Origin of the sequence: Sphingomonas kaistensis, assembly GCF_011927725.1 — a bacterium.
GTDB classification, from domain to species: domain Bacteria; phylum Pseudomonadota; class Alphaproteobacteria; order Sphingomonadales; family Sphingomonadaceae; genus Sphingomicrobium; species Sphingomicrobium kaistense.
This window is the reverse complement of sequence record NZ_JAATJC010000001.1, coordinates 53,676-111,346: the sequence shown is the minus strand read 5'-3', so window position 1 is coordinate 111,346 and position 57,671 is coordinate 53,676. Positions and strand designations below refer to the sequence as shown.

Annotated in this window: 44 protein-coding genes, 1 tRNA gene and 1 pseudogene (2 of these 46 cut by a window edge); 18 read left to right on the top strand and 28 right to left on the bottom strand. The window is 67.6% G+C overall.

Going from position 1 to position 57,671, the window contains the following annotated elements; genetic code table 11:
- The 3 genes from GGQ97_RS00525 to GGQ97_RS00515 all read right to left on the bottom strand — a co-directional run.
- Positions 1–407 carry the 5' portion of a hypothetical protein gene (locus GGQ97_RS00525; protein ID WP_168067153.1) on the bottom strand. Its footprint begins 220 nt before the window's first position, so the window shows 407 of its 627 coding nt (coding positions 1–407); the start codon lies at positions 405–407; the stop codon falls past the left edge of the window.
- Positions 408–453: 46 nt separating this feature from the next.
- Positions 454–759 (bottom strand): PhnA domain-containing protein, encoded by a 306-nt coding sequence (locus GGQ97_RS00520; protein WP_168067152.1) that lies wholly within the window; start codon positions 757–759, stop codon positions 454–456.
- An 82-nt stretch (positions 760–841) separates the two neighbouring features.
- Complete coding sequence (locus tag GGQ97_RS00515) at positions 842–1,117, bottom strand: hypothetical protein (RefSeq protein WP_168067151.1); 276 nt, start codon at positions 1,115–1,117, stop codon at positions 842–844.
- Positions 1,118–1,318: 201 nt separating this feature from the next.
- Here GGQ97_RS00515 and GGQ97_RS00510 point away from each other — a divergent pair, with 201 nt between their 5' ends.
- The 5 genes from GGQ97_RS00510 to GGQ97_RS00490 all read left to right on the top strand — a co-directional run bounded on the left by GGQ97_RS00510 (position 1,319) and on the right by GGQ97_RS00490 (position 8,915).
- On the top strand, positions 1,319–2,287 hold the full coding sequence (locus tag GGQ97_RS00510) for an ArsR/SmtB family transcription factor (protein WP_168067150.1): 969 nt from the start codon (positions 1,319–1,321) through the stop codon (positions 2,285–2,287).
- Entirely contained in the window at positions 2,284–3,216 is a 933-nt protein-coding gene (gene metF / locus GGQ97_RS00505) for a methylenetetrahydrofolate reductase [NAD(P)H] (RefSeq protein ID WP_168067149.1), read from the top strand. Before GGQ97_RS00510 ends, metF begins: the two co-directional genes overlap by 4 nt.
- Positions 3,213–4,259, top strand: coding sequence for a homocysteine S-methyltransferase family protein (locus tag GGQ97_RS00500; protein ID WP_168067148.1), 1,047 nt, complete (start codon positions 3,213–3,215; stop codon positions 4,257–4,259). The genes metF and GGQ97_RS00500 overlap by 4 nt, the downstream gene beginning before the upstream one ends.
- Positions 4,256–6,847, top strand: coding sequence for a methionine synthase (gene metH, locus GGQ97_RS00495; RefSeq protein WP_168067147.1), 2,592 nt, complete (start codon positions 4,256–4,258; stop codon positions 6,845–6,847). Before GGQ97_RS00500 ends, metH begins: the two co-directional genes overlap by 4 nt.
- A 70-nt stretch (positions 6,848–6,917) precedes the next feature.
- Positions 6,918–8,915, top strand: a complete 1,998-nt coding sequence (locus GGQ97_RS00490) for a protein-disulfide reductase DsbD family protein (RefSeq protein WP_168067146.1) — start codon at positions 6,918–6,920, stop codon at positions 8,913–8,915.
- Here GGQ97_RS00490 and GGQ97_RS00485 read toward each other — a convergent pair whose 3' ends face one another.
- Entirely contained in the window at positions 8,916–10,565 is a 1,650-nt protein-coding gene (locus GGQ97_RS00485; RefSeq protein WP_168067145.1) for an amidohydrolase, read from the bottom strand.
- Positions 10,566–10,619: 54 nt separating this feature from the next.
- Here GGQ97_RS00485 and GGQ97_RS00480 point away from each other — a divergent pair, with 54 nt between their 5' ends.
- Positions 10,620–11,834, top strand: a complete 1,215-nt coding sequence (locus tag GGQ97_RS00480; protein WP_168067144.1) for a threonine ammonia-lyase — start codon at positions 10,620–10,622, stop codon at positions 11,832–11,834.
- A gap of 4 nt (positions 11,835–11,838) precedes the next feature.
- Here GGQ97_RS00480 and GGQ97_RS00475 read toward each other — a convergent pair whose 3' ends face one another.
- Positions 11,839–12,405, bottom strand: coding sequence for a hypothetical protein (locus GGQ97_RS00475; protein WP_168067143.1), 567 nt, complete (start codon positions 12,403–12,405; stop codon positions 11,839–11,841).
- 146 nt (positions 12,406–12,551) lie between these two features.
- On the opposite strand from GGQ97_RS00475, the gene katG reads away from it, so the two are divergent.
- Positions 12,552–14,789 carry a catalase/peroxidase HPI gene (gene katG / locus GGQ97_RS00470; protein WP_168067142.1) on the top strand — a complete coding sequence of 746 codons (2,238 nt, stop codon included), beginning with the start codon at positions 12,552–12,554 and terminating at the stop codon, positions 14,787–14,789.
- Between the two features lie 43 nt (positions 14,790–14,832).
- On the opposite strand, the gene GGQ97_RS00465 is transcribed toward katG, so the two are convergent.
- Positions 14,833–15,726, bottom strand: coding sequence for a hydrogen peroxide-inducible genes activator (locus tag GGQ97_RS00465; protein WP_168067141.1), 894 nt, complete (start codon positions 15,724–15,726; stop codon positions 14,833–14,835).
- 240 nt (positions 15,727–15,966) lie between these two features.
- On the opposite strand from GGQ97_RS00465, the gene GGQ97_RS00460 reads away from it, so the two are divergent.
- The gene (locus GGQ97_RS00460) at positions 15,967–17,604 is read left to right on the top strand and encodes a serine hydrolase domain-containing protein (RefSeq protein WP_168067140.1); all 1,638 of its coding nucleotides are present in this window, start codon (positions 15,967–15,969) and stop codon (positions 17,602–17,604) included.
- A 1-nt stretch (position 17,605) separates the two neighbouring features.
- On the opposite strand, the gene GGQ97_RS00455 is transcribed toward GGQ97_RS00460, so the two are convergent.
- Positions 17,606–18,181, bottom strand: a complete 576-nt coding sequence (locus GGQ97_RS00455; RefSeq protein WP_245197775.1) for a TetR/AcrR family transcriptional regulator — start codon at positions 18,179–18,181, stop codon at positions 17,606–17,608.
- Between the two features lie 73 nt (positions 18,182–18,254).
- Between GGQ97_RS00455 and GGQ97_RS00450 the strand changes: the two genes are divergently transcribed.
- Positions 18,255–19,136, top strand: a complete 882-nt coding sequence (locus GGQ97_RS00450; RefSeq protein WP_342448412.1) for a metal-dependent hydrolase — start codon at positions 18,255–18,257, stop codon at positions 19,134–19,136.
- Positions 19,137–19,143: 7 nt separating this feature from the next.
- On the opposite strand, the gene GGQ97_RS00445 is transcribed toward GGQ97_RS00450, so the two are convergent.
- From GGQ97_RS00445 to GGQ97_RS00430, 4 genes and pseudogenes are all read right to left on the bottom strand, one after another.
- Entirely contained in the window at positions 19,144–19,680 is a 537-nt protein-coding gene (locus GGQ97_RS00445) for a GNAT family N-acetyltransferase (protein ID WP_168067137.1), read from the bottom strand.
- Positions 19,681–19,852: 172 nt separating this feature from the next.
- A complete protein-coding gene (gene rpmA / locus GGQ97_RS00440; RefSeq protein ID WP_168067136.1) occupies positions 19,853–20,137 on the bottom strand; it encodes a 50S ribosomal protein L27 in 285 nt (94 codons plus the stop codon).
- A 201-nt stretch (positions 20,138–20,338) separates the two neighbouring features.
- Positions 20,339–20,686: pseudogene (gene rplU, locus GGQ97_RS14620) on the bottom strand (50S ribosomal protein L21); the annotation flags it as partial.
- 112 nt (positions 20,687–20,798) lie between these two features.
- The gene (locus tag GGQ97_RS00430) at positions 20,799–21,266 is read right to left on the bottom strand and encodes an Lrp/AsnC family transcriptional regulator (protein WP_168067134.1); all 468 of its coding nucleotides are present in this window, start codon (positions 21,264–21,266) and stop codon (positions 20,799–20,801) included.
- Positions 21,267–21,722: 456 nt separating this feature from the next.
- Here GGQ97_RS00430 and GGQ97_RS00425 point away from each other — a divergent pair, with 456 nt between their 5' ends.
- A complete protein-coding gene (locus GGQ97_RS00425; protein ID WP_168067133.1) occupies positions 21,723–24,356 on the top strand; it encodes a TonB-dependent receptor plug domain-containing protein in 2,634 nt (877 codons plus the stop codon).
- 71 nt (positions 24,357–24,427) lie between these two features.
- Here the strand turns inward: GGQ97_RS00425 and hspQ are convergent, their stop codons facing one another.
- Both hspQ and GGQ97_RS00415 read right to left on the bottom strand, forming a co-directional pair.
- Complete coding sequence (gene hspQ / locus GGQ97_RS00420) at positions 24,428–24,802, bottom strand: heat shock protein HspQ (protein WP_168067132.1); 375 nt, start codon at positions 24,800–24,802, stop codon at positions 24,428–24,430.
- Between the two features lie 43 nt (positions 24,803–24,845).
- Positions 24,846–25,520 (bottom strand): SDR family NAD(P)-dependent oxidoreductase, encoded by a 675-nt coding sequence (locus GGQ97_RS00415; protein WP_168067131.1) that lies wholly within the window; start codon positions 25,518–25,520, stop codon positions 24,846–24,848.
- 141 nt (positions 25,521–25,661) lie between these two features.
- Here GGQ97_RS00415 and GGQ97_RS00410 point away from each other — a divergent pair.
- From GGQ97_RS00410 to GGQ97_RS00400, 3 genes are all read left to right on the top strand, one after another.
- A tRNA-Ser gene (locus tag GGQ97_RS00410) sits at positions 25,662–25,751 on the top strand.
- 168 nt (positions 25,752–25,919) lie between these two features.
- Positions 25,920–27,374: an ATPase domain-containing protein gene (locus GGQ97_RS00405; protein WP_168070564.1), complete on the top strand. Its 1,455-nt coding sequence runs from the start codon at positions 25,920–25,922 to the stop codon at positions 27,372–27,374.
- A 71-nt stretch (positions 27,375–27,445) separates the two neighbouring features.
- On the top strand, positions 27,446–29,407 hold the full coding sequence (locus tag GGQ97_RS00400) for a response regulator (RefSeq protein ID WP_168067130.1): 1,962 nt from the start codon (positions 27,446–27,448) through the stop codon (positions 29,405–29,407).
- On the opposite strand, the gene GGQ97_RS00395 is transcribed toward GGQ97_RS00400, so the two are convergent.
- The 14 genes from GGQ97_RS00395 to GGQ97_RS00330 all read right to left on the bottom strand — a co-directional run bounded on the left by GGQ97_RS00395 (position 29,391) and on the right by GGQ97_RS00330 (position 51,166).
- A complete protein-coding gene (locus GGQ97_RS00395) occupies positions 29,391–30,401 on the bottom strand; it encodes a DUF2891 domain-containing protein (RefSeq protein ID WP_168067129.1) in 1,011 nt (336 codons plus the stop codon). The two genes, GGQ97_RS00400 and GGQ97_RS00395, sit on opposite strands and share 17 nt — an antisense overlap.
- The gene (locus GGQ97_RS00390; protein ID WP_168067128.1) at positions 30,398–31,351 is read right to left on the bottom strand and encodes a 5-oxoproline transporter, DUF979 family subunit; all 954 of its coding nucleotides are present in this window, start codon (positions 31,349–31,351) and stop codon (positions 30,398–30,400) included. The genes GGQ97_RS00395 and GGQ97_RS00390 overlap by 4 nt, the downstream gene beginning before the upstream one ends.
- Entirely contained in the window at positions 31,348–32,019 is a 672-nt protein-coding gene (locus GGQ97_RS00385; RefSeq protein WP_168067127.1) for a DUF969 domain-containing protein, read from the bottom strand. The genes GGQ97_RS00390 and GGQ97_RS00385 overlap by 4 nt, the downstream gene beginning before the upstream one ends.
- Positions 32,016–35,570 (bottom strand): hydantoinase B/oxoprolinase family protein, encoded by a 3,555-nt coding sequence (locus GGQ97_RS00380; protein ID WP_168067126.1) that lies wholly within the window; start codon positions 35,568–35,570, stop codon positions 32,016–32,018. The genes GGQ97_RS00385 and GGQ97_RS00380 overlap by 4 nt, the downstream gene beginning before the upstream one ends.
- Before the next feature lie 75 nt (positions 35,571–35,645).
- Positions 35,646–36,257 carry a bifunctional 4-hydroxy-2-oxoglutarate aldolase/2-dehydro-3-deoxy-phosphogluconate aldolase gene (gene eda / locus GGQ97_RS00375; protein WP_209022760.1) on the bottom strand — a complete coding sequence of 204 codons (612 nt, stop codon included), beginning with the start codon at positions 36,255–36,257 and terminating at the stop codon, positions 35,646–35,648.
- Positions 36,254–37,225: a glucokinase gene (locus GGQ97_RS00370; protein WP_168067125.1), complete on the bottom strand. Its 972-nt coding sequence runs from the start codon at positions 37,223–37,225 to the stop codon at positions 36,254–36,256. Before GGQ97_RS00370 ends, eda begins: the two co-directional genes overlap by 4 nt.
- Entirely contained in the window at positions 37,222–39,039 is a 1,818-nt protein-coding gene (gene edd / locus GGQ97_RS00365) for a phosphogluconate dehydratase (protein ID WP_168067124.1), read from the bottom strand. Before edd ends, GGQ97_RS00370 begins: the two co-directional genes overlap by 4 nt.
- Entirely contained in the window at positions 39,032–40,474 is a 1,443-nt protein-coding gene (gene zwf / locus GGQ97_RS00360; protein ID WP_168067123.1) for a glucose-6-phosphate dehydrogenase, read from the bottom strand. Before zwf ends, edd begins: the two co-directional genes overlap by 8 nt.
- Positions 40,474–41,379, bottom strand: coding sequence for an alpha/beta hydrolase (locus tag GGQ97_RS00355; RefSeq protein ID WP_245197774.1), 906 nt, complete (start codon positions 41,377–41,379; stop codon positions 40,474–40,476). Before GGQ97_RS00355 ends, zwf begins: the two co-directional genes overlap by 1 nt.
- Positions 41,379–43,409 (bottom strand): glycoside hydrolase family 97 protein, encoded by a 2,031-nt coding sequence (locus tag GGQ97_RS00350; RefSeq protein ID WP_168067122.1) that lies wholly within the window; start codon positions 43,407–43,409, stop codon positions 41,379–41,381. Before GGQ97_RS00350 ends, GGQ97_RS00355 begins: the two co-directional genes overlap by 1 nt.
- Before the next feature lie 4 nt (positions 43,410–43,413).
- On the bottom strand, positions 43,414–45,033 hold the full coding sequence (locus GGQ97_RS00345) for an alpha-amylase family glycosyl hydrolase (protein WP_168067121.1): 1,620 nt from the start codon (positions 45,031–45,033) through the stop codon (positions 43,414–43,416).
- A complete protein-coding gene (locus GGQ97_RS00340) occupies positions 45,008–46,816 on the bottom strand; it encodes an alpha-amylase family glycosyl hydrolase (protein WP_168067120.1) in 1,809 nt (602 codons plus the stop codon). The genes GGQ97_RS00345 and GGQ97_RS00340 overlap by 26 nt, the downstream gene beginning before the upstream one ends.
- Entirely contained in the window at positions 46,813–48,324 is a 1,512-nt protein-coding gene (locus tag GGQ97_RS00335) for a tryptophan 7-halogenase (RefSeq protein ID WP_168067119.1), read from the bottom strand. The genes GGQ97_RS00340 and GGQ97_RS00335 overlap by 4 nt, the downstream gene beginning before the upstream one ends.
- A gap of 76 nt (positions 48,325–48,400) precedes the next feature.
- Positions 48,401–51,166, bottom strand: coding sequence for a TonB-dependent receptor (locus GGQ97_RS00330; RefSeq protein ID WP_168067118.1), 2,766 nt, complete (start codon positions 51,164–51,166; stop codon positions 48,401–48,403).
- Positions 51,167–51,311: 145 nt separating this feature from the next.
- On the opposite strand from GGQ97_RS00330, the gene GGQ97_RS00325 reads away from it, so the two are divergent.
- Positions 51,312–52,337 carry a LacI family DNA-binding transcriptional regulator gene (locus tag GGQ97_RS00325; RefSeq protein WP_168067117.1) on the top strand — a complete coding sequence of 342 codons (1,026 nt, stop codon included), beginning with the start codon at positions 51,312–51,314 and terminating at the stop codon, positions 52,335–52,337.
- 55 nt (positions 52,338–52,392) lie between these two features.
- Here the strand turns inward: GGQ97_RS00325 and GGQ97_RS00320 are convergent, their stop codons facing one another.
- Positions 52,393–53,682: a sugar MFS transporter gene (locus tag GGQ97_RS00320; RefSeq protein WP_168067116.1), complete on the bottom strand. Its 1,290-nt coding sequence runs from the start codon at positions 53,680–53,682 to the stop codon at positions 52,393–52,395.
- Positions 53,683–53,822: 140 nt separating this feature from the next.
- Here GGQ97_RS00320 and GGQ97_RS00315 point away from each other — a divergent pair, with 140 nt between their 5' ends.
- The 4 genes from GGQ97_RS00315 to GGQ97_RS00300 all read left to right on the top strand — a co-directional run.
- Complete coding sequence (locus tag GGQ97_RS00315; protein ID WP_168067115.1) at positions 53,823–55,328, top strand: MFS transporter; 1,506 nt, start codon at positions 53,823–53,825, stop codon at positions 55,326–55,328.
- 46 nt (positions 55,329–55,374) lie between these two features.
- The gene (locus tag GGQ97_RS00310; RefSeq protein WP_168067114.1) at positions 55,375–56,133 is read left to right on the top strand and encodes an inositol monophosphatase family protein; all 759 of its coding nucleotides are present in this window, start codon (positions 55,375–55,377) and stop codon (positions 56,131–56,133) included.
- 65 nt (positions 56,134–56,198) lie between these two features.
- The gene (locus tag GGQ97_RS00305; RefSeq protein WP_342448411.1) at positions 56,199–57,257 is read left to right on the top strand and encodes an ABC transporter ATP-binding protein; all 1,059 of its coding nucleotides are present in this window, start codon (positions 56,199–56,201) and stop codon (positions 57,255–57,257) included.
- On the top strand, positions 57,254–57,671 hold the 5' end (the start) of the coding sequence (locus GGQ97_RS00300) for a carbohydrate ABC transporter permease (protein ID WP_342448410.1). The gene runs 470 nt beyond the window's last position; the window shows 418 of its 888 coding nt (coding positions 1–418); it begins with the start codon at positions 57,254–57,256; its stop codon lies off the right edge, out of view. Before GGQ97_RS00305 ends, GGQ97_RS00300 begins: the two co-directional genes overlap by 4 nt.

The following is a 57,671-nucleotide window of genomic DNA, read 5'->3' as shown; positions in this document are numbered from 1 at the left end:
GTCTTGAACAGCAGGCCGAAGCCCGGCTTGGGCGATCCGATCGGGGTGATCAGGGTGAAGGCCTGGTTGCCGGTGGCGTCCCAGTCGACGTGAAAGTCAGGCTCGCGGCACAGGCTGCGCGCCACCACGAAGCCCTGGTAGAGCCGGATCGCGCGATCGACGGCGACATAATCCGCCACGTGGCGGGCGACGTCGAGCGCGTCGAACGCCGCCTGGAACCGCGCGAAGCTGGCTTCATCGGCCGACGAGATCCAGCGTATGTCGCTGCTCCAGGCCGGGCGTTCGACATGATAGGAGGGCGGGACGGGATCGGCCGCCAGGTCGACGAAGCCGGCCGGAATGGCCGGGTCGATCGCAACCCGCATGACATTGGGTGCAAGCCACTCGCGGTCGAGGAAATGCTTCATCACCCCACCATGACCGCGCCCCGGCGCGAAGGCCAGCGCCCGGCGTTCAGCGCTTGCGGACGAACTCGGCGCGCAGGACCAGGCCCTTGATCCCGTCGAACTTGCAGTCGATCTCCTGGCTGTCGCCGGTCAGCCGGATCGACTTGATCAGCGTTCCCCGCTTCAGCGTCTGCCCCGCGCCCTTGACGTCGAGATCCTTGATCAGCGTCACCTGGTCGCCGTCGGCAAGGAGGTTGCCGACCGCGTCGCGCACCTCGACCGCAGCCGCCGCAGGCGCGCCGCGCCGGGCAAGCTCGGCGGCCGGCAGCCACTCGCCGCTGTCCTCGTCATAGACGTAGTCGTCGTCGCTCACTTTTTCGGCTTCCTTCCAAGAGAAAGGGCCGCCCGGTTTCCCGGACGGCCCTTCTTTGATGCCTTGTCAGGCGTCGAAGGTCTTACTGACCCGCGACGTTGTCCTGGCCGTTGGCGACGTCTTCAGCGGCGTTCTCGATCGAGTTGCCGGCGTTCGACAGGCTGTTGCCAGCGGCGTCGAGGGCGTTGTCCGCAGCGGCGCCGAGGTTCTCGGTGCCGGCAATGGCGGCGTTGGTGTCGGCAGCAGCTTCGGTCTCGATGGTGTTCTCGGTCGAGACGGCGTTGTCAGGCGCATTGTCCTGGCAAGCAGCGAGGCCCAGACCCAGAACCGCAACGGCGGCGATCGCAAACTTCTTCATATCGGTTTCCATCCCTATGTTTTCGGGCCCGTCGCTCCCCTTGAGACGAGCTCGGGTACCCAAGCGACCCGCCCATATTTGGGTCTGGCCAGCGCGCGGATTTAGGTGAGGTGCGGCCCCGACGCAATTCTCTTTTGCGACGAACCGAAAACCGGCCTGCAAATGCTTGTGCATATAAAGATATCTTTATATCGTTATGTGATGACCATCCCGCTTCCGCTGGCCGACCTGTTCCAGGCCCTGGCCGATCCCAGCCGGCTTCGCCTGCTCGCCCTTCTCAAGGAGATGGAGCTGACCGTCGGCGAGCTTGCGCAGGTTCTTGCGCAAAGCCAGCCGCGGGTCAGCCGCCACCTCAAGATCCTTGCCGACGCCCGCCTGGTCGAGCGGCGCAAGGAAGGTAGCTGGGTATTCCTGCAGCTGGGCGAGCCCGCGCTGGTCGATGCGCTGACGGGCCTGTGGGAGGTCGCGGCCGACGCCGTCACCACCCGCCAGTTCGCGGCCGATCGCGCCCGGCTCGCCGCGGTGCGCGCCGACCGGGCCGAGGCCGCCGCCCGCTATTTCGCTGCCCACGCCGCCGAATGGGACCAGATCCGCTCGCTGCATGTCGCGGACGCGCAGGTCGAGGAAGCGATCCGCGAGGCGCTGGGCGACGGTGCGATCGGGCAACTGGTCGACATCGGCACCGGCACCGGGCGGATGATCGAACTGTTCGGCGCCGCCGCCACCCGCAGCATCGGGATCGACCGCTCCACCGAAATGCTCCGCCTGGCCCGGGTCAAGCTGGAGCAGGCGGGCGTCGAGGCCGTCTCGCTCCGCCAAGGCGACATGTACGCGCTTCCGCTGCCCGACGCCGAGGCCGACGTCGTGCTGCTGCACCAGGTGCTCCATTACGCCCATTCCCCCGCCGCCGCGGTCGCCGAAGGGGCGCGCCTGCTCCGTGCGGGAGGGCGATTGCTGATCATCGATTTCGCACCGCATGAGCGGGAGGAATTGCGCGATTCCGCCCAGCACGCGCGCCTCGGCTTTTCCGACGAGGCGGTGCTCGGCTGGCTCGCCGCCGCGGGGCTCGACGGCAAGGTGGTCCGCCACCTCAAGGGCGGAGAATTGACCGTCACCTTGTGGGCCGGCGTCCGCACCCCCCGTCTCGACCAGGAAAGGAAGGCCGCATGAGCAGCGCCCCGGTGCCGTTTCCGGCCGCCGAACCGCCGCCCTTGTTCGCCCATGCCCGCGGCGACATCGACGTGAGCTTCGAATTCTTCCCGCCCAAGACCGACCCGATGAACGAGTCGCTGTGGCGCTCGATCCAGATGCTCGAGCCGCTCAATCCCCGTTTCGTGTCGGTCACCTACGGGGCCGGCGGCTCGACCCGGGAGCGGACCCATCAGACCGTCGCCCGGATCGTTCGTGAAACCGGCCTCGCCGCCGCCGCGCACCTCACCTGCGTCGATGCCAGCAAGGCCGAGATCGACGACATCGCGCGGGCCTATTGGGACGCGGGTGTCCGCCATATCGTCGCCCTGCGCGGCGATCCGCCCGAGGAAGGCCGCGACTATGCGCCGCACCCGCAAGGCTATGCCAATGCCGCCGACCTCGTCGCGGGCCTGACCAGGATCGCCCCGTTCGAGATCAGCGTCGCCTGCTACCCCGAGGTTCACCCGCAGGCCGACTGTCCCGACAGCGACCTCGACAATCTGAAGCGCAAGATCGACGCCGGCGCGACCCGTGCAATCAGCCAGTTCTTCTTTTCGGCCGACAATTTCTTCCGCTTCCGCGACCGCGCCGCGGCGGCAGGAATAGATGCCCAGATCGTCCCTGGCATCCTGCCCGTCAGCAATGTTGCCCAAACCCGCAAGTTCGCCGGGCTGTGCGGGGCCGAGATCCCGGCCTGGATGGATGCGATGTTCGAAGGCCTCGACGCGCTTCCCGCCGCGCGCCAGCTGATCGCCGCCACCGTCGCCGCCGAACTGTGCGGCCAGCTCTATGCCGGGGGCATCCGCCATTTCCACTTCTACACCCTCAACCGGGCCGAGCTTGCCTATGCCATCTGCCACCTGCTCGGCGTGCGGGCGCCGTGCGAAGCCGCGGAGGCGATCAAGTGAGCGCGCGTGAAGCCCTCCAGGCCGCCGCCGCCCAGCGCATCCTGGTCATCGACGGCGCTTTCGGGACCGAGATCCAGAACCGCGGCCTGGCCGAGGCGGATTATGCCGGCTCGCTTGGCCTTGGCCATGACCAGAAGGGCAATAACGACATCCTGGCGCTGACCCGCCCGGACGTGCCCGAGGCGATCCACCGCGCCTATTTCGAGGGTGGCGCCGACATCGCCGAAACCAACACCTTCTCCGCCAATCGCATCAGCCAGGCCGATTACGGCGCCGAACATCTCGTTCGCGCAATCAACCTGGAAAGCGCGCGGATCGCCCGCCGCGTCGCCGACGAGTTCCAGGCCCGCGACGGCCACCGCCGTTTTGTCGCGGGTGCGATCGGGCCGACCAACAAGACGCTGTCGCTGTCGCCGGACGTTAACGATCCCGGCTTCCGCGAGATCGACTTCGACACGCTGAAGCAAGTCTATCGCGAACAGATCGACGCGCTGGTCGAGGGCGGGGTCGACTTCATCCTGATCGAGACGATCTTCGACACGCTGAACGCCAAGGCCGGGATCAAGGCCGCGCTGGAGGCCGGCGAGGCGCTCGGCCGCGACCTGCCGATCATGCTGTCGATGACCATCACCGACCTCAGCGGCCGCAACCTGTCGGGCCACACGGTCGAGGCCTTCTGGCACGCTGTCCGCCATGCGCGGCCGGTCACCATCGGCCTCAACTGCTCGTTCGGCGCCGAACAGCTCCGCCCGCACGTCCGCACGCTGGCCGACAGCTGCGATTCACTGGTGATGGTCTACCCCAACGCCGGCCTGCCCAACGACCTCGGCGCCTATGACGAGTTGCCCGAGACCACCGCGTCGCTGGTTGGCGAGTGGGCCAGGAGCGGCCAGGTCAACATCCTCGGCGGTTGCTGCGGCTCCACCCCGGCGCACATCCGCGCCATCGCCGACTTCGTGCGCGACCTGCCTCCCCGCGCGCTCCCCCAAGTGCCCGTGAAGACCCGGCTCGCCGGTCTCGAACCCATGGTGATCGCCGCGTGAATTCCGCTTCTTCCGGTTCGTCCTTCGTCAACATTGGCGAACGGACCAATGTCACCGGCTCGGCCAAGTTCAAGAAACTGATCCTCGCCGGCGACTATGACGCCGCGGTCGAGGTTGCGCGCGACCAGGTCGAGAATGGCGCGCAGGTGATCGACGTCAACATGGACGAGGCGCTGCTCGACGGCGAGCTCGCCATGACGACCTTCCTCAAGCGCATTGCCGCCGAGCCCGACATCGCCCGGGTGCCGGTGATGATCGACAGTTCCAAATGGAGCGTGATCGAGGCCGGGCTGAAATGCGTGTCGGGCAAGCCGATCGTCAATTCGATCAGCATGAAGGAAGGCGAGGAGCCGTTCCTTGCACAGGCCCGCGCCTGCATGGCCTATGGCGCCGCGGTCGTGGTCATGGCGTTCGACGAGGTCGGGCAGGCCGATACCGCCGCGCGCAAGATCGAGATAAGCGAGCGCGCCTACACGCTGCTCACCGGCATCGGCTTTCCGCCCGAAGACATCATCTTCGACCCCAACGTCTTTGCCGTCGCGACCGGGATCGAGGAGCATAACCGCTACGCGATCGACTTCATCGAGGCGCTGCGCGAGATCAAGCGCCGCTGTCCGCACGTCCACTTCTCGGGCGGGCTGTCGAACCTGTCGTTCAGCTTCCGCGGCAACGAGCCGGTGCGCCGCGCGATGCATTCGGTGTTCCTCTATCACGCCATCCCGGCCGGGCTCGACATGGCAATCGTCAATGCCGGCCAGCTCGACGTCTATGACGCGATCGACCCCGAGCTTCGCGACGCCTGCGAGGACGTCATCTTCGACCGTCGGCCCGACGCCACCGAACGCCTCATCACGCTCGCCGAACGCTTCCGCGGCACCGACGTGCAGCAGGAAGTGCGCGAGGCCGCCTGGCGCAGCTGGCCGGTCCGCGAGCGGCTGGCGCACGCCTTGGTCAAGGGCATTGACGCCCATGTCGTCGACGATACCGAGGAAGCCCGCCACAGCGTCAAACGCCCGATCGAGGTGATCGAAGGGCCGCTGATGGACGGCATGAACATCGTCGGCGACCTGTTCGGGTCGGGCAAGATGTTCCTGCCGCAGGTGGTGAAGTCCGCCCGGGTGATGAAGAAGGCGGTCGCTCACCTGCTGCCCTTCATCGAGGCCGAAAAGGTCGCGGGCGAGAGCGCCGGCAAGGGCAAGGTCGTGATGGCCACCGTCAAGGGCGACGTCCACGACATCGGCAAGAACATCGTCGGCGTGGTCCTCGCCTGCAACGGCTTCGAAGTGATCGACCTCGGCGTGATGACGCCCTGGCCCAAGATCCTCGAAGCCGCGAACGAGAATGGCGCCGACATCATCGGCCTCAGCGGACTCATCACCCCCTCGCTCGACGAGATGGTCACGGTCGCCGAGGAGATGGAGCGCGCGGGCATGACCCGGCCGCTGTTGATCGGCGGCGCCACCACCAGCCGCGCCCACACCGCGCTGCGCATCGCGCCCAAATATTCGGGCCCGGTGATCCACGTCCTCGACGCCAGCCGCGCGGTCGGGGTCGCCGGAGCTCTGGTCAGTGATGGCCCGCAAAAGCAGGACCTGATCGGCCGCACCGCAAGCGACTATCAGCAGCTTCGTGAGCAGCGCGAGGGCAGGGGGCAGAGCGACCTCGCCACCCTCGACGAGGCCCGCGCCAATCGCTTAGATGGCGCCGCCGCCGGTCCCGCGCCCAAACCGCTGCGGCCCGGGCTTCACACCTTCGACAGCTGGAACCTTGCCGACCTGCGCCGGGTGATCGACTGGACCCCCTTCTTCCGCGCGTGGGAACTGCACGGCGTCTATCCCGCCATCCTCGACGATCCGGTGGTCGGCAAGGAAGCGCGCAACCTGTTCCACGATGCCGAGGCGATGCTCGACCAGATCATCGACGGCGGCTGGCTGCAGGCCCGCGGCGCGGTCGGCCTGTGGCCCGCACACCGCGAGGGCGACGATATCGTCGCCGCGGGCAAGCGCCTGCCGATGCTGCGCCAGCAGGTCCGCAAGCGCGAGGGCCGGCCGAACATGTGCCTCGCCGACTTCATCGCCGAGGAGGGCGACTGGCTCGGCGGGTTCGCGGTCGCGATCCACGGCATCGAGCCGCACCTCGAGCGCTTCCAGGCGGACAAGGACGATTACAGCGACATCATGCTGAAATCGCTTGCCGACCGCCTGGCCGAAGCTTTTGCCGAGCGCCTCCATCAGCATGTCCGGACCGAGCTGTGGGGCTATGCGCCCGACGAGAATCTCTCGAATGAGGACCTCATCAAGGAACGCTATCGCGGCATCCGCCCGGCGCCCGGCTATCCGGCCTGCCCGGAGCACAGCCTCAAGCCCTTGCTGATGGAGCTGCTCGGGTCCGGTGCGGCGGGCATCCGGCTGACCGAAAGCTTCGCCATGCTGCCGGCCTCGGCGGTCTCGGGCTTCTACTTCGCCCATCCCGACAGCGCCTATTTCGGCGTCGCCCGGATCGGGCAGGACCAGCTGGAGGATTATGCCGAGCGGCGCGGGGTCGACATCGACACCGCCGCCCGCTGGCTCAGGCCCAATCTCGACTGACCACACCCCTCTGGACGGGCCCCAAGTGCGGGGTGACGAGGGGCGGCCAAGCGGGGTAGAAGCGCGGCGAATGCTCCGCCTGCTCGCTTTCCTCCTTGCGCTGGTCCTCGCCGTCCCCGCCGCCGCCCAGCTCGGCAGCGGGCCGCGCCACATGGGTCTTGCCTTGGTCGCCGAGGGTCCGGCCATCCCCGGCCAGGAGGTCGAACTGGCCCTCGTCATGGTGCCCGAGGACGGGTGGCACGGTTACTGGGAGAATCCCGGCGACGCGGGCAAGCCGATGAGCGTCGCGTGGCAGCTTCCCCCCGGCGCCTCGGCGGGGCCGCTGCGCTATCCCGTCCCGACCCGCCTGATCGTCGCCGACCTCATGAACCATGTGTTCAAGGGGCCTTATGCCGTCCTCTCCCGGCTCAGGGTTCCGGCCGATGCCAGCGGCGTGCTGCCGATCCGGGCAACCCTCGATTACCTCGTCTGCACCGACCAGGTGTGCGTCCCCGAACGCGGTTCGGTGGTGCTGGACCTGCCGGTCGGAAGCGGCCCGACCGACCTGCGCTTCGACGGCTGGCGCGCAAAGCTGCCCCAGCCGCTCGGCTCCCCCGGCACGTTCGCAGTGGCCGGCGACCGGCTACAGGTCGCGATCCCGCTGCCCGAAAGCGTCGCGGTCACGGCGCCCTACCTCTACGCCATCACCGGCGACGTCGTCCGCTATGCCGACGCGCAGGCCTTTCGCCGTACCCCGGACCGCCTGATCGCCGAGCTTCCACTGGCGCAGGCACCGGCCGCGGGCTTCGAGGGCGTGATCGACCTCGGTACCGGTCGCGCGCTGCGTTTCGCCGCCGCGCCCGGCGCCGTGCCCGAGGGCGGCAGCACGGTCGGTGGGGGCGAGACCTGGCGCCTGCTGCTGTTCGCCTTTCTCGGCGCGGTGGCCGGCGGGTTGATCCTCAACCTCATGCCCTGCGTGTTTCCCATCCTTGCGCTGAAAGCCCTGGCGCTCGCCCGCGCCGGCGGGGAGGAGCGCGAGGCGCGTGCCGATGCGCTCGGCTACACGCTCGGCGCCATCGTCGGCACCGGCGCGCTGGGCGCCGTCCTGCTGCTGGTCCGGGCCGGGGGCAGCGCTGCCGGCTGGGCGTTCCAGTTGCAGGACCCGCGCACGGTCTTGCTGCTGTTCCTGCTGGCGGTCGCGATCACCCTCAACCTGCTCGGCCTGTTCAAGCTTCCGGTGCTGGGCGGCGAGGGTAACCCGCGCTCTGGCTTTGCGACCGGCGCACTCGCAGCCTTCGTGGCGACGCCCTGCGCCGGTCCGTTCATGGGCGCGGCACTGGGCACCGCGCTGCTGTTGCCGGCTGCCGGCGCGTTGCTGGTCTTCGCCGGCCTCGGCCTTGGCCTTGCGCTGCCGTTCCTCCTGCTCGCCTTCGTGCCGTCCTTGCGCAAGCGGCTGCCCAGGCCCGGTCCGTGGATGGCGCGGCTCCAGCGCATCCTCGCAGTGCCGATGGCGCTGTCGGCGCTTGCTGCCTTGTGGCTGCTGTGGCGGCAGGGCGGGACGAGTGCGATCCTGCTCGGCCTCGTCTCGGCCGCCCTGCTCGCCGCTGCCTTGCTGTTCGCCGGCCGCCGCCAGGATGCGGGCCAGCCAGCGCTCAGCGCCCCGGTGGTTGCTCTTCTCCTGCTGGTCGCCGTGCCGCTGCTCGGGATCGGTCGCGGGGAAATGGCGGTCACCCAGCGTGGCAGTGCCGGGGAAGCGTGGAGCGAGGCCAAGGTCGCCGCCGCCCGCGCCGCCGGGCGCCCGGTGTTCGTCTACTTCACCGCCGACTGGTGCCTCAGCTGCAAGGTCAACGAAGCCAGCACCATCGACCGCGAACCGGTCCGCGATGCGCTGAAGGCCGCCAACGCCGAAGTCCTGGTCGCCGACTGGACCAACGCCGACCCGGCGATCACCCGCTTCCTCGACAGCCGCGGGCGCGGCGCGATCCCGCTCTACCTATGGTACGCGCCCGGCGCCGCCGAGCCCGAGGAACTGCCCCAGGTGCTCACGCCCGCCATGCTGATCGAGCGCGCCACCGCCGCGCGGCGCTGATCAGCCCCGCTCGGGCGTCACCGTCGGCGTCTTCTCCCATGCCTTCTGACCCGCGATCCAGGTTTCCAGCACCTGCGTGCGGGCCAGGTCATGCGCCGACACCGCCGCCGGATCGCGGTCGACCAGGATGAAGTCGGCCTGCTGCCCGACGTCGAGCCCGCCCATCTCCTTGTCGGCAAAGCTCGCCCACGCCGCGTCGCGGGTGAAACCGGCGATCGCCTGCCCGAGGCTGAGGCGTTCCCACGGCCGCCAGCCACCCGCCGGTTGATCGTCGACGCCCTGCCGGCTGATCGCGGCAGCAAGGCCGGGGAAGGGATTGGGGTCCTCGACCGGGAAGTCGGAGCCGAGCGGCACCCTGACACCGCTTCTGGCCAGCGTCTGCCAGGCATAGGCCCCGCCGAGGCGATTGGCGCCAAGCCGCGCTTCGGCCATCAGCCGGTCGCTGGTCTGGTGCACCGGCTGCATCGACGGCACGACCTTGCCGGCGGCGAAGCGCTTGAGGTCGGGAACGTCGATGATCTGCGCATGCTCGACCCGGCAGCGCTTGTCGCCGGCGCCGCAGCCGACCGCTGCGAAGGCCGACAGCACCATCTCGTTGGCCGCATCGCCGATCGCGTGCACCGCCACCTGCCGGTTCAAGGCCAGAGCGGCGGCGGCCTGGACCCGCAATTGCTCCGGCGTCAGCAGGGGAAGGCCGCGGGTGCCGGGCGCGTCGGCGTAAGGCTGCTTGAGCCATGCCCCGCGCGAGCCCAGCGCCCCGTCGGCATACAGCTTCACGCCGGTCACCTTGAGCAGCATCGCCTTTTCGCCGAGCCCCGCCGCGCCCGGCTTTTGCGAATCGAGCAAGACGCCCTGGCTGGCGTAGGAGAAGACCCGCAGCTTCAGCGTCCGGTCGCGCTGGGCCCGGTTCAGCGCCTGCCATTCGGGCAGGCTGGTGCCCATGTCGGCGACCGCGGTCAGTCCGCGCGACAGCAGGGCCTCCTGCGCCCGGAGCAGCGCCGCGTCGTGCATGGCGGCAGTCGGCGCGGGGACATGCGCATCGACCAGCGCGGTCGCCGCGTCCACGAACAGGCCGTTCTCGATCTTGCCCCCGCTCGGCGCGCGCGTCGCCGCGGTGACGCCCGCCGCCGCAAGGGCCGCGCTGTTGCCGACCGAGGCATGGCCGTCGACCCGCTCCAGCCACACCGGGCGATCCTTGACCACCGCATCGAGGTCGGCGCTGGTCGGAAACTTCTTGTCGGCCCACATTTCCTGGTTCCAGCCGCGACCGGTGATCCACGGCAGGTCCGGGTTCGCCGCCGCATAATCGCGCAGCCGCTGCTGCAGTTCGGCGAGGCTCCTGGTGCCGGTGAGGTCGAGGCGACCAAGCGCCAGGCCATAGCCCATCACATGCCCGTGGGCGTCGATCAGCCCCGGCATCAGCACCTTGCCGCCGCCATTCAGCACCCGCGTCCCCGCCGGCAGCTTGAACATCTCGCCGTGCAGCACGCGCTTCACCTTGCCGTCGTCGCCAACCAGCAGGCCGGTGAAGCGCTCGACCTTGCGGTCGGCGGTCACGCGGACCCCCTTTACGTTGGTGACGAGGAGATCAGCCGAGGCAGGCGCGGCGGCGAGGAGGAGGGCGGCAGCGCCCAGCAGAAGCGTCTTCATCGGCACGGCCTAGCATTGTCGCCGCGCGAGGGAAGGGCTAGCGCTTTTCGCCGCATGACACCGCCCGATATCAACGACATCCGCGCCGCCGCCGACCGCATCGCCGGCGCCGTGGTCCGTACCCCGTTCCTGCTCAGCCGCACCCTGTCCGAGATCATCGGCGCGGAAGTCTGGCTGAAGTTCGAGAACCTCCAGTTCACCGCCGCCTACAAGGAGCGCGGCGCGCTCAACAAATTGCTGCAGCTGACCGGGGAGGAGCGCGCCCGCGGGGTGATCGCCGCAAGCGCGGGCAATCATGCGCAGGCGGTCGCCTACCACGGCCGCAGGCTGGGCATCCCGGTCACCATCGTCATGCCGACCTCGACCCCGTTGATGAAGGTCGCGCAGACCGAGGAGCATGGCGCCCGGGTCGTGCTGCACGGCGACCGGTTCGACGACGCCTATGCCCGCGCCCGCCAGATGGAGGAGGCCGAAGGTCTGGTCTTCGTGCACCCGTTCGACGACCCCGCCATCGTCGCGGGCACCGGCACCATCGCGATCGAGATGCTGAGCCAAGTGCCCGAGCTCGACACGCTGGTGGTGCCGATTGGCGGCGGCGGCCTGATCAGCGGAGTGGCGATCGCCGCCCGCACGCTGAAGCCGGAGGTCGAGATCGTTGGGGTCGAGGCCGAGCTTTATCCGTCGATGAAAAACGTCGTCGAAGGCGCCAGCCAGGCGATCGGCGGCGACACGCTGGCCGAGGGCATTGCAGTCAAGGAGCCGGGCAAGCTGACCCGCGCCATCATCAAGGACAAGGTCGACCGGATCGAACTCGTTTCCGAGCGCGACCTCGAACATGCCGTCGCGCTGCTGGTCGCGATCGAGAAGACCGTGGTCGAGGGAGCCGGTGCCGCCGGCCTCGCCCACCTGCTCGGTGCGCCGGTGGCCTACAAGGGCCGCAAGGTCGGCACCGTGCTGTGCGGCGGCAACATCGACACCCACCTCCTCGCCAACGTGCTGATCCGCGAGCTGGTCCGCTGTGGCCGGATCGCCCGGCTGCGGATCGGCGCTCAGGATCGTCCGGGCGCGCTCGCCTCCATCACCGCCTGCTTCTTCGAAGCCGGGGTCAACATCATCGAAACCAACCACCAGCGCATCTTCTCGAAGCTGCCGGCCAAGGACACGGTGATCGAGGTCGAATGCGAAGCGCGCGACGCCGAGGCGATCGAGGCGCTGGTCAAGCGGCTCGAGGCCAAGGGCTTCGACGTTACCCGCGCCGCCCTCGACTAGGCGCTCAATCCGCCCCTTCGCGTTCGCAGATCGAGATCTGCACCAGCATCGCCCCGGTCGCGAGGAAGCTCAGCGCCAGCACCCAGGCGAAGCTGGCGATGAGATCGCTGGTCGTCCCGAACAGGGCGACGATGATACTTGCCAGCGGCAGGCCGAGGATCAGGATCGCGGCCAGCGCCAGATCGGTCGCGGCGGCAATTCCCGTCCAGCGCCGCACCGCCGATCCGCCCGCCTGCAACGTCGCCCAGGTCAGCAGTCCGGTCCGAAGCAGCAGCCAGAAGGTCATCACGGTGATGTTGGGCAGGAACCGGGTTTCCTCCCGCGCCAGGAACATCGCGCCGGCAGCCATGGTGACGACCCCGGCGAGGCTTGCGGGAAGCCGCGCCGCACGCCGGCCGGTGGCTGCGATCAGTTCCATCAGGCCGGCGATCAGCAGCAGTTGGCCGACCACCAGCGCACCGCTTGATGCGGCCACCTCGGGAAGCAGCAGCGCGCCAAGCGCCAGCAACAGGATCAGGCCGCCACAAAGTGCCGTCATGCGGGCGCGGCGCTGGTCGGGGGTCGCAGTCATTGCGCACTGGTAACAGCCCGCGCCCGGCTTCGCATGATCGGAAATAACGGTCAGTCCGGCGAGAATGATTTGTTTGGGTCGTCGATCGTGGAGGACTAGGGGGAGCATCATAGATTTCCCCAGACTCGGCAGGAGGCCTCAACATCATGGACGCAAAAACCGGCGAACTTTCCGGCGGCTGCCCTTATCAGGCAAGCAAGGCGCGCTCGCTGCTCGGGCGGCAGAACAAGGATTGGTGGCCCGAAGCGCTGCCGGTCGACATGCTGCACCAGAATGGCGTCTCGCCCGACCCGCTCGGCTCCGACTTCGATTATGCCGAGGCGTTCAACGCCCTCGACTACACCGCGCTCAAGAATGACCTCACCGCGCTGATGACCGACAGCAAGCCGTGGTGGCCGGCCGATTATGGCCATTATGGCCCGTTCATGATCCGCATGGCCTGGCACGCCGCCGGCACCTACCGCGTCACCGACGGCCGTGGCGGCGCCAACAGCGGTCAGCAGCGGTTCGAGCCGCTCAACAGCTGGCCCGACAACGGCAATCTCGACAAGGCCCGCCGCCTGCTGTGGCCGATCAAGCAGAAGTACGGCAAGAACATCAGCTGGGCCGACCTGTTCATCCTCGCCGGCAACGTCGCGATCGAAAGCATGGGCGGGCCGGTGTTCGGTTTCGCCGGCGGCCGCCGCGACGTCTTCCAGAGCGAGGGCGACACCTTCTGGGGTACCGAGGAGCTGTGGGTCGACCAGGGCGCCGAAACCCGCATCACCGAGGAAGCGACCGACCTCGAAGGGCCGCTGGCGGCGATCCAGATGGGCCTCATCTACGTCAATCCGGAAGGCCCGGGCGGCAACCCCGACCCGCTGCAGTCGGCGCGCGACATGCGGGCGACCTTCAGCCGTATGGCGATGAACAGCGAGGAAACCGTTGCGCTGACAGCCGGCGGCCACGCTTTCGGCAAGGCGCATGGCGCCAAGCCTTCGGAGCGGTTCGGCAAGAACCCGGCCTCGGAAAGCGTCCACCTGCAGGGCCTCGGCTGGCTGACCGACGAAGAGGATATCGGCAAGGGCCACATCACCACCAGCGGCATCGAGGGCAGCTGGTCGAATAACCCGACCAGGTGGACCGGCGACTATTTCCGCCTGCTCTTCAAATATGATTACGAGCTGGTCGAAAGCCCTGCCGGCGCCAAGCAGTGGCAGCCGGTCAATCCCGATCCCGAGGATATGGCGCCGGACGCGCGCGACCCCAGCAAGCGCGTGCCGACCATGATGACCACCGCCGACATGGCGCTGAAGATGGACCCGGAATTCCGTGCCATCTCCGAACGCTTCCGTGACGATCAGGCGGCGCTCGACGATGCCTTCGCCCGCGCCTGGTTCAAGCTGACCCATCGCGATATGGGGCCGAAGATCCGTTACATCGGCCCGGAAGTGCCGGAAGAGACTTTGATCTGGCAGGACCCGGTGCCGGAAGGCCGCGAGGCCAGCTCGGCCGAGGTCGAGCGGTTCACCAAGGCGATCCTCGGCGCCGGCCTGACCATCGGCCAGCTGGTCAAGACCGCCTGGGCATCGGCCTCGACCTATCGCCGGTCGGACCATCGCGGCGGTGCCAATGGTGCGCGCATCCGCCTCGACCCGCAGGTCAACTGGGAAGTCAACGAGCCGGGCGAGCTCAAGACCGTCCTTGCCAAGATCGACGAACTGCGCGGTGAGCTCAGCATGGCCGACGCCATCGTGCTCGCCGGGTCGGCAGCGGTCGAGAAGGCGGCGCGCGATGCGGGCTTCAACGTCACCGTGCCGTTCTCCGGCGGCCGCGGCGACGCGACGCAGGAGTGGACCGATGTCGACAGCTTCAAGTGGATGGAGCCGCAGGCCGACGCCTTCCGCAACTACCTGAAGACCCGCCAGCCGGTCCGCACGGAAGAGATGCTGCTCGACCGCGCTGCCCTGCTCGGCTTGTCGGCGCCCGAAATGACCGCGCTGGTCGGTGGTCTGCGCGTCCTCGGTGCCAACCACGGCGACCGTCCGGAAGGCGTGTTGACCGACCGCAAGGGTCAGCTGACCAACGACTTCTTCGTCAACCTGCTCGACAACGACACCTTCTGGGAACTGGTCGATTCGTCGAGCGACGAGGAATTCATCGGCTTCACCCGCGCCGGGAAGACGCCGAAGTGGAAGGCCACCCGCACCGACCTCATCTTCGGCTCCAACTCGCAGCTTCGCGCCACCGCCGAAGTCTATGCCGAGAAGGGTAATGAAGAGCTGTTCGTGCAGCACTTCATCAAGGCCTGGGTTAAGGTCATGAACGCGGACCGCTTCGACCTGCTGCCCGCAAGGAAGGTCTCCGCCGACCAGGCGGGCGACGCTTCCTACGTAGGCGCCTAAGCCTCATGCTCCGGCGAGGGGTCGTCCCTCGCCGGAGCATTTCCTATCTCAGCCTTTTGAGCTCATCCGCCAGCAGCCGAAACTCCGCCTCACGCGGGCTGCCTTGGCGCCAGATCAGCGCGATGTCGCGATTGGCCTGGTCCGACACCAGCGGCCGTACTTCGACGCCGGTCCCTTCCAGCAGGCCCGCTGCCACCGCCATCTGCGGCACCAGCGTCAGGCCCAGGCCATTGTCGACCATCTGCACCAATGTATGCAGGCTGGTCCCCAGCATCATCGCCGAGGCGCGCATCTCGGGCCGATTGCAAGCCGCCAGCGCATGGTCCTTGAGGCAATGCCCGTCCTCCAGCAGCAGCAGCCGGCTGGCACTGATCTCGTCCGCCCGCACCTCGTCCCCGCTCAATTCTCCAGGGGAAGAGGCGACCAGCAGCCGATCTTCGAACAAGACCTCATGCGCGATTTCGCCGCACTCGAACGGCAGCGCCAGCAAGGCGCAATCGACCGCCCCGCGGTGCAGCCCGTCGCACGCTGCCCCGCTCGGCTCCTCGCGCAGGAACAGCTTAAGGCTGGGATGGGCCGCCCGCAGCCGCGGCAGCAGCGGTGGCAGCAGGAAGGGAGCGATGGTCGGGATCACTGCCATGCGCAGCTCGCCGGTCAGCGGCTCGCGCTCGGCTTCGGCCATCTCCGCCAGTTCCTCGGCCGACCGCAGGACCTGCCGGGCCTTGGTGACGATCCTGCTGCCCAGCGGCGTGAACCGGGTCACCCGCCGCGAACGCTCGACCAAGGTTGACCCAAGCAGCGTCTCCAGTTCGCGCAAAGAGGCCGAAAGCGTGGACTGGGTGATGAAGCAGCTTTCCGCCGCGCGCCCGAAATGGCCGTGGTCGTGAAGCGCGACCAGATATTGCAGCTGGCGGAGGGTGGGGAGGAATGTGGTCATCGTTCCAATCGATCAATCCCGCCGTCTTAAGTCATTTGATTGTTCAATGCCAACACCCCATATGGAAGTGTACGGAGCGGTCTGGTTCCCCTGTTGGACCGCTTCGCGCCGTCGCCGCGGGACTCTGTTTCGGTCTTCCCCCCTTGGACCAACACGTCGCGGCGACGGCCACTCGCTCCCTCCCTTGACCGCAGCTGTATTGCGCGCTTAATACACCCTGTCATTCCGGGGGTTTTGGTCATGCGCATTCCTGTTTCGATTCTCCTGGCGTCGGTGGCGTCCGCCGCCTCGGCCGCTCCGGCCAACCTCCAAGGCAACGCCACGGCGATCCTCCGGCAGGACGTGCCGGCCGACGGCCCCGGCGTCAGCGCGGTGATCAGCGAGAACGGGCGGATCGTGTGGAGCGGCGCCGCCGGTCGCGCCGACCTCGCCAGCAAGGCGCCGATCGGGCCGGGCAGCGTGTTCCGCTACGCCTCGATCACCAAGCAGTTCACCGCCGCCCTGACGCTTAAGCTGGTCGAGGAAGGCCGGCTGTCGCTCGACGACACGCTGGGCAAGCTGCTGCCGGCCGAAACGCCGGCGGCGTGGCACCCGGTCACGGTTCGCCAGCTACTCGACCACACTTCGGGGATCCCGAGTTACACCGGCAAGCCGGGTTGGATGCTCGAGGCCAACACCAGCCGGGCGTTCACCACCCAGGGGCTGAGCGACATCACCCGCGACATGCCGATGGAATTCGCGCCCGGCACCAGCTGGAACTACAACAACACCGGCTACGTCCTGCTTTCGGCAATCGCGGAGAAGCTGACCGGCAAGCCGTGGTACGTTGCGTTGCGCGAAAAGGTCACCGGGCCGCTGGGACTCGCAAGCATCCGCTGCGGGTGCGAGCCGGGCCCGGCGGTGGTCGCCGGCTATACCCAGGGCGGCAAGCCTTCGCAGCGCATCGACATGACCGTGCCGAGCGGGGCAGGGGCACTTGTCGGCACTGCCGGTGACCTCGCCCGCTGGGGCGCCGCGCTGCACGGCGGCAAGGTGCTCAAGCCCGCCACCTACCAGGCGATGATCACACCGACGGGTGCCGGTGCAAGCGCCCCGCTCAAATATGGTTTCGGCCTAGTCCGCGGCGAGGTCCGCGGACTTCCCACCATCGGCCACAATGGCGGCATCTTCGGCTTCAATACCGAAAGCCTCTACGCGCCCGACCGGAAGCTGTTCGTGGCCGTCCTCAGCAACAGCGACGCGCGGGAGCCGGGTGCCGATACGACCGCTCGCCGCCTACTCGCCAGCGCCGCCGGCGTGGCCTATCCAGTGATGACCGCGCAGGCCCTCGACCCGAAGGCGGTCGAACCGTTCCTCGGAATCTACAAGTTTCCCGAGGCCGAGCGGCGGTTGATGCTGCGTGATGGCAAGCTGTTCACGCAGCGCTCTGGCGGCGAGGCGCTCGAAGTCTCACCAGCCGGCAATGGCCGTTATTTCTACGGTCCTTCGTCGCTCAGCTATTTCGACCTCGCGCGCGGCGCGGACGGCAAGGCGGTGATGCGCTTCTACCCCAATGGCGCGCTCAAGGCCGATCAGGGGGTGTGGACCAGTGCCGCTCCGGTCGAGGCCGCGGCGGTCGCGCTCAGCCCGGCCGATCGCGCGGCGATGGCCGGGATCTATGAGATGGGTCCGGTGACGATGACGATCGCCGACACCGGTACCGGACTGACCGGCCAGTTGACCGGCCAACAGCCGATCGCGCTCAGCGCGACCGGTCGCCGAGAGCTGCGGACCGTCGGCATCGATGCCCGGATGGTGTTCGAGGAAGCGGACGGCAAGGTCGTCCGCGTGGTGCTTCACCAGAATGGCCGAACCATTCCGTTCGAACGCAAGCCCTGAGTCAGTCGCGCAAGGGGCTTCCGGCAAGAGCCTCGATGGTGGTCGCCGCAACCTCGCGAATCGCGCCGCGGTCGAGGCCGCAGGCCCGCGCCACTTCCTCGCCGGCAAGGCTGTCGCCGATCGCCAGCAGGGTTAGCGCCAGGGTCATCCGGTCGACCGGGCGGGGATCGCCCAGCGCGCGCATGGTGCGAATGATCCGCTCGATGGTGGCGATCACCGGCTCCAGCGCCTCACGTTGTCGGGTAAGGGCGACCCAGCCGATCAGCTCGCCCGCGCCCTCCCGGCGAAAGGCTTCGAACATGGCGTCGACCACGTCGCGCTCGGTTGCTTGGCCGGCTCGGCGCTGCTTGATGACGCCCTCGATCGACGCGGCGACGGTCTGGGCGATATCCTCGGCGAGGGCCCGTTGCAGCCCTGCCGCCGTGCCGAAGTGATGCAGCAGATTGGCATGGGTGCGCCCGACGCGCCCGGCGACCGCCTGCAGCGTCACTGCCGCCGCGCCCTCGCTCTTCAGAAGTTCGCGCGCCGCCGCCACCGCCGCGGCGCGGCTTTCCCCGGGAGACACTCGTTTCCGCATCAGCGGCTTTATTGACATTCTTGTAAGCAATCGCCAGTTGTGATGCGCAAAGGAGTGAAGGACGATGGTGGGCGTGGCAAGTCTTGAGCGTGTGTCGGTGACCCCGATCGACCTCACCATCACTCCGCGCGACCGCCGCTTCGGCCGCGACGACCGGACGCCGCGCTGGTGGCTGAAGGGCTCGCCCTATCAGACCGCCCTCTACAACGCCCTGTCGGCGACCTTCCCCAAGGGCGAGGCCTATTTCATCGAAAGCATTCGTGCCTTCCGTGACGTCGCCGATGCCAAGCTGGCCGGGGAGATCAGGGCCTTCACCACCCAGGAAGTGATCCACAGCCGCGAACATGTCGCCTTCAACCGCCGCGCGGCCGATTCGGGCTACGACCTCGCGCCGCTGGAGCAGACGGTGCAGGAAAGCCTCGACCTCTTGAAGGGCAGGCCGCCGATCCTCGACCTCGCCGCGACCATGGCGCTGGAGCATTTCACCGCCATCATCGCCCACGAACTGCTTGCCGACCCGCGCCACCTGGCCGATGCCGATCCGGCGACCGCCGACCTGTGGCGCTGGCATGCGGCCGAGGAGATCGAGCACAAGGGCGTCGCCTACGACACCTGGCTTGCCGCGACCAAGGACTGGACGCGCTATCGGCGGTGGAAGGTGAAGAGCATCCTCATGCTGCTGGTCACCCGCAACTTCGTCCAGCATCGCACCCAGGGCGTGCTGGAGCTGCTCCGCCAGGACGGCATCACCGGCCTGCGCGCCTGGGCCGGGGCGCTGTGGGTGATGTGGGGCAGGCCCGGCATCTTCCGCAAGGTCGGTGCTGCCTGGCTGAGCTACTTCCTGCCGCGCTTCCATCCGTGGAACGAGGACGACCGGGCGCTCATCCAGGGCTGGGACGCGACTTATGATTATCGCCAGGAACCGCCCGCCCGGAAGGTAAGGCGGGCGGCCTGACGGCCCTTCACGCCGCGAGCATCTCCTCGCCCGCGGCCAGCTCCAGCGTGAACAGCCGGCACGCGACTTCGCTGCCCCGCGCGCAGCTGTGCCGCGGAACGGTGCGACCGGTCGGCCGGAAGCCGAGCTTCTCGAGCACCCGGCCGCTTGCGGGGTTGTCGACGAAGTGCCCCGCCTCGAGCCGCGGCAGGCCAAGCGTGCGGGCGATCTCGATCAGCTGGCGACCCGCCTCATAGGCATAGCCGTGGCCCCAATGCGCCCGCGCGATCCAGTAGCCGATCTCGATACCGCCGCCCGGCGCCCGGCCGAAGCCCGCACCGCCGACCAGTTCGGGCTCGCCCTCGGACCGGCGCAGCAGCAGAAAGCTCGGCAGGACCGGATCGGCGGTCTTGTCGAGGAACGCCCGCGCCTCCTCGAGGCCATAGGGCCACGGCGCCAGCGCCAGGTTGCGGACGATCGCCTCGTCGGCGATCGCCTTGGCCAGGGCCGGGGCGTCCTCCGCCCAGCCGGGTCTCAGCAGCAGTCTTTCGGTCCGCGCGAACATGGTCGTGTTTCCTTCCCCTCGGCGGCCCTTCGCAGGGTCGCGTGACAGTTTCGGGAGAAGAAAAAGAAAGGGAGAAGAGGGGGCTTCCCTCTTCTCCCTTCCAGAACCCGCTTGTTGGTTGGTCCTGTACCGGGCTGCCCCCTCCTGGGGCGGCCCGTTATCGACCAACCCCCTATTCGGCTGCGTCCGCCATCGGCGCGTTAATAAGCGCCGCTACGTGGACGTACTTGCGGCCTTGGCGGCCGTCACGGAACTCGACTTTACCGTCGGTCAGCGCGAACAGGGTGTGATCCTTGCCGAGGCCGACACCGGCACCCGGGTACACGCGCGTGCCGCGCTGGCGCACGATGATGTTGCCGGCGACGACGGACTCGCCACCGAACTTCTTCACGCCGAGGCGCCTGCCTTCGGAATCACGGCCGTTACGCGACGAGCCGCCTGCTTTCTTATGTGCCATGGTGTGTTACGCCTTCGGAGTCTTCTTGGCCTTGCCCTTAGCAGGCGCAGCATCCTGAGTCGAGTTGGTCACGTCCTGGGTGGCCTCGGTGCCGGCATCGGCCGGAACCACGCCCTCGCTCGAAGCGACCTCGTGCTCGTCGATCTGGCTCGGCGCCGGAGCGGCCTTGGCCTTCTTCGGAGCCTTCTTGGCGTCGCCTTCGGCCTTCGGAGCCGCAGCGGCGGCCGGAGCCGCCTTCTTCTGCTGGCCTTCGCCGCCGACCGACACGATCCGCAGGATGGTGTGCTGCTGGCGATGGCCGTTCTTGCGGCGATAGTTGTGGCGGCGACGCTTCTTGAAGACGACGACCTTTTCGCCCTTTGCCTGAGCGATGATCTCGGCCGCGACGGTCAGGCCGTCGGTCCCCTTGAGGTCCGAGCCATCGCCCGCGAGCAGCACGTCGCTCAAGGTGATGCTGTCACCGGCTTCACCGGCCAGCTTCTCGACGACGATCTTGTCTCCCGGTGACACGCGATACTGCTTGCCGCCGGTGCGCACGATAGCGAACATGGGCCTCTTCTCTTTTCTTTTTGCTCAACAACGTTGATTTCTTGACCCATGCGGCAGCGTGGCGCCGACCCGCGCGGGAAAGCGTGGCCCCTAAGAGAGGATGGCCGAAAGGTCAACCAGCAGGGTCGGTGACGACCGGATAAGCCGTCGAACTCTTGCAGCGCTCCATCGCGAACTTCGAAGTGACGTTCTTGAGCGGGCCGGCGGCGATCAACTTGCCATAGAAATCGTCGAAATGCGCCATGTCGCGGACCGCGACCCGCAGCCAGTAGTCGGTTTCCCCGGCCATGCGCACGACTTCCAGCACTTCGGGCAGGACCGATACCCCCGCCAGGAAACGCTGCTGCCATTCGGGGCTGTGGTCGCGGGCTTCCACCTCGATGAACACGATCAGGCCGAGCCCGAGGGCGCGCGGATCGACCAGCGCCACCGTCCGCTCGATCACCCCGGCCGATCGCAGCTTCTGGATTCGCCGCCAGCAGGGGGTGGGGGACAGGCCGACTCGCGTCCCGATCTCGGCCACCGGCAAGGTCGCGTCTTCCTGCAGGATGGCGAGGATCCTGCGATCCGTATGATCCATTTTCATGATCCACGGTTTTTGAGCATGAACTTGCATAATTGCAAGTCGGGGCGCATCGCCCTTGTTATTCCGCCCACCCCCTTGCCGGGAAGCGTCCGGAGAGGCAGGTTCAAGGTGTTCCGAGCGGAAAGGTCTTGATCAGAGCACGCAAGATTATTCCAACTTGGGATGGCCGGCCGCTTCGGCGATCGTCGTGGCGGCCGGCCAATAGTCCTTCGTTCCCTTGAGAGAACTGGCCCCGGTCGAGGTTTCCCCTCCGCCGGGGCCCTTTCGTGCCTGCGGGAGTGTCGCGCACGGGTCTCAATGTTGCAGCAATACTACATCGCCCTGACAAATGCTGCCGGTCCGGCGCGAACCCCCTTGGCGATGGCGAGGCTTCGGTCATTGTCTTGCTTATCGATGGGTTAACGGCGTCATCGTGGCGTCCTGCTTCCTCATCCACTTGGGGTTCGACACATGACCACTCGCCGTACCAGCGCCTTGCTCCTGACCATCAGCCCGCTTGCACTGCTCGCCGCAGCGCCCGCCGCCGCGCAGCAGAACCAGGAAGCGGTGCAGGAAGCGAACGTCGGCCAGGCCGCGGCCCAGGGCGACACCCCCGACCAGTCCACCATTGTCGTCACCGGCACGCGCCGGAACGACCGAACGGTGGCCGATTCGCCGGTCCCGGTCGACGTCATCTCGGCCGAATCCCTCGGCAATACCGGCTTCACAGAGGTCAATCGCGCGCTCACCCAGGAAGTGCCGAGCTTCAACTTCCCGCAGCCGTCGATCACCGACGGCACGGACGTCATCCGTCCCGCCACGCTGCGCGGGCTCGGGCCTGACCAGACGCTGGTCCTGATCAACGGCAAGCGCCGCCACAGCGCCTCGCTGCTCAACATCAACGGTTCGGTCGGGCGCGGTACCAGCGCGGTCGACATCAACATGATCCCGACCATCGCGCTCAGCCGGGTCGAAGTGCTGCGCGACGGCGCGGCCGCTCAATATGGTTCGGACGCCATCGCCGGGGTCATCAACTTCCAGCTGCGCAGCGCCCGGTCGGGCGGCAAGGCCTCCGTCACCTACGGCAAATATTACACCGACGTCGACGGTGTGCAGAACTACAACGGGGTCCAGGCCAATGCGGACGGTTCGCCCGTCCTCACGCCGGACGGCGTGCTGACGCTCAACTACACCGGCGAGGAGCGCAAGCGGCGCGACGGACGCACGGTCACCCTTGCGGCCGTGGTTGCCATTCCGCTTGGTGCCGAAGGCCAGGTCAACGTCGCCGGCGAATGGCAGGACCGCAATCCGACCAATCGCACCGGCGCCGATCCGCGCCGCCAGTATAATCTGATCGGCACCGCGCTCGACCCGCGTGAGCGCACCATCAACCGCTTCAGCCACCGCTACGGCGATGCCGGCACCGAGGACTACAAGGTCTGGGTCAACGGCGACCACCCGATCGGAAGCGCGGAATATTACTTCTTCGGCAACGCCAACCGCCGCGACGGGCAAAGCGCGGGCTTCTTCCGCCAGCCGCTCAACGCCAACAACATCACGTCCATCTACCCTGACGGCTTCCTGCCGCTGATCAACACCAAGACCATCGATCTGGCGGTCACCGTGGGGCTTCGCGGCGACCTGTCGGGATGGCGCTGGGACGCCTCGCTCCAGCATGGCCGCAACAAGACCGACTTCCTGATCACCAATACCCTCAACCGCTCGCTCGGGCCGACCTCCCCGACCGAGTTCGACAGCGGCGGCCTGCAATATGACCAGACGCTCGCCAACGTCGACGTCACGCGCGATCTGGCGCTCGGGTTCGCGAGCAAGACCAGCCTGTCGCTCGGCGCCGAATATCGCCGTGAGCGCTTCGACATTCGTCCAGGCGAGGTGGGCTCCTACGGCAACGGCACGTTCGGCGGCTCGCCTGGCGCGCAGGTGTTCCCGGGCTTCCAGCCGCTGATCGCCGGCCAGCGCGTCGACCAGCCGCACAGCCGCAACAACAAGTCGCTGTACGCCGAGATCGACAGCGATCTGAGCGACGCGATCAACATCCAGGGCGCCCTGCGCTACGAAAATTACTCGGACTTCGGATCCGACCTCAACTGGAAGCTCGCCGGGCGGCTGGAGCCGGTGAACGGCATCGCCCTTCGCGCCTCGGCCTCATCCGGTTTCCGGGCACCCTCGCTGCAGCAGCAATTCTTCGCGGCCGCATCGACCCAGAATGTCAGCGGCGTCCTGCTCGACACCGTGACCCTTCCGGTCAGCAATCCCGCCGCCAAGGCGCTGGGGGCCAAGGAGCTGACCGCCGAGCAGAGCCAGAGCTACTCCGCCGGCCTAGTGTTCAGCGCGATCCCGCGGCTCAACGTCACGCTGGATATCTACCAGGTCCAGATCGACGACCGCATCGTGGTGACCGAGAATCTCGGTGCGTTCGGGACGACGGCGCAGAATGCGGCGGTTCGCGCGGTACTGGCGGCGGCCGGCTTCCCCACCGTCACCGCGGCCCGCTTCTTCATCAACGGCATCGACACCCGCACCCGCGGCCTCGATTTCGTCACCACCTATCGGGTCGCCGATTTCGTTGGCGGTCGCCTCAACCTGACCGGCGGCTTCAACTACAACAAGACCAAGATCACAAGGAACGCGGCCAACCAGGGGTCGGTTTCGACCATCCCGGGCCTCGTCCTGTTCGGTCGCCAGGAATCGCTGCGCCTCGTGCAGGGGCAGCCGCGGACCAAGATCAACACCTCGCTCGACTTCGAGCGGCAGTGGTTCGGGGCGACCCTTCGCGCCACCCGCTACGGCAAGGTGCTGGCGGCGGGCGCCGATCGCTTCAACGACATCAACCTCGAAGCCAAGACGATCACCGACCTCGAACTGCGGTTCAAGCCGCTCGGCGACCGGATGTCGCTGGCGCTTGGCGGCAACAACATCTTCGACGTCTATCCGACCAAGCTTCCGGTCGGGCGCGGGGTCGATCCCGACACGGGCGCGGCCCGCAATTATTCGGCCAACAACTACTTCCTGCCGTACAGCAGCTTCTCGCCGTTCGGCTTCAACGGACGCTACCTCTACGGCCGGGTCAGCATCGACTTCTGAGGACACAGAAAAGGGCGCCTCTCCGGGTGGGAGAGGCGCCCTTTTTCATGCCTGAAGTACGACGACCAAGCCTAGTGGCGGTGCTGCGGCCTAAGCTTGTAGCGGCCGGATTCGAACGCTTCGAACAGGTTGGCGATCGCCGGATGATCGACCGGCTCATCCTCCTCGTCGACCACAAGGTTCTGCTGCGAGACATAAGCGACGTAGCTGCCGTCCCCATTCTCGGCGAGCAGGTGGTAGAAGGGCTGATCCTTGGACGGCCGGATTTCCATCGGAATCGCCTGATACCATTCCTCGCTGTTGGCGAAGACCGGATCGACGTCGAAGATCACCCCGCGAAAATCGAGCAGGCGGTGGCGCACCACTTCGCCGATGCCGAAGCGGGCGCTGGCGATCGGAGGAGCGGGGATCTCGTCCATAGAGGAGGAACGCGTCTGAAGCGGCATGGGTGCAACTTAAGCCTTCGCCCGCTCTCCGCAAGGGAAAGCCTCAGAACGGGATGGCCTGGCCCTGCCAATCGAAGAAGCCGCCACTGTCGGCAGGCCCCAGCCGCGCGAGGACGTCGGCCAGGCAGTCGGCCGAGTGGCGCGGCGTGAACAGCCGCTCGGCCGCGACATTGGCCTGGAACGGCCGGCTCATGGCGGTGTCGACGGTGCCGGGGTGGAGCGCCACCACCACGCTCTCGGGCCGGCTTCGCGACACCTCGACCGCCGCCGTCCGGACGATCTGGTTCAGCGCCGCCTTGCTCGCTCGGTAGCCGTACCATCCGCCCAGCCGGTTGTCGGCGATGCTCCCGACCCGCGCCGACAGCATCGCCACCTCGACCCGGCCCTCGCGCGCCAGCAGTGGGGCGAAGTGGCGCAGGACCAGTGCCGGACCGACCGTGTTGACCAGGAAGCTGCGCCCCAGCCGCTCGGCGTCGAGGTCGCGCAGGGATCGTTCGGGGGAAAGCCCGTCGTCGTGCAGCAGGCCGGTCGCGACCACCAGCCGCTGCACTGCGGGGAAGGGAAGGCTGTCCGCCGCCGCCGCAATGGAAGCGGGGTCGGCAAGGTCGATGCTGCCGGCCGAACGGGACAGCCGGTGCACGCGGTCGCCCCCCGCCTCGAAGCGGTCGGCAAGCGCTGCACCGATGCCGCCCGAAGCGCCGATCACGATGGTATCCATGGCGCCCGTCAGTGCCGCGGGGCCGCCGACCGGCCAAGCTGGTCCCTTGGGCCCTTTTGCCGCTAGGCAAGGCCCGGAAGCGCTGCTAGTGGACCGCCCGCGACCCCCGGCGAGCAGCCGGGTCCACGTCTTGTTCCTTGCGGAGAGGTGGCTGAGTGGTCGAAAGCACCGCACTCGAAATGCGGCGTGCCTTCACGGGTACCGTGGGTTCGAATCCCACCCTCTCCGCCATGAACCCCGACATCATCCCGGCCCCGGACGACGCGCCCGCCGCTTCGCCTGAACTCGTTCAAGCAGCGGAACAATTTTACGGCCTGATCATTGAGGGTACCTCAAGGTCGTGTACTCTCCCGGCCTCAAGCGTGACGGGAGGTCGAGACGACCCAAGCAATCTCTGGCATCGAAGGGCTCGATGACGTCCTCAGCGGCGGATTCGATCGGGGCCGTGTCTATCTCCTCGAAGGCAGTCCCGGTACGGGCAAGACGACCATCGCGCTGCAATTCCTCCAGTCCGGCGCAAGCCAGGGCGAACGGTGCCTGTACATCACCTTGTCCGAAACCGATGACGAGCTGCGCGCCTCCGCGATCTCGCACGACTGGGACCTGGCCGGCATTTCGATCTACGAACTGGTGCCGCCGGAAAGCCTGCTCGACGATGAGCAGCAGCAAAGCCTGCTCTATTCTTCCGACCTCGAACTTGGCGAAACCACCAAGCGCATCTTTGAAGCATTCGAAGCGACCAATCCCGAGCGCGTGGTTGTCGACAGCCTGTCGGAAATCCGCCTGCTGGCGCAAAACTCGCTTCGCTACCGGCGCCAGATCCTTGCGTTGAAGCATTATTTCGCCAAGCGCAACGCGACGGTGCTGATGCTCGACGACCTCACAACCGACGCCAACGACAAGACCGTGCACTCGGTCGCCCACGGCGTCATCCGGCTGGAGGAGCTCGCCCCCGAATATGGGGCGGAGCGGCGGCGGATGCGGGTCATCAAATATCGCGGCCGGCGCTTTCGCGGAGGGTATCACGACCTCGCGATCGAGACCGGAGGCGTTCGGGTCTACCCTCGCCTGGTCTCGGCGGAGCATCGCAACAGCTTCGACCGGACCGTAATCAGCACCGGCCAGACCACCTTCGACGCCCTGCTCGGGGGCGGCATCGAGCGCAGTTCGAGCGTCCTGATCCTGGGCCCCGCCGGCACCGGCAAGTCGATCACTGCGCTGACCTTCATCCGCAGTGCGATCGGCCGCGGTGAAAAGGCCGCGATGTTCGTGTTCGACGAGGAACTCGGCCTACTGATCGAACGCGCCAAGGCGCTCGGCATCGACCTGCAATCCTTTGTCGATGCGGGGTCGCTGGTGCTCGAGCAGATCGACGCGGCCGAGATGACCCCGGGGCAATTCTCCGCGCGCGTCCGGGCCTGCGTCGAGCAATATGGCGCGCGCACGGTCGTCATCGACAGCCTAAACGGCTACCAGGCCTCCATGCCGGGCGAGCACGCGCTGGTGCTGCACATCCATGAACTGCTGCAGTATCTCAACCGGCAGGGCGCAACGACCTTCCTGACCGTTGCCCAGCATGGCCTGGTCGGCGACATGCGCACTCCGGTCGATGTCACCTATCTTGCCGACACCGTGATCCTGCTCCGTTACTTCGAGGCGCTTGGCCGGGTCCGGCGCGCCATTTCGGTCGTCAAGAAGCGGACCGGCGCGCACGAGGACACTATTCGTGAGTATCGCATCAACGAGGAAGGATTGACCCTCGGCGATCCGCTTCACAACTTCCAGGGGGTTCTCCGGGGCGTGCCGACCATGCTGGACACCGGCAAGCTCATGACGTCGGCCGAGCCCGGTTGAAGCGCACCACCCTTTCGGAACGTGCGCTGGTTCTCGCTCCGCGAGGGCGAGATGCGGCAATCGCCAGCGAAATGCTCCGCGAAGGCGGACTGGAGGCGATGGCCTGCGACACGGTGCCGGGGCTCATTGTCGAGCTTGATCGGGGTGCAGCGTTCGTCGTCGTCACCGAGGAAGCGATCGCTTCGGCCGACCTGCACGGACTGGCGGCGTGGATCGAGGACCAGGAAGAATGGTCGGACCTGCCGTTCGTCCTGCTCACCAGCCGCGGCGGCGGGCTGGAGCGCAACCCGGCGGCGGGACGCTTTCTCGAAGTGCTCGGCAATGTCACCTTCCTGGAGCGCCCGTTCCATCCGACCACCCTTCTCAGCCTCGCGAGATCGGCGCTGCGCGGACGCAAGCGCCAGTATGAGGCGCGCACCAGGCTGGTCGAGCTCAAGGACAGCGAGGAGCGGTTCCGGACCCTGTTCGAGACGATGGACGAAGGCTTCGCGGTCATCGAGTTTATCGACGGACCCGACGGCCCGCTCAGCGACTATGTCCACATCCAGGCCAATCCGGCCTACGAACGCCATGCCGGCATTCCCCAGGTCGTCGGGCAAAAGGTCCGCGAGATGGTCCCGGACGAGGCCGGCGCGTGGGTCGAATTGTACCGGCAGGTCCTCCTGACCGGTGAGCCGATCCGCTTCGAGCGGGAGCTGGTGGCAACCGGGCGGCACCTCGAACTGGCCGCGTTCCGCGTCGAACCGGCAAGCCGCAAGGAGGTCGCCGTCATCTTCCAGGACGTCACCGCCCGGAAGCGCGCCGAGACGGAGTTGATGGAACTCAACCAGACGCTCGAGCGGCGGGTCGAGGAAGAGGTCGCCCAGCGCGAACTCGCAACCTCGCAGCTGCACGAGGCGCAGAAGCTGGAGACGATCGGCCAGCTGACCGGCGGCGTCGCCCACGACATCAACAATCTGCTGACCCCCATCACCGGCGCGCTCGACATGCTGAACCGGCGCTACGGGGCGGACGACCCGCGCTCCGCGCGGCTGCTCGACGGTGCGCTCCAGTCGGCCGAACGGGCCAAGATCCTCGTCAGCCGGCTGCTCGGTTTCGCCCGGCGCCAGGCGCTCGAAACCCGGGCGATCGACATCGCTTCGCTGCTGGAAGGAATGCGCGACCTGGTGGTGAGCTCGATCGGCCCGACCGTCGAACTCCGGCTCCATGCCGGTCACGGGCTGCCGGCGGCCCTTGCCGATGCCAACCAGCTCGAACTGGCTTTGCTCAACCTGTGCGTCAACGCGCGCGATGCGATGAACGGCGCGGGCCTGCTGACGGTCGCCGCCGAACAGGCGATGATCGGCCCCAATCACGGCGGCAAGCTCAAGCCCGGCGCCTATATCCGGATTTCGGTGATCGACGGCGGATCGGGGATGGACGCCGCGACCCTGGCCCGCGCGGTGGAGCCCTTCTTCTCGACCAAGGGTGTCGGCAAGGGCACCGGCCTCGGCCTGTCGATGGTGCATGGCCTCGCCGCCCAGCTCGGCGGTGCGTTCGAGATGAGCAGCGTGGTCGGGCAGGGCACCCGCGCAGACCTTTACCTTCCGGTGGCACAGGCGGCGGCGGACCCGCTTGCGGTCACCCGCAACGAGCTGGTCACGCCGGTGCGCGCACTCAGCATCCTGCTGGTCGACGACGAGGACCTGGTCCGTTCCGGCACCGCCGAGATGCTGCGTGACATCGGCCACCAAGTGCACGAAGCGTCGGGCGGCGCGCAGGCGCTCGCCCTGCTCTCTGGCGGGATCACCGCCGATGCGGTCGTCACCGACTACATGATGCCACGCATGAACGGCGCCGAATTCGCCGCCCATCTCGAGAAGCGCTTTCCCGGACTGCCGGTGATGATCGTCACCGGCTATTCCGGCGGCGACCTTGACTTGCAGATCCCGCAGCTCGCCAAGCCCTTTCGCCAGGCCGATCTCGCCGCGGCGCTCAACCGCCTGGTCGGGGGCGACGACCGCAAGGTTCTGCCCTTCAAGCGGGTGCGCTAGGCGCTTCGTGCGCAAGCACCGCGAGCAGGGCGAAGCTCGCCAGCCAATGCTCGCCGGCATAATCGCCGCTCAGATGGGGCAAGGCGGCGGCGAAATTCGCGTCGGCCAGGCTTGCCAGCAGGGGCTCCGCCGAATGCGGCGCGAGGCGCTGCCGGATCGAGCGCAGCGCCCAGGCGCGGCTGAGGTTGAGGCCGTCAAGATGGGCGGTCTTGCCGTCGCTGCGGTCCGACACGAAGGCGGGCTGGAAGCGCGCCTGAAGGGCCTGGTTGTCGAGCAGGAAGCCCTCGAACCAAGGGGCGAACGCCGCCCGGTCCCTGATCCGCGACATTAACAGGGCGACGCTCAAGGCGGGGGACAGGAACTCGTCGCCGCCCGGCTCCCACCCGCGATAGTCGCGCTCGCCGGCGAAGCAGCGCTCGGCCCAGGCGCTGATCACCGCGATCAATTCGGGATCGTGGGTCTGCGCCCAGTCATACGCCAGGGTCAGCGCGAAGGACGTGTTGAAATGGCTCCCGACCGTGATCGGATAGGTCAACCTGTCGAGATATGCGCGAAGCCGCTCGGCAAAGGCCCGCGAGAGCGGTTCGAGGCGCTTACCCCAGGAGCGATCCTCGTGCCGCTCGGCCTCGGCGTGCAGCGCCAGCATCCAGGCCCAGCCATAAGGCCGCTCGAACCCGCCCGACTGCGGTCGGTAGAGATAAGCGAGTTCGGCGGCGAGCTTGTCCGCGGTGAAGCTGTCGTCGGCGAGGATCGTGATTCGCTCGGCCTCGGGCAGGTCGGGAAACAAGCGGCGGATGGTTAGCAGCGTCCACCAGCCGTGGACGCAACTGTGCCAGTCGAAGCTGCCGAAGAAGACCGGATGCAGCACCCGCGGCGGCACCGCATCGCCGTCGTTGAGCAGCACGTGGTCGAGCTTGTGCGGATATTCCTGCCCGACGTGGCCGAGCGCGATGCCCGCGAACCGCGCCGCCATCTCCCGGCTCGGCCCGCTCATCGGAACGCCGCCACGAAGATGATCACGATGTTCAGCAGCAGCAGCGGCAGGGCCGTCGCGACCTGGGCCTTGATCACCCCATATTGATCCTTGAGCTCGAGCAAGGCGGCGGGGACGAGATTGAAGTTGGCGGCCATCGGGGTCATCAGCGTACCGCAGAAACCCGCCAGCATGCCGACGGCTCCAATCACCGCCGGATCGCCGCCATAATCCTGGATCAGCAGCGGCACGCCGATCGCCGCCGCCATCACCGGGAAGGCGGCAAAGGCATTGCCCATCACCATGGTGAACAGCGCCATGCCGATCCCGAACACCGCCGCGGTAAGGAACACGCTGCCTTCCGGGATGACCGAGCGCGTCAGGCCGCCGATGATGTCGCCCACCCCCGCCGCCGCGAACAATACGCCAAGCGCCGCGAGCATCTGAGGCAGCACCGCCGCCCAGCCGATGGAGTCGATCAGCCGCCGCCCTTCCTGAAGCGGGGCAAGCGCCGGCGGCCGCAGCCAGACGAAGATGGTGACCAGTGCTAGCAGCACGCCGAGGCCGAGCAGCACGTACGTCTCGCGCTTCGCTTCGAACAGGCCCGACGACCCGAGCGGCGAATAATTGTAGAGAAGCGTGCCGAACAGCGCCGTCACCGGGATGATCAGCGCCGGCAGGAACAGCCTGTTTCCGAACCTCGCCGAATAGTCCTCGCGCTCGGCAAAGCTGGTCGTCGCCGGGTTGCCGCGACCGACGAAGCCGAACCCGGCGAGAGCCGCCAGCCCCAGCACCAGCAATCCGTTGCCAAGATCGCCGATGAGATCGCCGGCCAGCAGGCTCAGCGCCATCAAACCCCAGAAGGCGGCATTACCGAAGCGCTTGCCGTTGGTTCGGTCGGCGGCGCTGAGGATGGCGAAGCCGGCGAACATCGCGCCCGCCAGCACGTAGAGCCATTGCAGCGTGATCACTTGCCCGACCTCCTCAGCCGCCGGTCGAGCAGCATCAGCCGCGCCCCGTGGATCAGGAAGGCGAGGATCGCGGTCGGGATCGCCCACACCGCCAGCTGCAGCGGTGCGAGATTGATGCCGTAGGTCGCAAGGGTCGCCTGGATGAGGACGATCGAGCCAATCGCGAAGAAGATGTCCTCACCGAAGAACAGCCCGACATTGTCGGTTGCCGCCGACATCGCCTTCACTTCCTCGGCGGTCTTCTCGTCCAGCTCGCCATGCTCCTTCTCGGCAGCGGCAAGCGCCATCGGCGCGACCAGCGGCCGGACGGTCTGGGCCTGGCCGGCGGTCGAATGGAGGCCGATGGCGGCGGTAATCTGGCGATAGCCGAGGTACAGCAGGAGGAGTTTGCCGGTAGTCGCCTTTTGCATCGACCGGATCAGGGTCGCGGCGCGCTGCTGCAACCCGAACCGCTCCAGCATCCCGATCACCGGCAGCACGATCCAGACGATGGCGATGATCCGGTTGTCGTTGAATGCCTTGCCGAAGGTGGCGACGACTTCCAGCGGGTCGAGTCCCGCCAGCAGCCCGGTCGCCAGAGCCGCCACCGTCACCACCAGCATCGGGTTCAGGCGCAGCGCGAAGCCGGCAACCACCAGCAGGATGCCGAGCAGGGGCCAATAGTTCATGGGCATTCTCCAAACCCGCCGCCGCCGGGCGTCTCGATGATGAAGCGGTCGCCGGGCTGCATGTCGGCCTTGCCGGTCGCGGTCAGCTCCTCGACCGTGCCGTCCGCCCGCTCTACCCAGTTGCGGCCGGGCAGGGCATCGCTTCCGCCGGCCAGCCCCCGGGGCGCAATCCGGCGCCGGTTGGCGAGGATGTTGGCCCGCATCGGTTCGAGGAAGGTCACCTCGCGCACGACCCCGTCGCCGCCCTTGTGCGCGCCTGCTCCGCCCGATCCGCGGCGGATGGCGAAGCGGTCGAGGCGCACCGGAAGCCGCGTTTCCAAGATCTCGGGATCGGTCAGCCGGCTGTTCGTCATGTGGGTCTGCACCGCATCCGTGCCGTCATGGTCGGTGCCGGCACCCGACCCGCCGGCGATGGTCTCGTAATATTGGTGGCGCGCGTTGCCGAAGGTGAAGTTGTTCATGGTGCCCTGCGACGGCGCCAGCCGCCCGGTCGCGGCGAACAGGGCATCGGTGACGACCTGGCTGGTTTCGACATTTCCCGCCACCACCGCGGCGGGATATTCGGGCGACAGCATCGACCTGTCGGGCAGGACCAGGCTCACCGGCCGCAGGCAGCCGTCGTTCAACGGGATGTCGTCGTCCATCAGCGTCCGCACGACATAAAGCGAGGCGGCGCGGGCGATGGCGCGCGGTGCGTTGAAATTGTCGGGACGCTGCGGGCTGGTGCCGGTGAAGTCGAACACCGCCGAACGCGCGGCGCGGTCGACCCGGATAGCGACCTTCACCACCGCGCCATTGTCCATCTCGTAGGCGAAAGCGCCGTCGTCGAGGCTGCCCAGCATCCGCCGCACGCTTTCCTCGGCATTGGCGAGGACGTGGCCCATGTAGGCGGTGACCACCTGCGCACCATAATCGGCTGCGATCCGGCCCAGCATGTCGGCCCCGCGGCTGCAGGCGGCGAGCTGGGCCTTGAGGTCGGCCATGTTGCGGTCGGGGCGACGAACCGGCCATTCGCCGCTGCCGAGCAGCGCCAACATCTCGGCCTCGCGCAAGCGGCCCTCGTCGACCAGCAGTTCGTTGTCGATCAGCACGCCTTCCTGGGTGATCGAGCGGCTTTCCGGCGGCATTGATCCGGGCGCGATCCCGCCGACGTCGGCATGGTGCCCGCGGGCCGCGACGAAGGCGGTCGGCGCCTCGCCCTCGTCGAGGAATAACGGCATGATCACCGTGATGTCCGGCAAGTGGGTCCCGCCGCGATAGGGATCGTTCAGAAGATAAGCGTCGCCGCGTCGGATGCCGCGCCCATCGCGGCGGTCGCCGCGCGCGTCGATGATCGTGCGGATGCTCTCGCCCATCGACCCCAGGTGCACCGGGATATGCGGCGCGTTGGCGATCAGCGCTCCTTGCGCGTCGAACAATGCGCAGGAGAAATCGAGCCTCTCCTTGATGTTGACCGAGGTGGCGGTCGCCTGCAGCGCGACGCCCATCTCCTCGGCCACCGCCATGAACAGGTTGTTGAAGATCTCCAGCCGGACCGGATCGACTTCGCTGCCGATCGTGCGGCGGGCCTGCAACGGCTGCGTGCGCGACAGCAGCAACGTCCCGTCGTGCGCGCGTTCGGCGACCCAGCCGGGTTCGACCACCGTGGTCGAGGACGCATCGAGGATCAGTGCGGGGCCGGCGACCTGCTGCGCTTCCGACAAGGCATCGCGCTGGTAGCAGGACCAGTCGCCGTGACGCGTGGCTTCCGCCCCGGGGCCCGCGGGATGCGCCAGCGCCGTCGGCAGCCCCGACCCGCCGACCGCTTCCGCGACCAAGGCTTCGACAATGACCGGCGAGCCCTCGTCGGTGTAGCCGAACCGTTGCCGATGCACGGCATGGAAGTCCGCGGCCAGCGCCTCCTGCCCGGCAACGGGCAACTCGATCGACGTATCGCTGCCTTCCAGCCGAAGCCGCGCCCGTTCGGCGATCCTGATGCTGTCCGGCGCGACGGCCTGGGCCTCCAGCGCCTCCCGCGCCTCGCCGGTCAGTGCGCCGAGGGCCTCGGCATGGCTCGTGCCGAGCGGTTGGCGCCAGCTGCGCTCGCGGATGACCTTGCGCTCGGCAAGGCCGATGCCGAACGCCGACAGCACCCCGGCCAGCGGGTGGATCAGGATGCGCTCCATCCCCAGCCGGTCGGCAACGGCGCAGGCGTGCTGCCCACCCGCTCCGCCGAAGCAGGCAAGGGTGTAGCGGCCGACGTCATGCCCGCGCGCGACCGAGATCTTGCGGATGGCGGCAACCATGTTCTCGTTGGCGATGGCGAGGAACCCCTCGGCGATCTCCACCGTCGTGAGGTGCTTGCCGGTGGCGGCCTGCACCGCGCTCGCGACGTCCTCGACGCGGGCAAGGGCGGCCGCGCGGTCGAGCGGCTGGTCGCCGTTCGGCCCGAACACCGCCGGGAACAGCTCGGGCACGATCCGGCCCAGCACCAGGTTGCAGTCGGTCACCGTGAGCGGCCCGCCCGCGCGGTAGCAGGCCGGGCCCGGCTGCGCCCCGGCGCTCTCCGGGCCGACCCGGAAGCGCATGCCGTCGAAGCGGCAGACCGACCCGCCGCCCGCCGCCACCGTGTGGATCTGCATCATCGGCGCACGGACCCGCACGCCCGCGACCAGGCTTTCCTCCGCCAGTTCGAGTTGCCCGGCATAATGCGACACGTCGGTGGAGGTCCCCCCCATGTCGAAGCCGATCAGCCGCTCCTCGCCATGGGCCGCGCCGGCCGCCACCATGCCGACCACCCCGCCGGCCGGGCCGGACAGGATCGCATCCTTGCCGCGAAAGGCGGTCGCCGCCGCCAGTCCGCCGTTCGACTGCATGAAGCTCAGTTCCGCCCCGTCGCCCAGCCCGGCCGCGACCCGGTCGACATAGCGGCGCAGCACCGGCGACAAATAGGCGTCGGCTACCGTCGTGTCGCCGCGGCTGACGAACTTGATCAGCGGGGCGACCTCACGGCTGGCCGATACCTGCGCAAAGCCCATCGCGCGGGCCAGTTCGGCCAGCCGATGCTCGTGCGCCGGATACGCCCAGCCGTGCATCAGGATGATCGCAAGGCTGTCGAAGCCCTGCTCGCGCAAGGCCTGCAGCGCCGTCTGCGCCTTGGGCTCGTCCAGCGGGACCAGCACCTCGCCATCCGCCGCTACCCGCTCCGGCACCTCGGCGACGGCCGAATAGAGCATGGTGGGCAGGACGATATGGCGGGCGAAGATCTCCGGCCGCGCCTGCGTCCCGATCCGCAGCACGTCGGCAAAGCCGCTGGTCGTCACCAGCGCGGTGCGCTCGCCCTTGCGCTCCAGCAGGGCATTGGTGGCGACGGTGGTGCCCATCCGCACGGAAGCGAGGGTTCCGCCTTCCTCGCCCAGCACTTGGCGGATCGCTTCCAGCGCGGCATCGTCATAGCGGTCGGGCCGCTCGGACAGCAGCTTGAGTATGCGCTGCCGGCCATCCGAACTGGTGGCGATGACGTCGGTGAAGGTGCCACCCCGGTCGATGGCGAACGACCATGAGCGGTTCACCCCCGCCTTTCAGCATAGGGCGTTGGTCCGCTCAAGGGGCAGGGGCTGGAAAAGCGTGTCGAACGGCGGGTGGCGTCAGCCCCGGGCGAAGGAAGCGGCGCGGGCCGCGCTCTCCCCGATGGCGGCCAGGCTCATGCCCTTTTTCACCATCCAGCTGCCCCCGATGCAGGTGACCGCCGGCTCGGCCAGCCAGTCGGGCGCAGTCGCTTCGGTGATCCCGCCGGTGGGGCAGAAGCGAACCTGGCCGAACGGCGCCGCAAGCGCGCGCAGCGCCGGAAGTCCGCCCGACGCCTCGGCCGGGAAGAACTTGAAGCGGGTCAGGCCAAGGTCGAGCCCGCGCATGATGTCGCCGGCGGTGGCGACTCCGGGAAGATAGGCGAGCCCGGTCGAGGCGACGGCGCGGGTCAGTCCCTTGGTCAGGCCCGGCGCGACGATGAAGCGGGCGCCGGCCTCGCGCGCTTCGAACAATTGCCACTCGTTGAGTACCGTGCCGGCCCCGACGATCGCGCCCTTGACCCCCGCCATCGCGCGGATCGCGCCCAGCGCCTGCGGGGTCCGCAAGGTGACTTCGAGCACCGGAAGGCCCGCCTCGACCAGGGTTTCGGCCAGCGCGACCGGATCATGTTCGCCGTCGAGCACCAGGACGGGGATGACCGGTGCGGCGTACATCACCTCTTCGAGGGTCATGCGAATTTCCTCGCAAAGGCCGCGGCGGCGCCGAACAGGCCCGGTTGCGGGTGGGTGATGAGCTTGACGGGCAGCGCGTCCATCCGTCGCTCGAACCGACCTTTTGCGATGAACCGGTCGCGAAAGCCAGAGCGGGGCAGGTGGTCCTTGAGGCGGTATCCAAGGCCTCCGCCGATGGCTACCGCCGCCGCGCCCTGCGCCAGCGCAAGGTCGCCCGCAACCGCGCCAAGCGTCAGGCAAAAGCGGTCGAGCGCAGCCGCAGCAAGGCTGTCGCTGCCCGCCATCGCAGCGCCCCACAGTTCCTTCTCTTCGCGAATGGAAGTGGGCCGGTTCTCGAGGCTGGCTAGCGCTTCGTAGAGGTTCATCAGACCGCGCCCCGACAGGATCCGCTCGACCGACACCCGGCGAAAGCTCTTGCGAAGCTCGGAAAGGATGCGGTCCTCAAGCGCGTCCAAAGGCGCGAAGTCGATATGTCCGCCTTCGGTCTCGATCACCTGCGCGCCGCCCTTTCCGAGCAGCAGGCCGGCGACGCCAAGCCCGGTGCCGGGGCCAAGGATGGTGACCATGCCTTCGGCCGGAAGCGGCTCATCGGGACCGCACAGGTGGGTGTAGGCGCTGCCGTCGAACGCGGCGACGGCAGAAGCCACCGCACCGAAGTCGTTCACCACCACATAGTCGCTGACCCCAAGCTTCTCGGGGATCAGCGCGGGGCGGATCACCCACGGATTGTTGGTGAGCTTCAGCAGCTCGCCGCCGACGGGCCCTGCGAAACTGATCGCAAGGGACGGGGGCAGTGGCTCCCCGGCGATCCGGGCGAATTCCTCCCACGCAAGCTGGAAGCTGCCGTGGTCGGCAGTGCGCAGGGTCACCGGCTCGTCCATCGCGACCACGCGGTCGCCGTCGATGGTGGCAAGCGCGAAGCGGGCGTGCGTGCCGCCGATGTCGGCGGAAACGATGCGGCGGGTCATAGGGCTTCGTTGTCCATGGCGTGGAGCATGGCGGACGCACCGCGCTCGGCATCGTCGGCGGTGCCGCGCATCAGCGCGAACAACTCGCGCCCGGTTCCGACCGGCGGGGGCGGGGCAGTGGCGGGCTCGCGATCGGCAAGGTCGACGTCGATCACCTCGAGCAGCCCCTGGTTGGCGCAGACCCGCACCAAGTCTCCATCGCGGATACGGCTCAGCGGTCCGCCGCCCAGCGCTTCGGGCGAGACGTGGATCGCGGCCGGCACCTTGCCGCTGGCGCCGCTCATCCGGCCGTCGGTGACCAAAGCGACCCGGAAGCCGCGGTCCTGTAGCACGCCGAGCGGCGGGGTCAGTTTGTGCAGTTCGGGCATGCCATTGGCGCGCGGGCCCTGGAAACGGACCACCACCACGACGTCGCGTTCGAGCTCTCCGGCCTGGAAAGCCTTCAGCACCTCGTTCTGGTCGGAAAAGACGCGGGCCGGCGCCTCGATGGTCCAGCGCGCCGGATCGACCGCGCTGGTCTTGAGCGTCGCGCGCCCGAGATTGCCCTTCACCAGCCGCATCCCGCCATCGGCCAGGAACGGCTCGCTGACCGGCCGCAGCATGGTGTCGTTGCGGCTCTCGGTGACTTCGCGCCAGACCAGGCTGTCGCCGTCCATTTCGGGATGCGAGGTCCAGGCCGCGAAATCGTCGGCGCCGGCGGCCAGGATGTCGGTATGCAGCAACCCCGCGGCGCCAAGCTCGCGCGCGACAAAGGCGATACCGCCGGCATAATGGAAGTCGTTCACGTCGCCCGAGCCGTTGGGATAGACCCGCGCCAGCAAGGGCACCGCGGCCGAGAGATCGTCGAAGTCCTGCCAGTCGATGTGGATGCCGGCCGCGCGCGCGATCGCCGGCAGGTGGATCGCATGATTGGTCGACCCGCCGGTCGCCATCAGCCCGATCATCGCGTTGACGATCGCCCGCTCGTCGACGCAGGCACCGAGCGGTCGCTCCTTGGCGCTGGCCAGTTCGACCACCCGGTGCACGGCGGCGCGGGTCAGCGCCTGGCGCAGGCCGCTTCCGGGCTGGACGAAGGCGCTGTTGGGCACGTGCAGGCCCATCAGCTCCATCATCATCTGGTTGCTGTTGGCTGTGCCGTAGAAGGTGCAGGTGCCGGGCGAATGATAGCTTGCGCTTTCCGATGCCAGCAGTTCGTCGCGACCGACCTTGCCCTCGGCATAGAGCTGGCGGATGCGTTGCTTTTCCTTGTTGGGCAGGCCCGACGGCATCGGCCCGCCGGGCACCAGCAGCATCGGCAGGTGCCCGAAGCGCAGCGCGCCGATCAGCAGGCCGGGCACGATCTTGTCGCAGATGCCGAGCAGCGCCGCGCCCTCGAACATGCCGTGGCTCAGCGCCACCGCGGTGCTCATCACGATGACATCGCGGCTGAACAGCGACAGGTCCATACCGTCCTGCCCTTGGGTGACGCCATCGCACATCGCCGGCACCCCGCCCGCGACCTGCGCCGTGGCGCCGACCTCGCGGGCCCAGATCTTCATCTGCTCGGGAAAGCGGGCATAGGGCTGATGGGCCGACAACATGTCGTTGTAACTGGTGACGATCCCGATGTTCGGCCCGGCGGCCGTGCGGATCGCGTCCTTGTCGCCTTCGGCCGCGGCAAAGCCGTGCGCAAAGTTGCCGCAACTCATCCGCCCGCGCGAGATGCCACGCTCGGCCTGCGCCGCCATCAGTTCGAGGTAGCGCTTCCGGCCCGGCCTGGACCGCTCGATAATGCGGTCGGTCACCGCCGCGATGCGCGGATCGAGCCTAGTCATTCCAGCTTCTCCCGTCGCGCTCGATCAGGGCGATCGCGGCGGACGGGCCCCAATTGCCGGCGGCGTAGGGCCGCGGGCTGGTGCCGGCGCCCTCCCAGACGGCGCGGATCCCGTCGATCCACTGCCACTGGGCCTCGACCTCGTCGCGGCGCACGAACAGGGTGGGGTCGCCCTCGACCAGGTCGAGCAGCAGCCGTTCGTAGGCGATCCGGCGGCGGACGTCGGCGAAGGCGTCGGCCTGCTCGATGTCGAGCTCGACCTCGCGCAGGCGGATGCCGCCGCGGTCGAGCCCCGGCTGCTTGGCCATCAGCTCCAGCGTGATGTTCTCTTCGGGCTGGATGGCGATGATCAGGCGATTGGGCGCGGCCCGTGCCCCGCGCGAGGCGAACATCGAGTGCGGGAGCGCGCGAAACTGGATGGCGATCTCGGTCCGGCGATCGGGAAGCCGCTTGCCGGTCCTGAGATAGAAGGGGACGCCGGCCCAGCGCCAGTTGTCTACATGCGCCTTCAGCGCGACAAAGGTCTCGGTCCCGCTCGCTCCGCCCAGTTCCTCGGCATAGGCGGGCACCGGTTTTCCGCCCACCGCGCCGGCCCCGTATTGGCCGGTGACGCTGTCCTCGGAGCGGATCGGCCGGAGCGAGCGCAGCACCTTGACCTTCTCGTCGCGTACGGCGGTCGCGTCGAGCTGCGAGGGGGGCTCCATCGCCACCAGCGCCAGCAGCTGCAGCATGTGGTTCTGGACCATGTCGCGCAGCGCGCCGGCCCCGTCGTAATAATCGGCCCGGCCTTCCAGCCCGACCGTCTCGCTGACAGTGATCTGTACGTGGTCGATATGCGCACTGCTCCACACCGGTTCGAACAACAGGTTGGCGAAGCGCAGGGCGAGGAGGTTCTGGACGGTTTCCTTGCCGAGGTAATGGTCGATCCGGAACGTCCGCTCCTCGGGGAAGGCTGCGGCAACGGCATCGTTGATCGAGCGGCTCGAGGCGAGGTCGCTCCCGAGCGGCTTCTCGAGCGCGAGGCGGACATGCGGGCCGGCAAGGCCCACCGCCTCGAGATTGTCGATGGTCGGCTTGAAGAGGGACGGGGCGGTCGACAGGAAGATGGCCGTCTCGCCGCCCGCCGGCACCGCCGCGGCAAGCCGCTGGTAGCCCGCCGCGTCGGTCGCATCGAGCGTGACATAGGTCAGCAGGGCGAGGAACGCCCCCATCGCCGCATCGTCGATGAAGGTGGCAGGCACATGCGCTTCCAGCGCGGCACGGGCGTGGGCCCGGAAGCTCGCATCGTCGTGCGCCGAGCGCGAGGTGGCGACGATCTTGAGGTCCACGGGCAGCAGCCCGTCGCGATGAAGCGCGTAGAGGGAAGGGAGGAGCATGCGCGCGGCAAGATCACCGGTCGCGCCAAACAGGATCAGGGTCGTCGCTTTGTCAGGCACTAAGGCTTCCAGTCCGAGAGCAGCCAGCCGAGGATCTCCGGCAATCGTGCTGCCCACGCATTCTCCTCATGCGCGGTGCCCTTGTAAACGCGGCTTTCAAAATCCTTGCCGCGCATCCAGCCCGCACTGGCGACGCTTTCGTCGAGCACCGCCTGATAGGGAGCATAGCCGGCATCCAGCGTCTCGGTGCCGTGGTCCATCCAAAGCTTGCGTCCACGCGGCGCGCCCAGCCGGCTGGCGACGTAGCGCCGCCAGTCGGCCTTCACCATCTCGGCCATCTGGGGCTGCTGCGTCAGCAGGCCGGGATCGACCAAGGGCGAGTGGGTCGACACCGCCGCCGCCTTGCCGAAGATGTCGGCCCGCTCTGTCAGCGCATACAGGCTGATCAGCCCGCCCATGCTGCTTCCCGCCACAGCGGTGAAGCGGGGCTGCGGCCGGGTGCGATAGTCGCGGTCGATCCGCGGCTTCAGCGTGCCCGCGAGGAAGGTCAGATAGTCGTCACCGGCAAGCTTCCCCTTGGCGAAGCCGGCGATCCCCTTGGCGAATTCGGGATTAGCGACCCGGGTCGGGAAATAGCGCAGGTAGCGCGGGGCGCCCGGATGATCGACTGCGACGATCATGAACGGAGCAACCTCGCGCGCGGCGATCAGCTTCAGTGCCGCCTTGTCCGCCGCCCAGACCTTGTTGAAGCCCGAACGCTTGGGAAAGAAGACGTTCTGCCCGTCGTGCATGTAGAGCACCGGGTAGCGGCGGCCGGGCGCGCGGTCGTATCCGAGCGGAAGCCAGACGGTGACATGGACCTGGCCGATATCGGCCGGCTGGTCGAACTCGACGAAGCGGCCCTGCGCGCCGGCCGGCGAGACCAGGACGAAGATCAGCGCCGCGATGGCGAGCAGCCACCGCATCAGCGGCCAAGCCTCACGAAGCGAACCGCAAAGCCGCCGCCCGGCGCCATCCGCACCGCCATCCGGTCGGCGGCGGTGACGGTCCGCTTCTCGATCGCGATCGCACGCGGGTTGGTGCGGAAATCGGCGCCCTCTCCGTCGCGATAAATCTCCGCCCGGTAGCGCTTGCCGGCCTCGAGGAAGGTCAGCGGGAGGTTGAGGTCACGGCCTTCCTCGTTGGTGATCCCGCCGAGGAACCAGGTCGGGGCGCCACGCTCCTTGCGCGCGATGACCCCGTAGCCGCCGACCTCACCGGCCAGCATGCGGGTATCGTCCCAGTCGACTGCGACGTCCTTGATGAACTGGAAGGGGCCGGGGTTCTTCTCGTAATTCTCGGGCAGGTCGGCCGCCATCTGGATCGGCGAGGCGACCGTCACGTAATAGGCCAGCTGCCGGGCAAGGGTCGAAGGGATCGGTGTGTCACCGCGACCCATCAGGCTGAGGATGCCGGGGGTGAAGTCCATCGGTCCGGCCAGCAGCCGTGTGAACAGCAATTCGGTGTCGTAGCGCGGCGGGTTCTTGGGATCGCCCCACGCATTATATTCCATGCCGCGCTGGCCTTCGCGGCTGACCCAGTTGGGATAGGTGCGGCGCAGGCCCGTGTCCTTGATCGGCTCATGCGGGTTGATCGCGATCCGGCGCTTGGCAGCCTCGGTCACCACGTTCAGGTGGTGGCGGCTCATCACCTGGCCCTCGTGCCATTCGAACACCTTGCGGCCGTTGGCGTCGAGCGCCTGCACGCCGCCGGCGTCGGAAACGTAGCCGGTCTTGATCGCTTCCATGTTCATCGACCGGGCATAGTCCATCGCTGACCCGAGCTGACGTTCGTAATTGGCGATGTTGGCGCTGGTCTCATGGTGCCCGATGATGTGGACACCCTTGCGCTTGCCATAAGCGGCAAGGCTCTTGATGTCGTAATCGGGATAGGGCTCGGTGAAGCTGAAATCGTCGCCGGTCGCGAACCAGTCGCCGTCCCACCCCTTGTTCCAGCCCTCGACCAGCACACCGCGGAAGCCGTGCTTCGCCGCGAAATCGATCATCTTGCGGGTGTAGGCGGTGGTCGCGCCATGCTTGGGTCCCGACGCCCAGGTCTGCGTGTCGAGGTGCATTCCCCACCACACGCCGACATATTTCTGCGGCTTCACCCAGCTGACGTCGCCCAGCTTGTTGGGCTCGTTGAGGTTCAGGATTTCCTTGTTGGCGTGGTAGAGCGAGGGCGCGTCGGGCGCGATCAGGATCACCCGCCACGGCGTTTCGAACGGCGTGTCGCGCACCACTTTCGGCCCGCTCGACGAGGGCGTCAGGTCGGCCTTCATCAGCCCGCCCTGCACATGGGCGACGTTCATGCCCGAATAGTCGACCAGTGATGCTTCGTGGATCGCGACATGGATCCCGTCGTCGCGGCGGATGGTGAAGGGTGTCTGCGCGGTGCCGACGCCGGTGATCGGGGTATCGTTGTAGAGATATTCCTCGCGGTTGCTCTCATACGCCGGCGCCCACCAGGCGCGGCCGGTCCCGAGGACCCGGAACTGGGTCAGTTCCTCGACGATGTTGGCGGTCTTGAGGTTCTCCTGCTCGGGCAGCTCGTAGCGGAAAGCGACCGCGTCATCGAACAGCCGGAAGCGGACCCGCATCGTGCGGCGCAGCTTGTCCTTTTCCTGGAAAGTCAGCGCCACTTCGTTGTGGTGGTCGCGGACCTGCCGCCACTCGCCCCACGGCTGCTCCCACGTGCTGTCGACCTTGGCCTCGGTCTTGGCCTTGAGCTCCATGTTGCGGAGCATCTGGCGGCTGTCGCTGAACAGGAAGCCGAGATGGCTTTCGCCGATCACCGGCGTTTGCCCGCGGGCCACCGCATAGCCGACCCGGCCCTCGCCATTGGTCGTGACCGTCAGCGTCAGCGTCCCCGACGGCGAGGTGGCGGTCGCCACATTGGTTTGGGCGACGACCGGCGCGGTCAGCGACAGGGCTGCAAGGGCTAGCAGGATACGCATCGGGTCAGAATTCCTCGATCACGGCCGCGAACGGGCCAAGCTCGCCGCCGGCATGGTCGCCGGTGGAGAAGATGATGGTGCCCACAGGCGCGAAGGCAGCGGGGTCGGCGGACAGGTTGAAGCTGCACCGCAGCCGCTGGCCGCCGCGCAGGCGGTCGAAGACCAGCCGCTGTTCGCCCGCCTCGACGATGTCGAGCGAGCCCCAGCGAAGCGCCTGGTGGGCGTTTCGCAAGGCAATCACGCTGCGGGTCAGGTGAAGCAGCGACTCCGGATCTGCCGCCTGCGCATCGACGCTCAGGGCCGTGTGATCGGCCCCGAACGGCAGCCACGGCGTGCCACTGGTGAAGCCAAGCCCAGCCTCGCCGCGCGACCACGGCATCGGCGTGCGAACCCCGTCGCGGCTCAGCGTCTGGGGCCAGTTGGCGATCGCCTCGGGGTCCTGCAGTAGCTCAAACGGGACCTCGACCTGGGTCAGGCCAAGCTCCTCGCCCTGGTAGAGGATGATCGAGCCCCGTAGCGCCGCCAGCAGCAACAGCTTGGTGCGAGCGAACTGCGCCGCATGAGCCTCGTCGACCCACCGCGACAGCGCGCGCGGGGCGTCGTGATTCTCGAACGCCCAGCTTGGCCAGCCCATGCCCGGGCGGTCGGGCCAGCGCCCGGCGCTCTCGGCGACCAGCGCCGGGGTCAGCCGGTCGGCATAAAGGAAGTCGAACCCATAGGCGCTGTGAAGCCGGCCGGGCGCGGTATAGTCGGCCATCTCCTCGCGCGCCTGCTCGCCGCCGACCTCGGCCAGCGCGAACGCCGCTCCGTGATCGTCGCACAAGGCTCGCAGCCGCTCGAGGAAGGGCAGGATTTCGGGCTGCGACTGGTTGTGGAAATGATGCTGCAGGTCGAACGGCCGGGTCCGCTGCGTCGGGTTCACGACCGGCGGATTATCGGTGAGCCTGGGATCGTGCATCATGAAGTTGACCGCGTCGAAGCGGAAGCCGTCGACCCCGCGATCGAGCCAGAAGCTGACGATGTCGAGCAACGCCTGCTGGACTGCCGGATGATGGCCGTTGAGCTGCGGCTGCTCCTTCAGGAAGTTATGGTGGTAATATTGCTCGCGCCGCGCGTCCCAGGTCCAGCTCGGACCGCCAAACACCGACTGCCAGTTGCTTGGCGGTGAGCCGTCGGGCTTGGGGTCGGCCCACACGTACCAGTCCGCCTTGTCGTTGGTGCGGCTCGACCGGCTTTCGACGAACCAGCGATGCTGGTCGCTGGTGTGCGAGAAGACGAGGTCGATCAGCACCTTGAGGCCGAGGGCATGGGCGCGGGCGATCAGCGCGTCGAAATCGGCCAATGTGCCGAAGATCGGGTCGACATCGCGGTAATCGGCGACGTCGTAGCCGAAGTCCTTCATCGGCGAGGTGAAGAAGGGCGATACCCATACCGCGTCGACCCCCAGGTCGGCGACATGGGTCAGGCGGGCAGTGATGCCCCTGAGATCACCGATGCCGTCGCCATCGCTGTCGCAGAAGCTGCGCGGATAGATTTGATAGATGGTCGCCCCGCGCCACCAGGGCTCGGCTGCGGCCGGCTCTGCCCGCACCGGCGGCTCAGCGAACGGCGCGGCAGATGACATGGCCGAACGCAGGCAAGGCGACGCGGACAGTTCCCGGGGCGACCGGAGCGGCGGGGCAGGGGCCCGACAGCGAGGCGAGGCCGCTGATATCGGCGGCGACCGCGACGTTGCGGGTGATCGGCTGGGCCGAGATGTTCACCGCGACGATGACTTCCTCGGCGCCGCCCGAACGGCTGAAGGCGAGAAGGCCGGGCTTGTCTTCGGCGGCGAGCAGGCGGCTGTCACCCCGGCGCAATGCTTCGCTGCCGGTGCGGATGCGGGCGAGCTGCGCGATCAGGCGATAGAGCGGATGCGACGCATCGAAATTCTCGACCGCGTTGGTGCGCGTGGTGCCGAGCAATGTGTTGTCGAGATAGGTCGCGGTCTTCGACGGGAACATCGTCTCGCGCGAATCCTGGTCGCCGCCATCGCCGACAAAGCCCTGCTCGTCGCCATAATAGACCGTCGGCACGCCGCGCCAGGTGAACATCAGCACGTGGCCCAGGCTAACCCGCGCCAGAAGCTCTTCCGGAGAGGCGTTCTTGTTCCCCTCGCGCACGTAATAAGCGAACCGCCCCTGGTCGTGATTGCCGAGGAAGGTCGGAAGCTGCTTCGCGGTCGCCTTGCCTCCGGCGTAGAGCACGTCCTGGTTGAGGAATTCGCGCCAGATCTCGGTCGGTTGGCCGGCCGCCAGGCTGCGCAGCGCAGCCTGCTTGAAAGCGAAGTCGAGCACCGCCGGAAGCTTGTCCTCGACCGTGTGCTTGGCGAGGAAACCGGGGCTGAAGTCGTCGTTCGCGACCTCGCCGAAGATGTGGAAGTTCGGAATGCCCCTGGCCTTGGCCCGCTCCAGCATGGCCGGCGCGAACTGCTGCCAGAATTCCGGGTTCACGTGCCGCGCGGTGTCGATCCGGAACCCGTCGATCCCGAACCGGTCGATCCAGCTGCCGTACACCTCGATCATGCCCGCCACGACCTTGGGCTGCTCGGTCATCAGGTCGTCCAGGCCGACGAAATCGCCCTGCGTTGAGCTCTCGCCCGTGAAGGTGCTGTCGCCGCGATTATGGTAGAGCAAAGGGTCGTTGAGCCAGGCCGGAACCTTGACGTTCCGCTCCTTGGCATCGGTGTTCAGCGTGTAGGCGTAATTGGGGTCGGTCAGCCGCGCGAAATTCTCGGGCGTGCGGACCGTCTCGCCGAGGAAGCCCGGGTTGATCGCCTTGCCGCCAACGCCGCCGCGGCGCTGATAGGGGTAGTCGGCGATTGACCGGTAGGGACAGGCATTCGCCGCCTCGCATTCGGAGAACTTGATCACGTCCGCCGTGTGATTGGTAATGATATCCATATAGACTTTCATGCCGCGCCCGTGGGCCGCGTCGACGAAAGCCTTGAAGTCCCCATTCTCGCCGAAATGCGGATCGACGCGGGTGAAGTCGGTCACCCAATAGCCGTGGTAGCCCGCGCTTTCCTGCCCCTTGCCGCCCTGCACCGGCTTGTTCTTGAAGATCGGCGCAAACCAGATGGCGGTGACGCCCATGCCTTGAAGATAATCGAGGCGGCGGATCAGGCCTTTGAGGTCGCCGCCATGGTAGAAGCCCTTGTGAGAGGGATCGAACCCGGACTGCAGCGGCCCACCCTTGATCCCTCCGTTGTCGTTCCGGCGGTCGCCATTGTCGAACCGGTCGGGCAGCAGGAAATAGATCACCTCGTCTTCCGGCCGCCGGGCTCGGAAATCCGCGGCGGGGGCCGGCTGGGCGGCCGGCGTCATCTGACTTGCGGTGGCCAGGGCGAGGGCAGTCATCAGGCTCATGCGGCAACGGCCTCAAGCTTGGCGCCCGTTCCTTCAAGGAACTGGCGATGGGTGGGAAGGCGGCTGACGGTGCCGGCCATGACGGTCTTCAGATTGGCGAGAAAGGCGTCGAGCTCGGCTTGGGGCAGCGCGTCGGCCATGTGATCGTAGCGGCGCGGCTCGATCCCCTGACCTAGCATCACCTGCAGCCAGCCGACCTCGTGGAACAGCTCCCGGCCGTGGCGGAAGATGCGGCCGGTGTCGCGGAACAGATCGATGCGATCCTTCAGGCTGTCGGGCACTGCCATCTCGCGGCATGCCGTCCACATCGGTGCGTCGGTCCGCTGATTGGCATGATAATGCAGAATGATGAAGTCCCGCACGCCATCGAATTCGGCGGTCATCTGGCGATTGAACTCGTCCGCGTAGGCGGGATCGAACCCGGCGTCGGGGAACAGGGTCGACAGCTTCACCACTGCCGACTGGATGAGGTGGATGCTGGTCGACTCGAGCGGTTCGAGGAAGCCGCTCGACAGGCCGATCGAGACGACATTCTTCTCCCAGAAGCGTTCGCGCCGTCCGGTCGTGAACTTGAGCAGCCGCGGCTCGGCGATCGGCTTGCCTTCGAGGTTCGCCAGCAGCACGTCGCGGGCTTCGTCTTCACCCATGAAGGCGGACGCGAACACGTGGCCGTTACCGGTGCGGTGCTGCAACGGAATGCGCCATTGCCACCCCGCCTGATGCGCGATGGACTGGGTGTACGGCCGCGGCTCGCCGACATTCTCGGTCGGTACCGCCCACGCGCGGTCGGCCGGCAGCCAGTGGGTCCAGTCCTGACAGTCGACTCCCATCGCCTCGCCGATCAGCAACGCGCGAAAGCCCGAGCAATCGAGGAACAGCTCGCCCTCGATTCGTGATCCGTCGGCCAGGACCACGGACTGTACGTGGCCGCTTTCGCCGTCGCGTTCGACCGACTGGATGAGGCCTTCCTGCCGGGTCACCCCATGGCCTTCGGCGATCCGGCGCAGGTAGCGCGCGTACAGGCCGGCATCGAAGTGATACGCGTAATTGAGCCCGGCGAGCGGAGTGTTCGGAACCCGCGGCAAATGGCCGAAGCGTCCGGCATAGGCCGCCCGCTCACCTAGCGAATAATCGCCCAGGCGATCGGCCAGACCCGCCGCCTTGGCGCGTAGGAAGTAATGCACGAAGGGGGAGAGGCCGTGGTAGTGACCAACGTCTCCGAAGGCGTGCATGTAGCGGTGGCCGAGCGTGCCCCAGTTCTGGAACTCGATGCCCAGCTTGATGGTGCCGCGGGTCTCGCGGAGGAATTCCGCCTCGTCGATTCCGAGCGCCTGGTTGTAGACGAGGATCGGCGGAATGGTCGCCTCGCCGACGCCGACGGTGCCGATCTCGTCTGATTCCACCAGCGTGATGTCGAGGGTGCGGCCGAAGGTGCGGCCGAGCAGCGCCGCGCTCATCCAGCCGGCGGTCCCGCCGCCCACAATTACGACCTTGCTTATCCGCTGCACGGGAAAGCTTCCTGTTCCGCCCGGGACGTGGTGACCGGCCGCCGCCAGGCGGCCGGTCCCGACATATTGCGCGGCCTTAGAACTTCCAGGTCGCGCCGGCCATGAAGTTGCGGCCGTAGGTGTGGTAGTTGCGGACCCGCCGCTCGTCGTCGCCGAAATACTGGACGAACGGCTCGTCGGTCAGGTTCGAGCCCTGCACGTAGAGCGACAGCCCCTTGAAGCCGACGTTGGTCAGGTCATAGCTGACCTGCGCGTCGAGGATCGTCTCGGCCTTGGCGAAGCGCAGCTCGCTGGTCAGGCCAAGCGCGAAGCTTTCCGCGAGGAACTTCGAACGGTGACGGGCACTGACGCGGGCACCGAAGCCAGCCCGCTCGAAGTAGAGCGTTCCGTTGAGCACGCGCTTCGACAGGCCCGGAAGCTCTTCCGGAACCGCGTCGGCGGTGCGCCGCACCTTGCTGTTGGTGAACGAGGCGCTGCCGATCGCACCGAAGCCCTCGAGCGCCGGGACCAGCGAACCGAACGGCAGCGAGGCCGACAATTCGAGGCCATAGATGCGACCGCCGCGACCGTTTGCCGGAGCGCTGATGAAGCCTTCGCGGAGGATCGGCTGGATCGGCCCCGGCGCGATGATGCCGTTGAAGTCGGTCAGCACGTTCTCGGTGTAAACGTAGTTGAGCAGCTTCTTGTAGTAAGGCGCGACCGCAATGTAGCCGCCGTTGCCGAAGTAGAATTCGTAGGAAGCGTCAAACTGCCAGGCGCGCCACGGGCGAAGCTTGGGATTGCCGCCGCCGCCGGTCCACGGCGAACGGGTGATGTCGGTCGACAGCGCGTTGGCGGCGATGAAGTTGACGTCGCGGCTGGCGTTCATGTCGTCCATGCGGCTGCGCGACAGCACCTTGGCCGCGCCGAGGCGAAGCTTGTGGTTGCGGGCGAGGCCGAGGCTGAGGTTCAGGCTCGGAAGGACGTCCCAATATTTGTCGCCGTCGAGGCGCGGGGTGATGACCAGTCCGCCAGCGGTGTTGAAGCTGACCACGTTGCCCGCGCTGCTCTGGTCGGTGTGGACCAGCTGCACGCCGGCGTTCCCGGTCAGATCCATGCCGCCGAGGTCGGCGTCGATGTTGGCCATGGCGTAGGTGTTGAAGATGTCTTCCGACACGTCCCAGCTGGCCTTGGCGCTGCCGAGGAGATCGTTGGGAGTGCGGAAATAGACGCCGTCGGCGATGAGCTGGCGGACGTCGTAGGCAATCGACGGGCCAAGACCGAGGAAGCCGAGATCGGCCGGCTCGACCAGGCGGTTGGCCGGGATCGGCAGGACCGCCGGATAGGCATTCAGAGTCAGGAACTCGCCGGTCTTGGTCTGGGTCTTCTCACGCGAGGCGAAGCGCGCGCCGACCCGAATGTCGGAGATCGGACCGCCCAACTCGTAGGAAGCGGCAAGCTTGATCGCGGCGAGATCGTCGCTCGACGCTTCGCGGTTGATGTAGCCGTCCTGGCTTGCGCACTGCCAGCCGAGCGCTTCCTGGCAGAAGGGGCCACCCCAGCCGAGGTTGTCGCCGAGGCGCCACAGATTGGGGTCGGCATAGTTGAGGCCGCTCACCACGCTGATCCCGTTCGGGCCGCCCAGCGTGTAGGTGATGTTGTCGGTCAGGCCGGTCTGGCCGCGCCCGGTCGAGCTGTAGGTTTCGGCCGCGGTGAACTTGCGGTCGGCGCGGCTGTAGCTCGCGTCCAGTTCGAGCCGGAGGCGATCGGTGAATTGCGCGACGTTGTTGAAGCCGATGGCGAAGGTGTTGACCTTGCGATCGGTGAAGTCGTTGCGCGACTGGGTGCGGATGCCGTTCCAGCGGCCGCTGGTCACCAGCCCGTCGGCGGTGGTCACCGGGGTGAAGCTGCTTGCGGTGTAGCCCGCAATTTCCTGACCGCGCAGCGTCTGCTCGTCGTTGAAGCGCGAATAGAAGACGTCGAGGCGGCTCTGCCAGTTGTCGACCGGGATGAATTCCAGCGTGCCGGCAAGGCCGTCGCGGGTCAGTTCATTCGACTTGACGTAAGGCTTGATGCCCTCGAGCGCGGCGTTGCCGCCGACGTTGTTGCCGTAGCCCCAGGCCTGGATCCACTGTTCCTGGATCGGCTGCACCATGCGGGCGTAGCCGAGCGCCCAGCCCACCGTGCCGGCGTCGTTCTGATCGACCAGCGCGATGTTGAAGCGATAGCCCTTGTCCTTGGTGTCGCGGTTGAGCTTGCCCTTGTCGTTGATCTCGCCGCGCAGGCCGATCGCCACCGTGCGCCGCTTCTGGCTGAGCGGACGGATGGTGAGGAGGTCGATGGTGCCGCCGATCGCCTGGTTGGTCAGCGCCGCGTCGGGGGTCTTGTAGACCACTGCGCCATTCAGCAGTTCCGACGGGAATTGGTCGAATTCGACGGCGCGGTTGCTGTCCGAGCTCACCATCTCGCGCCCGTTGAGCGTGGTGGTGGTGAAGTCGGGCGACAGGCCGCGCACCGACAGCTTGTTGGAGCGGCCGTCGAAGCGCTGGCTGGTCAGGCCTGGAAGGCGCGACAGCGCTTCGCCGATGCTGGCGTCGGGCAGCTTGCCGATGTCCTCGGCCGCGATCACTTCAACGATCGAGCTGTTGTTGCGCTTCTGGTTGACCGCGTTGCGGATCGAGGCGCGCAGACCGGTGACGACGATGGTGTCGTCCTGCTGCGCGCTGATCTCTGCAGCGGCATCGGCGTCGGTTGGCCCTGCTGCGACATCCTGCGCCGAGGCAGGCGTTGCGATCAGTGCGGCGCACAGCGCCAGCGGACTCGCGGCAAGCCAATAGCGGCCGTTGCTCGAAGATTTCGTCATTGTCGTCACCCCTCCTGGACGATCGCGTGCGGCGAACAAGCGCGCACCACGTCACCAATCTGCAAAGTTTATGCGTGGTTTGGCGGAGTGACCAGAATGCCGCCCCGCTATACATACGTATTCAGCCCGCTAAACTGTGGCGGCAATGACGCAGCGGCGCCCGACATCGTTCGACATCGCGGCCCTGGCCGGTGTGTCCCAGCCGACCGTCAGCCGTGCCTTGTCCGGAAATCCCGCCGTCAGCGCCGAGACTCGGGCCCGCGTCCTCGCCGCTGCCGAGCAGCTGCATTACAAGGTCGACAAGAACGCCTCGGGCCTGCGCCGCCAGCAGAGCCGCACACTGGCCCTGCTGTTCTTCGAGGACCCGACCCCCGACGAAACGCTGATCAACCCCTTCTACCTGTCGATGCTCGGGTCGATGGTCCGCGCCTGCGCCGGACACGGTTACGACCTGCTGATCAGCTTCCAGCAACTGAGCGACGACTGGCACGTCGATTTCGAGGACAGCCGCAAGGCCGACGGGATCATCCTGCTCGGCTACGGCGACTATCTCCAGTATCGCCCGCGGCTCGAGGCTTTGGTCCGTCGCGGCACCCATTTCGTGTGCTGGGGCAACCCGCGCGCCAATGAATTCGGGGCGATGATCGGTTCCGACAATGAAGCGGGCGGGCGCGAGGCGACCAGCCACCTGATCGCCCATGGGCGGCGCCGGATCGGCTTCGTCGGCACAGTCAGCGAGGGCTATCCCGAATTCCTCGATCGCTATCGCGGCTATGTCCGCGCGCATGACGAGGCCAGCCTGCCCGCCTTCGACCGGCTGCGGGTCGATGCCGGTCCGAGTGAGGAAGAGGGCCGCGCCGCGGTCGCCGAGCTGGAACGCCGCGGGCTTGCCTATGACGCTTTGTTCGCCGCTTCCGACCTTGCCGCGATCGGCGCGATGAAGGCGCTTCAGGAACGCGGGCGCCAGGTGCCGCAGGACGTCGCGGTGGTCGGGTTCGACGACCTTGCCGCCGCCGGCTACGCAAGCCCGCCGCTGACCACCGTGGCGCAGGATGCCCGCGCCGCCGGCCTCGCGCTGGTCGAGGCCCTGATCGAGCGGATCGAGGGACGGGAAGGCGAGCCGCGGCTGCTTCCCGTCAGCCTCAAGGTGCGCGGCTCAAGCCTGGCCTGACGCGCCCGACAAGCGGGCGCTCAGGCCCTGTTTGACGCGCCCGAAAAGCCGCCGCTCAGGCTTGCTCCGACGCCGGCCGCCGGGCGTAGAAGCCATAAGCGGCGATGATCGCATAGCAGACCGCGGGAAGCAGGAGCGCGATGCCCAGGCTGCCGCTGGCGTCGGCCAGCATGCCCGTCAGCAGCGGGATCACCGCGCCGCCGAAGATGGCGATGTTGATGATCCCCGACCCGTCCGCCGCCCGCGCGCCGAGCCGCTCGCAGGCCAGGCTGAAGATGGTCGGGAACATGATCGAGTTCATCAGTCCGATCGCCAGTAGGCTGTAGGCCGCCACCGCGCCGGTGCTGTTGGTCGAGATCGCCAGCAGCGCGATTGCGCCGACCGCGACTGTCGCCAGGATCAGGCCCGGGCTCATGATCCGCAGGAACCAGCTGCCGATGAAGCGGCCGACCATTGCGCCGCCCCAGTAGAGGAAGATCAGGTTGCCGGCGCCCTGCTCGCTCAGTGCGAGGACGTGGCGCTGCTGCAGGTAGTTGACGATGAGGCTGCCGATCGAGACCTCGGCGCCGACATAAAGGAAGATGCACAGCGCGCCGAAGCCGAACCGCTTGCGGCTGAGCAGCGCGAAACCGGCGAACGGCGAGCTGCGCTCGTGGCTTTCGCCCGGAAGGCGGTTGCGGAACAGGAACACCGCGCCCGCGATCACCAGCAAGGCGACGGCGAGGCCGATATAGGTGTTGCTGATCGCCTGCGTCTCCGCGGTGCGGTATGCCTCCAGCTCGGCCCCGGTGAAGTCCGAGGCACTGACGCCCGCCAGCCCGCCGAGGATCAGCGCCGATCCGACGATCGGGAAGACGGTGGTGCCGAGGCTGTTGAACGCCTGCGCAAAGGTCAGTCGGCTGTGCACCGTCTGGGCCTTGCCGAGGAGGCTGATCAGCGGATTGGCGACCACCTGGACGATCACCACCCCGCTCGCCAGCACGAACAGGGCGAACAGGAACAGGCCGTAGGTCGCCGTGCGCGAGGCCGGGATGAACATCAGGCAGCCGGCCATCATCACCAGCAACCCGGTCATCGCCCCGCGCATGTAGCCGATCCGCTTGACCAGCTGCGCGCCCGGAATGCCGATCACCAGATAGGCGGTGAAGAAGCAGAACTGGACCAGCATCGCCTGCGTGTAATTGAGCGTGAACAGCTCCTTCAGCTTGGGCAGGATCACGTCGTTGAGGCTGGTGATGCCGCCGAAGATGAAGAACAGCGCGAACACGAAATAGCGCAGTTCTGGCGCGTCGACGCCGTCCTCCGGACTTTGCGCTTCCATTCCGGTCGGTGCGGCGACGGCCATGCTTGATCCCCCTTTGTGAACGCTCACACTGGTCATAGCCTTGCATTCTGTCACCTGTGAATACCTATTCTGCTGCACCGCACAAAGGATTGGCACTGCTCGGCTTTCCTGCTTTCCTCGGGACAAGTGGAGGGTGGTGCATGGATCAGGTGACGGGGCGGCTGGAAAAGCCGCGGCAGGGCTGGGCGGGGCTGTGGAACATCTCCTTCGGCTTTTTCGGAATCCAGATCGGCTTCGCGCTCCAGAATGCGAACATGAGCCGGGTCTTCCAGTCGCTGGGCGCGAGCCTCGACGACCTGCCCGCGCTGTGGGTGGCAGCGCCGCTTACCGGTCTCCTGGTCCAGCCGATCATCGGCTTCATGAGCGATCGCACCTGGCTTGGCCGGTTCGGCCGCCGCCGTCCCTATTTCGTCGCTGGCGCGCTGCTCGCGGCGCTGTCGCTGCTGCTGATGCCGCTTGCACCGGTGCTCCTGGCCGCGGCCGCGCTGCTGTGGATGCTCGACGCCAGCCTCAACATCTCGATGGAGCCGTTCCGCGCCTTCGTCGGCGACCAGCTTCGCCGCGACCAGCATACCGCGGGCTATGCCGTGCAGACCGCCTTCATCGGCGCGGGTGCGGTGATCGGTTCGATCTTCCCCTACCTCCTCGAACATTGGGGCGTCAGCAACGTCGCCTCCGGAGGGGCCATTCCCGACACCGTCAAATGGAGCTTCTGGGCCGGCGGCACCGCCCTGTTCCTGGCCGTGATGTGGACGGTCTTCACCACCCGAGAATATTCGCCCGACGAAATGCGCAGTTTCGGCGAGGCGCAGAGTCATGACCTGGGCGACACCCGCGCGGCGCTTGCCGGCAGGTCGATGCTCGTGCCCTTCGCGTGGGGTGCCGCGGGCGGACTGGTGATCGCACTGGTGCCCGAGCTTGGCCTCGAGAAGGAGGTCTACCTGCTCGGCGCGCTGCTGGTCGCTTATGGCGCGCTGTCCGCCTTTGCCATTGCCGCCGCCAAGCGCGGGCGCAGCTCGGGCATGCTCGGCAGCCTGGTCGGTGACTTCTCGGGCATGCCGCCGGTGATGAAACAGCTGGCCCTGGTGCAGTTCTTCAGCTGGTCGGCGCTGTTCATCATGTGGATCAACACCACCCCGGTGGTCGCGCTCAACTTCTTCGGCGCGAGCGATCCGGACAGCGCAACCTATCAGGAAGCGGGTAACTGGGTCGGGGTGCTGTTCGCGGTCTACAACGGCGTTGCCGCGATCGCCGCGCTGCTGGTCCTTCCGGCACTCGCCAAGCGGATCGGCAAGGCGAAGACCCATGCCCTGTGCCTCGCCGCGGGCGCGCTCGGCTACGCCAGCTTCTTCCTCCTGCGCGATCCCCAGCACCTGCTGCTGGCCGAGATCGGCGTCGGCATCGCCTGGGCCTCGATCCTCGCCATGCCCTACGCCATCCTCGCCAGCGCGCTGCCGCAGGCCAAGCTTGGCACCTACATGGGCCTGTTCAACATCTTCATCGTCGTGCCGCAGCTGCTGGTGGCGACGGTGATGGGCTCGATCATGAAGGCCTTTTTCCCGGGCGAGCCGATCTGGACCATGGCCTTCGCGGCGGGCGTGATGGCCCTGGCGGCGCTTGCGACATTGCGGGTGCGCGAAGCCTGAAGGGAGGCGCTTCGCCGGGGCGGTGATGTCGGCTAAGGCCGGCATCATGTCCGAATTCCTTCCTTTTTTCCGCCGCCTGTCCGCCGTCGCCCGCGGGGTGACGCTTGGTGCTGCGGTGCCGGATGCCGACAACAAGGCGGGGGCTGGCGGTTTCGACCCCGTGACCGAGCTCGACCGCGGGGCGGAGCGGGCGCTTCGGGCCGCGATCGAGGCGGCCTTCCCCGAGGATGGCATCGAGGGCGAGGAATATGGGCTTGTCAGGCCCGAGGCGCGGCGGCGCTGGCTGCTCGATCCGGTGGACGGCACACGCGCGCTGATCTGCGGGCTGCCGAGCTGGACGACGCTGGTCGCGCTGCTCGAGGACGGCGACCCCGTCGCGGGCTTCATCGACGCGCCGGCGCTGGGCGAACTGATGATCGGCTTGCCGGGAAGCACGACGCTGAACGGCGAGGCGGCGCGCGTGTCGGGCTGCTTGCGTCTTGCCGAGGCGCGGCTGTCGTCGACCGACCCGTATCTGTTCGAGGGGCAAGAGGCCGACGCGTTTGAGCGGGTGCGGCGCGCGGCCCGGCTGACCCGCTTCGGCTATGATGCGCTGGCCTATGCGCGGCTGGCGGCGGGCCATCTCGACCTGGTGATCGAGAACAAGCTGCATCGCCACGACTGGGCGGCGCTGGTTCCGGTGGTGCGCGGCGCGGGCGGGGTGATCGGCGACTGGCAGGGCGGCAGCGACTTCGAGCCGGGCTCGGTCGTCGCGGCGGCGACCCCGGCCCTGTTCGAGCAAGCGGTGGCACTCCTCTCCCGATAATGCTGGTTGCAGCGCCGTGACGCCTCGCTAAGCTGCCGGCCGTGCCAGGTCTTCAGCTTCGCGGCGTGTCAAAGTCGTTTGGGGAAACCCAGGTGCTGGAGGCGGTCGATCTCGACATCGCGCCGCGCGAATTCATCGCTTTCCTGGGCCCGTCGGGGTCGGGCAAGACGACCTTGCTGCGGATCATCGCCGGGCTCGAAACCGCCGACGGCGGCGAGGTGATCCTCGAGGATCGCCGGATTGATCGGCTCGGCCCGGGCGAGCGCGACGTGGCGATGGTGTTCCAGTCCTACGCGCTTTACCCGCACATGAGCGTTCGCGAGAACATGGCTTTCGGCCTCAGGAACGCAAAGGTCCCGCAAGCCGAGATCGACGCGCTGATCGCCGACGCCGCACGGGTGCTGGAGATCGAGCCGTTGCTCGACCGGAAGCCGTCGCAATTGTCGGGCGGCCAGCGCCAGCGTGTGGCGATCGGCCGCGCGATCGTCAAGAAGCCGCAGCTGTTCCTGCTCGACGAGCCCTTGTCCAACCTCGACGCGGCCTTGCGCCTGCGCACCCGGGTCGAACTGGCGCAGCTGCGCGACCGGGTCGAGGCGGGTGTGATCATGGTCACCCACGACCAGGCCGAAGCGATGACCCTGGCCGACCGGATCGTGGTATTCCACGACCGCCGAATCCAGCAGGTCGCGGCGCCGATGGAAATCTATCTCAGGCCGGCCAATCGGTTCGTGGCGCAATTCGTCGGATCGCCGGCGATGACCATGTTGCCGGTAAGGCTGGTTGACGGCGGGGAGCATGCCGCGGTGATGCTCGGCGATGGAAGCCGGATCGAGACACGGGTGCCGCGTGCCGGGCTTCCGCAGGGCGGCGCGCTCGAGCTTGGGTTGCGGCCGGAACACCTCCGGGTCGCGCGTGAAGGCGTCGCCGCTGACGTGATGCTGGTCGAGCGCCTGGGTGAACGCAGCCTCGTCTACGCCAAGCTGGCCGACGGCGGCATGATCACCGGCGAGGATGTCGGCACAAGCGCGCTCAAGGCCGGTGACCGGATCGCGCTGGCGATCGATGGCGAGGCGGCGCACCTGTTCGGGCCAGACGGCAGCGGCTTCCACCGGGTCGGGGCGTGAGCCGGAACCGGGCCGCACGCCGCGACCCAGGGTTCGCCTTCGTCGGGCCGTTCCTGCTCATCTACTGCGCGGTGCTGATCGCGCCGATGCTCCACGGCATGTGGCTGTCGCTGCACGTGGTCGACATCTGGGGCGACGGGCGGTTCGCCGGCCTTGCCAACTACGGCCGGCTGCTGGCCGATCCGACCTTCGGGCAAAGCCTGGTCAACACCTTCGCCGTGACGTTGATGGTGGTGCCGATCCTGACCGGGATCGCGCTGGCCCTGGCGCTGGCGCTCAACCGGGCCAGCCGCGGGGCGGCGGTGCTGCGCGGCATCTTCTTCTCGTCGGCCGTGCTGTCGGTCACCATCGTCACCCTGATCTGGCGTTTCATCCTGGCGCCCGACGCCGGTCTGCTGGGCGAGGCGGCGCAGG

What these genes read in the sequence shown, in the direction of transcription:
- GGQ97_RS00515 (WP_168067151.1), bottom strand. Translation starts at nt 1,117, where the DNA reads ATGAAGAAGTTTGCGATCGCCGCCGTTGCGGTTCTGGGTCTGGGCCTC.
- GGQ97_RS00480 (WP_168067144.1), top strand. Translation starts at nt 10,620, where the DNA reads ATGACACCGCCCGATATCAACGACATCCGCGCCGCCGCCGACCGCATC.
- GGQ97_RS00325 (WP_168067117.1), top strand. Translation starts at nt 51,312, where the DNA reads ATGACGCAGCGGCGCCCGACATCGTTCGACATCGCGGCCCTGGCCGGT.
- GGQ97_RS00340 (WP_168067120.1), bottom strand. Translation starts at nt 46,816, where the DNA reads ATGAGCCTGATGACTGCCCTCGCCCTGGCCACCGCAAGTCAGATGACG.
- hspQ (WP_168067132.1), bottom strand. Translation starts at nt 24,802, where the DNA reads ATGCCGCTTCAGACGCGTTCCTCCTCTATGGACGAGATCCCCGCTCCT.
- GGQ97_RS00425 (WP_168067133.1), top strand. Translation starts at nt 21,723, where the DNA reads ATGACCACTCGCCGTACCAGCGCCTTGCTCCTGACCATCAGCCCGCTT.
- edd (WP_168067124.1), bottom strand. Translation starts at nt 39,039, where the DNA reads ATGACTAGGCTCGATCCGCGCATCGCGGCGGTGACCGACCGCATTATC.
- GGQ97_RS00415 (WP_168067131.1), bottom strand. Translation starts at nt 25,520, where the DNA reads ATGGATACCATCGTGATCGGCGCTTCGGGCGGCATCGGTGCAGCGCTT.
- GGQ97_RS00460 (WP_168067140.1), top strand. Translation starts at nt 15,967, where the DNA reads ATGCGCATTCCTGTTTCGATTCTCCTGGCGTCGGTGGCGTCCGCCGCC.
- GGQ97_RS00510 (WP_168067150.1), top strand. Translation starts at nt 1,319, where the DNA reads ATGACCATCCCGCTTCCGCTGGCCGACCTGTTCCAGGCCCTGGCCGAT.
- GGQ97_RS00485 (WP_168067145.1), bottom strand. Translation starts at nt 10,565, where the DNA reads ATGAAGACGCTTCTGCTGGGCGCTGCCGCCCTCCTCCTCGCCGCCGCG.
- GGQ97_RS00395 (WP_168067129.1), bottom strand. Translation starts at nt 30,401, where the DNA reads ATGAGCGGGCCGAGCCGGGAGATGGCGGCGCGGTTCGCGGGCATCGCG.
- GGQ97_RS00370 (WP_168067125.1), bottom strand. Translation starts at nt 37,225, where the DNA reads ATGACCCGCCGCATCGTTTCCGCCGACATCGGCGGCACGCACGCCCGC.
- rpmA (WP_168067136.1), bottom strand. Translation starts at nt 20,137, where the DNA reads ATGGCACATAAGAAAGCAGGCGGCTCGTCGCGTAACGGCCGTGATTCC.
- GGQ97_RS00320 (WP_168067116.1), bottom strand. Translation starts at nt 53,682, where the DNA reads ATGGCCGTCGCCGCACCGACCGGAATGGAAGCGCAAAGTCCGGAGGAC.
- GGQ97_RS00345 (WP_168067121.1), bottom strand. Translation starts at nt 45,033, where the DNA reads ATGTCATCTGCCGCGCCGTTCGCTGAGCCGCCGGTGCGGGCAGAGCCG.
- GGQ97_RS00315 (WP_168067115.1), top strand. Translation starts at nt 53,823, where the DNA reads ATGGATCAGGTGACGGGGCGGCTGGAAAAGCCGCGGCAGGGCTGGGCG.
- GGQ97_RS00490 (WP_168067146.1), top strand. Translation starts at nt 6,918, where the DNA reads ATGCTCCGCCTGCTCGCTTTCCTCCTTGCGCTGGTCCTCGCCGTCCCC.
- GGQ97_RS00330 (WP_168067118.1), bottom strand. Translation starts at nt 51,166, where the DNA reads ATGACGAAATCTTCGAGCAACGGCCGCTATTGGCTTGCCGCGAGTCCG.
- GGQ97_RS00465 (WP_168067141.1), bottom strand. Translation starts at nt 15,726, where the DNA reads ATGACCACATTCCTCCCCACCCTCCGCCAGCTGCAATATCTGGTCGCG.
- GGQ97_RS00310 (WP_168067114.1), top strand. Translation starts at nt 55,375, where the DNA reads ATGTCCGAATTCCTTCCTTTTTTCCGCCGCCTGTCCGCCGTCGCCCGC.
- metF (WP_168067149.1), top strand. Translation starts at nt 2,284, where the DNA reads ATGAGCAGCGCCCCGGTGCCGTTTCCGGCCGCCGAACCGCCGCCCTTG.
- GGQ97_RS00445 (WP_168067137.1), bottom strand. Translation starts at nt 19,680, where the DNA reads ATGTTCGCGCGGACCGAAAGACTGCTGCTGAGACCCGGCTGGGCGGAG.
- GGQ97_RS00385 (WP_168067127.1), bottom strand. Translation starts at nt 32,019, where the DNA reads ATGAACTATTGGCCCCTGCTCGGCATCCTGCTGGTGGTTGCCGGCTTC.
- GGQ97_RS00400 (WP_168067130.1), top strand. Translation starts at nt 27,446, where the DNA reads ATGCTCCGCGAAGGCGGACTGGAGGCGATGGCCTGCGACACGGTGCCG.
- GGQ97_RS00350 (WP_168067122.1), bottom strand. Translation starts at nt 43,409, where the DNA reads ATGCGTATCCTGCTAGCCCTTGCAGCCCTGTCGCTGACCGCGCCGGTC.
- GGQ97_RS00430 (WP_168067134.1), bottom strand. Translation starts at nt 21,266, where the DNA reads ATGGATCATACGGATCGCAGGATCCTCGCCATCCTGCAGGAAGACGCG.
- GGQ97_RS00355 (WP_245197774.1), bottom strand. Translation starts at nt 41,379, where the DNA reads ATGCGGTGGCTGCTCGCCATCGCGGCGCTGATCTTCGTCCTGGTCTCG.
- GGQ97_RS00455 (WP_245197775.1), bottom strand. Translation starts at nt 18,181, where the DNA reads ATGCGGAAACGAGTGTCTCCCGGGGAAAGCCGCGCCGCGGCGGTGGCG.
- katG (WP_168067142.1), top strand. Translation starts at nt 12,552, where the DNA reads ATGGACGCAAAAACCGGCGAACTTTCCGGCGGCTGCCCTTATCAGGCA.
- GGQ97_RS00475 (WP_168067143.1), bottom strand. Translation starts at nt 12,405, where the DNA reads ATGACTGCGACCCCCGACCAGCGCCGCGCCCGCATGACGGCACTTTGT.
- eda (WP_209022760.1), bottom strand. Translation starts at nt 36,257, where the DNA reads ATGACCCTCGAAGAGGTGATGTACGCCGCACCGGTCATCCCCGTCCTG.